The sequence below is a fragment of the Spirosoma jeollabukense genome (assembly GCF_054777855.1).
Genome location: NZ_BAAHAD010000001.1, coordinates 346,030 through 403,700 on the forward strand (window position 1 = coordinate 346,030; position 57,671 = coordinate 403,700).

At 49.0% G+C, this 57,671-nt stretch carries 50 protein-coding genes (2 of these 50 only partly in view); 35 read left to right on the forward strand and 15 right to left on the reverse strand.

Features of this window, described 5'->3' with window-relative positions; translation table 11 throughout:
• The 15 genes from pseB to pfkA form a co-directional block, all read left to right on the forward strand.
• On the forward strand, positions 1 to 258 hold the final stretch of the coding sequence (pseB, locus tag ACYVEA_RS01350; RefSeq protein ID WP_461111504.1) for a UDP-N-acetylglucosamine 4,6-dehydratase (inverting). The gene continues 768 nt to the left of window position 1, outside the view; only the last 258 of its 1,026 coding nucleotides appear in the window; the start codon falls outside the window, past its left edge; the stop codon is at positions 256 to 258.
• Between the two features lie 62 nt (positions 259 to 320).
• Complete coding sequence (pseC, locus tag ACYVEA_RS01355) at positions 321 to 1,517, forward strand: UDP-4-amino-4,6-dideoxy-N-acetyl-beta-L-altrosamine transaminase (RefSeq protein WP_461111505.1); 1,197 nt, start codon at positions 321 to 323, stop codon at positions 1,515 to 1,517.
• Positions 1,518 to 1,543: 26 nt separating this feature from the next.
• On the forward strand, positions 1,544 to 3,139 hold the full coding sequence (locus tag ACYVEA_RS01360; RefSeq protein ID WP_461111506.1) for a hypothetical protein: 1,596 nt from the start codon (positions 1,544 to 1,546) through the stop codon (positions 3,137 to 3,139).
• 93 nt (positions 3,140 to 3,232) lie between these two features.
• Positions 3,233 to 3,898, forward strand: a complete 666-nt coding sequence (locus tag ACYVEA_RS01365; RefSeq protein ID WP_461111507.1) for a TylF/MycF/NovP-related O-methyltransferase — start codon at positions 3,233 to 3,235, stop codon at positions 3,896 to 3,898.
• A 12-nt stretch (positions 3,899 to 3,910) separates the two neighbouring features.
• Positions 3,911 to 4,561 carry a pseudaminic acid biosynthesis-associated methylase gene (locus ACYVEA_RS01370; protein WP_461111508.1) on the forward strand — a complete coding sequence of 217 codons (651 nt, stop codon included), beginning with the start codon at positions 3,911 to 3,913 and terminating at the stop codon, positions 4,559 to 4,561.
• Positions 4,561 to 5,250, forward strand: coding sequence for a pseudaminic acid cytidylyltransferase (gene pseF / locus ACYVEA_RS01375; RefSeq protein WP_461111509.1), 690 nt, complete (start codon positions 4,561 to 4,563; stop codon positions 5,248 to 5,250). The genes ACYVEA_RS01370 and pseF overlap by 1 nt, the downstream gene beginning before the upstream one ends.
• A gap of 60 nt (positions 5,251 to 5,310) precedes the next feature.
• Positions 5,311 to 6,342, forward strand: a complete 1,032-nt coding sequence (gene pseG, locus ACYVEA_RS01380; RefSeq protein WP_461111510.1) for a UDP-2,4-diacetamido-2,4,6-trideoxy-beta-L-altropyranose hydrolase — start codon at positions 5,311 to 5,313, stop codon at positions 6,340 to 6,342.
• A 31-nt stretch (positions 6,343 to 6,373) separates the two neighbouring features.
• Positions 6,374 to 6,871, forward strand: coding sequence for a GNAT family N-acetyltransferase (locus ACYVEA_RS01385; protein ID WP_461111511.1), 498 nt, complete (start codon positions 6,374 to 6,376; stop codon positions 6,869 to 6,871).
• On the forward strand, positions 6,868 to 7,944 hold the full coding sequence (gene pseI, locus ACYVEA_RS01390; protein WP_461111512.1) for a pseudaminic acid synthase: 1,077 nt from the start codon (positions 6,868 to 6,870) through the stop codon (positions 7,942 to 7,944). Before ACYVEA_RS01385 ends, pseI begins: the two co-directional genes overlap by 4 nt.
• A gap of 62 nt (positions 7,945 to 8,006) precedes the next feature.
• Positions 8,007 to 9,503, forward strand: a complete 1,497-nt coding sequence (locus ACYVEA_RS01395) for a lipopolysaccharide biosynthesis protein (RefSeq protein ID WP_461111513.1) — start codon at positions 8,007 to 8,009, stop codon at positions 9,501 to 9,503.
• Between the two features lie 83 nt (positions 9,504 to 9,586).
• A complete protein-coding gene (locus ACYVEA_RS01400) occupies positions 9,587 to 10,393 on the forward strand; it encodes an FkbM family methyltransferase (protein ID WP_461111514.1) in 807 nt (268 codons plus the stop codon).
• A gap of 86 nt (positions 10,394 to 10,479) precedes the next feature.
• The gene (locus ACYVEA_RS01405) at positions 10,480 to 11,451 is read left to right on the forward strand and encodes a hypothetical protein (protein ID WP_461111515.1); all 972 of its coding nucleotides are present in this window, start codon (positions 10,480 to 10,482) and stop codon (positions 11,449 to 11,451) included.
• Positions 11,448 to 12,767: a glycosyltransferase family 4 protein gene (locus ACYVEA_RS01410; RefSeq protein ID WP_461111516.1), complete on the forward strand. Its 1,320-nt coding sequence runs from the start codon at positions 11,448 to 11,450 to the stop codon at positions 12,765 to 12,767. The genes ACYVEA_RS01405 and ACYVEA_RS01410 overlap by 4 nt, the downstream gene beginning before the upstream one ends.
• Positions 12,768 to 12,824: 57 nt before the next feature.
• Complete coding sequence (locus ACYVEA_RS01415) at positions 12,825 to 13,580, forward strand: glycosyltransferase family 2 protein (protein ID WP_461111517.1); 756 nt, start codon at positions 12,825 to 12,827, stop codon at positions 13,578 to 13,580.
• Between the two features lie 243 nt (positions 13,581 to 13,823).
• Positions 13,824 to 14,798 carry a 6-phosphofructokinase gene (gene pfkA / locus ACYVEA_RS01420; protein ID WP_461111518.1) on the forward strand — a complete coding sequence of 325 codons (975 nt, stop codon included), beginning with the start codon at positions 13,824 to 13,826 and terminating at the stop codon, positions 14,796 to 14,798.
• 10 nt (positions 14,799 to 14,808) lie between these two features.
• Here pfkA and ACYVEA_RS01425 read toward each other — a convergent pair whose 3' ends face one another.
• The gene (locus ACYVEA_RS01425) at positions 14,809 to 15,621 is read right to left on the reverse strand and encodes a YdcF family protein (protein ID WP_461111519.1); all 813 of its coding nucleotides are present in this window, start codon (positions 15,619 to 15,621) and stop codon (positions 14,809 to 14,811) included.
• Between the two features lie 101 nt (positions 15,622 to 15,722).
• Here ACYVEA_RS01425 and ACYVEA_RS01430 point away from each other — a divergent pair, with 101 nt between their 5' ends.
• Entirely contained in the window at positions 15,723 to 17,213 is a 1,491-nt protein-coding gene (locus ACYVEA_RS01430) for a thioredoxin-like domain-containing protein (RefSeq protein WP_461111520.1), read from the forward strand.
• A 68-nt stretch (positions 17,214 to 17,281) separates the two neighbouring features.
• Here the strand turns inward: ACYVEA_RS01430 and ACYVEA_RS01435 are convergent, their stop codons facing one another.
• Positions 17,282 to 18,193: a DUF58 domain-containing protein gene (locus ACYVEA_RS01435; protein WP_461111521.1), complete on the reverse strand. Its 912-nt coding sequence runs from the start codon at positions 18,191 to 18,193 to the stop codon at positions 17,282 to 17,284.
• Positions 18,194 to 18,382: 189 nt separating this feature from the next.
• Complete coding sequence (locus ACYVEA_RS01440; protein ID WP_093824206.1) at positions 18,383 to 18,817, reverse strand: septal ring lytic transglycosylase RlpA family protein; 435 nt, start codon at positions 18,815 to 18,817, stop codon at positions 18,383 to 18,385.
• Positions 18,818 to 19,089: 272 nt separating this feature from the next.
• Here ACYVEA_RS01440 and ACYVEA_RS01445 point away from each other — a divergent pair, with 272 nt between their 5' ends.
• Positions 19,090 to 19,416: a DUF3276 family protein gene (locus ACYVEA_RS01445; RefSeq protein WP_093824204.1), complete on the forward strand. Its 327-nt coding sequence runs from the start codon at positions 19,090 to 19,092 to the stop codon at positions 19,414 to 19,416.
• Between the two features lie 243 nt (positions 19,417 to 19,659).
• Entirely contained in the window at positions 19,660 to 20,760 is a 1,101-nt protein-coding gene (gene ychF, locus ACYVEA_RS01450) for a redox-regulated ATPase YchF (protein WP_461111522.1), read from the forward strand.
• Positions 20,761 to 20,813: 53 nt separating this feature from the next.
• Here the strand turns inward: ychF and ACYVEA_RS01455 are convergent, their stop codons facing one another.
• Complete coding sequence (locus tag ACYVEA_RS01455; protein ID WP_461112934.1) at positions 20,814 to 22,070, reverse strand: type IX secretion system plug protein; 1,257 nt, start codon at positions 22,068 to 22,070, stop codon at positions 20,814 to 20,816.
• A 272-nt stretch (positions 22,071 to 22,342) separates the two neighbouring features.
• Between ACYVEA_RS01455 and ACYVEA_RS01460 the strand changes: the two genes are divergently transcribed.
• Positions 22,343 to 23,287, forward strand: coding sequence for a bestrophin family protein (locus tag ACYVEA_RS01460; RefSeq protein ID WP_461111523.1), 945 nt, complete (start codon positions 22,343 to 22,345; stop codon positions 23,285 to 23,287).
• Positions 23,288 to 23,297: 10 nt separating this feature from the next.
• On the opposite strand, the gene ACYVEA_RS01465 is transcribed toward ACYVEA_RS01460, so the two are convergent.
• Positions 23,298 to 24,356 carry a PA0069 family radical SAM protein gene (locus ACYVEA_RS01465; RefSeq protein WP_461111524.1) on the reverse strand — a complete coding sequence of 353 codons (1,059 nt, stop codon included), beginning with the start codon at positions 24,354 to 24,356 and terminating at the stop codon, positions 23,298 to 23,300.
• A 264-nt stretch (positions 24,357 to 24,620) separates the two neighbouring features.
• On the opposite strand from ACYVEA_RS01465, the gene ACYVEA_RS01470 reads away from it, so the two are divergent.
• Positions 24,621 to 25,862: a HupE/UreJ family protein gene (locus ACYVEA_RS01470; protein WP_461111525.1), complete on the forward strand. Its 1,242-nt coding sequence runs from the start codon at positions 24,621 to 24,623 to the stop codon at positions 25,860 to 25,862.
• Between the two features lie 87 nt (positions 25,863 to 25,949).
• Positions 25,950 to 28,250, forward strand: coding sequence for a TonB-dependent receptor (locus ACYVEA_RS01475; RefSeq protein ID WP_461111526.1), 2,301 nt, complete (start codon positions 25,950 to 25,952; stop codon positions 28,248 to 28,250).
• A 112-nt stretch (positions 28,251 to 28,362) separates the two neighbouring features.
• On the opposite strand, the gene abc-f is transcribed toward ACYVEA_RS01475, so the two are convergent.
• Positions 28,363 to 30,348, reverse strand: coding sequence for a ribosomal protection-like ABC-F family protein (gene abc-f, locus ACYVEA_RS01480; RefSeq protein ID WP_461111527.1), 1,986 nt, complete (start codon positions 30,346 to 30,348; stop codon positions 28,363 to 28,365).
• Positions 30,349 to 30,664: 316 nt separating this feature from the next.
• Here abc-f and ACYVEA_RS01485 point away from each other — a divergent pair, with 316 nt between their 5' ends.
• Positions 30,665 to 31,309 carry a 3-keto-disaccharide hydrolase gene (locus ACYVEA_RS01485; protein ID WP_461111528.1) on the forward strand — a complete coding sequence of 215 codons (645 nt, stop codon included), beginning with the start codon at positions 30,665 to 30,667 and terminating at the stop codon, positions 31,307 to 31,309.
• Between the two features lie 118 nt (positions 31,310 to 31,427).
• Here the strand turns inward: ACYVEA_RS01485 and ACYVEA_RS01490 are convergent, their stop codons facing one another.
• Positions 31,428 to 32,420 carry a gluconolaconase gene (locus tag ACYVEA_RS01490; protein ID WP_461111529.1) on the reverse strand — a complete coding sequence of 331 codons (993 nt, stop codon included), beginning with the start codon at positions 32,418 to 32,420 and terminating at the stop codon, positions 31,428 to 31,430.
• 147 nt (positions 32,421 to 32,567) lie between these two features.
• Here ACYVEA_RS01490 and ACYVEA_RS01495 point away from each other — a divergent pair, with 147 nt between their 5' ends.
• The 4 genes from ACYVEA_RS01495 (at position 32,568) to meaB (ending at position 35,811) form a co-directional block, all read left to right on the forward strand.
• Positions 32,568 to 32,927: a hypothetical protein gene (locus ACYVEA_RS01495; RefSeq protein WP_461111530.1), complete on the forward strand. Its 360-nt coding sequence runs from the start codon at positions 32,568 to 32,570 to the stop codon at positions 32,925 to 32,927.
• Between the two features lie 119 nt (positions 32,928 to 33,046).
• Positions 33,047 to 34,090 carry a tRNA preQ1(34) S-adenosylmethionine ribosyltransferase-isomerase QueA gene (gene queA, locus ACYVEA_RS01500; protein ID WP_461111531.1) on the forward strand — a complete coding sequence of 348 codons (1,044 nt, stop codon included), beginning with the start codon at positions 33,047 to 33,049 and terminating at the stop codon, positions 34,088 to 34,090.
• 58 nt (positions 34,091 to 34,148) lie between these two features.
• Positions 34,149 to 34,820 carry a 2-C-methyl-D-erythritol 4-phosphate cytidylyltransferase gene (locus ACYVEA_RS01505; RefSeq protein ID WP_461111532.1) on the forward strand — a complete coding sequence of 224 codons (672 nt, stop codon included), beginning with the start codon at positions 34,149 to 34,151 and terminating at the stop codon, positions 34,818 to 34,820.
• Positions 34,821 to 34,824: 4 nt separating this feature from the next.
• Positions 34,825 to 35,811 carry a methylmalonyl Co-A mutase-associated GTPase MeaB gene (gene meaB, locus ACYVEA_RS01510; RefSeq protein ID WP_461111533.1) on the forward strand — a complete coding sequence of 329 codons (987 nt, stop codon included), beginning with the start codon at positions 34,825 to 34,827 and terminating at the stop codon, positions 35,809 to 35,811.
• A gap of 134 nt (positions 35,812 to 35,945) precedes the next feature.
• Here meaB and ACYVEA_RS01515 read toward each other — a convergent pair whose 3' ends face one another.
• The gene (locus tag ACYVEA_RS01515; RefSeq protein ID WP_461111534.1) at positions 35,946 to 36,341 is read right to left on the reverse strand and encodes a hypothetical protein; all 396 of its coding nucleotides are present in this window, start codon (positions 36,339 to 36,341) and stop codon (positions 35,946 to 35,948) included.
• A 62-nt stretch (positions 36,342 to 36,403) separates the two neighbouring features.
• A complete protein-coding gene (locus tag ACYVEA_RS01520) occupies positions 36,404 to 36,919 on the reverse strand; it encodes a hypothetical protein (RefSeq protein WP_461111535.1) in 516 nt (171 codons plus the stop codon).
• Between the two features lie 1,122 nt (positions 36,920 to 38,041).
• Here ACYVEA_RS01520 and ACYVEA_RS01525 point away from each other — a divergent pair.
• The gene (locus tag ACYVEA_RS01525) at positions 38,042 to 41,149 is read left to right on the forward strand and encodes a SusC/RagA family TonB-linked outer membrane protein (protein ID WP_461111536.1); all 3,108 of its coding nucleotides are present in this window, start codon (positions 38,042 to 38,044) and stop codon (positions 41,147 to 41,149) included.
• Positions 41,150 to 41,170: 21 nt separating this feature from the next.
• Complete coding sequence (locus tag ACYVEA_RS01530; protein ID WP_461111537.1) at positions 41,171 to 42,550, forward strand: SusD/RagB family nutrient-binding outer membrane lipoprotein; 1,380 nt, start codon at positions 41,171 to 41,173, stop codon at positions 42,548 to 42,550.
• A gap of 73 nt (positions 42,551 to 42,623) precedes the next feature.
• Here ACYVEA_RS01530 and ACYVEA_RS01535 read toward each other — a convergent pair whose 3' ends face one another.
• Both ACYVEA_RS01535 and ACYVEA_RS01540 read right to left on the reverse strand, forming a co-directional pair.
• Positions 42,624 to 44,123 carry a glycoside hydrolase family 130 protein gene (locus ACYVEA_RS01535; RefSeq protein ID WP_461111538.1) on the reverse strand — a complete coding sequence of 500 codons (1,500 nt, stop codon included), beginning with the start codon at positions 44,121 to 44,123 and terminating at the stop codon, positions 42,624 to 42,626.
• A gap of 166 nt (positions 44,124 to 44,289) precedes the next feature.
• Complete coding sequence (locus tag ACYVEA_RS01540) at positions 44,290 to 46,662, reverse strand: glycosyltransferase family 4 protein (RefSeq protein WP_461111539.1); 2,373 nt, start codon at positions 46,660 to 46,662, stop codon at positions 44,290 to 44,292.
• Between the two features lie 252 nt (positions 46,663 to 46,914).
• Between ACYVEA_RS01540 and ACYVEA_RS01545 the strand changes: the two genes are divergently transcribed.
• The 4 genes from ACYVEA_RS01545 to ACYVEA_RS01560 all read left to right on the forward strand — a co-directional run bounded on the left by ACYVEA_RS01545 (position 46,915) and on the right by ACYVEA_RS01560 (position 51,361).
• Complete coding sequence (locus ACYVEA_RS01545) at positions 46,915 to 48,654, forward strand: FAD-binding protein (RefSeq protein ID WP_461111540.1); 1,740 nt, start codon at positions 46,915 to 46,917, stop codon at positions 48,652 to 48,654.
• 16 nt (positions 48,655 to 48,670) lie between these two features.
• Positions 48,671 to 49,531: a methyltransferase domain-containing protein gene (locus ACYVEA_RS01550; RefSeq protein ID WP_461111541.1), complete on the forward strand. Its 861-nt coding sequence runs from the start codon at positions 48,671 to 48,673 to the stop codon at positions 49,529 to 49,531.
• 9 nt (positions 49,532 to 49,540) lie between these two features.
• Positions 49,541 to 50,647: a hypothetical protein gene (locus ACYVEA_RS01555; protein ID WP_461111542.1), complete on the forward strand. Its 1,107-nt coding sequence runs from the start codon at positions 49,541 to 49,543 to the stop codon at positions 50,645 to 50,647.
• Between the two features lie 168 nt (positions 50,648 to 50,815).
• Positions 50,816 to 51,361 carry a DUF4136 domain-containing protein gene (locus ACYVEA_RS01560; RefSeq protein WP_461111543.1) on the forward strand — a complete coding sequence of 182 codons (546 nt, stop codon included), beginning with the start codon at positions 50,816 to 50,818 and terminating at the stop codon, positions 51,359 to 51,361.
• A gap of 92 nt (positions 51,362 to 51,453) precedes the next feature.
• On the opposite strand, the gene ACYVEA_RS01565 is transcribed toward ACYVEA_RS01560, so the two are convergent.
• The 3 genes from ACYVEA_RS01565 to ACYVEA_RS01575 are packed head-to-tail and all read right to left on the reverse strand — an operon-like array spanning position 51,454 to position 54,066.
• Positions 51,454 to 51,828 carry a response regulator gene (locus tag ACYVEA_RS01565; RefSeq protein WP_461111544.1) on the reverse strand — a complete coding sequence of 125 codons (375 nt, stop codon included), beginning with the start codon at positions 51,826 to 51,828 and terminating at the stop codon, positions 51,454 to 51,456.
• Between the two features lie 55 nt (positions 51,829 to 51,883).
• The gene (locus tag ACYVEA_RS01570) at positions 51,884 to 52,930 is read right to left on the reverse strand and encodes a sensor histidine kinase (RefSeq protein ID WP_461111545.1); all 1,047 of its coding nucleotides are present in this window, start codon (positions 52,928 to 52,930) and stop codon (positions 51,884 to 51,886) included.
• A complete protein-coding gene (locus tag ACYVEA_RS01575; protein ID WP_461111547.1) occupies positions 52,927 to 54,066 on the reverse strand; it encodes an FIST signal transduction protein in 1,140 nt (379 codons plus the stop codon). The genes ACYVEA_RS01570 and ACYVEA_RS01575 overlap by 4 nt, the downstream gene beginning before the upstream one ends.
• Positions 54,067 to 54,712: 646 nt before the next feature.
• On the opposite strand from ACYVEA_RS01575, the gene ACYVEA_RS01580 reads away from it, so the two are divergent.
• A complete protein-coding gene (locus ACYVEA_RS01580) occupies positions 54,713 to 55,039 on the forward strand; it encodes a hypothetical protein (RefSeq protein WP_461111548.1) in 327 nt (108 codons plus the stop codon).
• Between the two features lie 222 nt (positions 55,040 to 55,261).
• Here the strand turns inward: ACYVEA_RS01580 and ACYVEA_RS01585 are convergent, their stop codons facing one another.
• Positions 55,262 to 55,486: a hypothetical protein gene (locus ACYVEA_RS01585; protein ID WP_461111549.1), complete on the reverse strand. Its 225-nt coding sequence runs from the start codon at positions 55,484 to 55,486 to the stop codon at positions 55,262 to 55,264.
• A gap of 140 nt (positions 55,487 to 55,626) precedes the next feature.
• Here ACYVEA_RS01585 and ACYVEA_RS01590 point away from each other — a divergent pair, with 140 nt between their 5' ends.
• The gene (locus ACYVEA_RS01590) at positions 55,627 to 55,953 is read left to right on the forward strand and encodes a PadR family transcriptional regulator (protein ID WP_461111550.1); all 327 of its coding nucleotides are present in this window, start codon (positions 55,627 to 55,629) and stop codon (positions 55,951 to 55,953) included.
• Positions 55,954 to 55,956: 3 nt separating this feature from the next.
• A protein-coding gene (locus ACYVEA_RS01595; RefSeq protein WP_461111552.1) for an ABC transporter permease crosses the window boundary here: on the forward strand, positions 55,957 to 57,671 show its 5' portion. The gene runs 1,036 nt beyond the window's last position; 1,715 of the gene's 2,751 nt are visible here — the first part of the coding sequence; its start codon is at positions 55,957 to 55,959; the stop codon falls past the right edge of the window.

The following is a 57,671-nucleotide window of genomic DNA, read 5'->3' on the forward strand; positions in this document are numbered from 1 at the left end:
CCGGGCGAAAAGCTGCATGAGGAAATGATTACCGAAACCGACTCGCTCAACACGGTCGAAACAGAACGGTATTACGTGATTACACCCTCAACACCAACCTGGGATGTCGACGATTACCTCAAAGCCTTCAATGGTAACCGCGTCGACCTCGGCTTTAAATACAACTCCGGCACCAACACCGACTGGCTTAGTGTGGAACAATTGCGGGCGCAAATTCGCGAACACGTCGATCCGATGTTTACAGCTACGCCAGACTAAAGTCCGGCGCAATTGAATGTATTTTTATTACTTGCGCCGGACTAAAGGCCGGCGAATGCAGTATGAACCAACCCATTCCATACGGTCGTCAACACATTACAGACGAAGACATTGCGGCCGTCACGGCGGTGCTACGTTCGCCCTACCTGACGCAAGGCCCAAAAATTGGCGAGCTTGAAGCAGCCTTTGCCGAGTATATCGGATCAACGTACGCCGTTGCCGTCGCGAACGGTACGGCAGCTTTGCACCTGTGCTGTATAGCACTCGGTGTTACGGAAGGAACGCGGGTCATTACAACCCCCATTACGTTTTCGGCGTCGGCGAATTGCGTGCGGTATTGCGGGGGTGAGGTTTATTTTACCGATGTTGATCCAGACACCGTTCTGCTTGATCCTAATGCAGTACGTAAATTACTCGAAAGCCATCCTCAAGGCTATTTTTCGGGAATTATTCCAGTCGATTTTGCGGGTTATCCTGTCGATATGGTTGCCTTTCGGGAACTGGCTGATGAATTTGGTCTATGGATCATTGAAGATGCCTGCCACGCACCGGGCGCTTCGTTCGTGAGTGAAACGGGCATCGAACATCGTGCTGGCGATGGGTCATTAGCCGATCTGGCCATTTTCAGTTTTCATCCGGTGAAGCACATTGCGGCTGGCGAAGGCGGTATGATCACGACAAATAATGAGTCGTTATACAAGCATCTGCTACGTCTCCGGACGCACGGGATTACGAACAAGCCAATCGAATTCACAACGCCCTATGCGGGCGAACCTGAACGGGGCGGCTGGTATATGGAGTTGCAGGAATTAGGCTATAACTATCGCCTGACCGATATTCAGGCAGCTTTGGCACTGAGTCAACTAGGGCGAGCCGACACGATGCTCGACCGGCGTCGCGAGTTGGCAGCCCGATATGATCTGGCTTTTTCGGAAGCTGCATCGGCTGGAATCCCGGTGCAGATGATCGTTCCACCGGCGGGCGTTGGTCATGCCTATCATTTGTATGTGATTCAGACGCCGGACCGTAAAGCTTTGTACGATTTTTTGCGGACGAAACAGATTCTGGCGCAGGTTCACTACGTGCCGGTGCATCTGATGCCATACTACCAAAATTTAGGGGGTAAACCGGGCGATTTTCCAAATGCCGAACGTTATTATGCTGGCTGCTTAAGTCTGCCGTTGTTCCCGACGCTGACCAACGAGGAGCAGGATTACGTGCTTGATAACGTAGTGACCTTCCTCAAGTCCAGTCGATAATTCATTATCAATCAGATTTTTAAGTTATGCGTTCCTACCAAAGTCATCTTCAGGCAACCCAGAGTGCGGGCGAGGCTTTAGTAGCCAATCGAAAACCCGTGCTGCGGTCTTCGGCGATTTTTCCGGTGCTGCATACCGATGTGTATTCCAGCAAAGTCATCTTCATGGGTTACTGGCTGCTCAAGCGGAATATTCGGGAAGTCGGGTTGCTGTATACCCTTCGAAATGCCGCCGGTACGTTGCTGTCGCGAAAATATATGCTGCTGGATTCGGCCAAAGCCTGGTCGGTGCAGATGAGCGAATATGCGGATTTACTGCATGAAGTAGGCGAGCCTGCCGATGCTTTCACCGGTTCACTGGAACTGGAAGTGTTTTCGACGCAGGATCTGGTCTTTCCATACCCGGCCTTTGTGCTGGTATATTACAACGAAAATGCCAGTAGCGTTGTCCATACGGTCGGGCGTATTTACAACGACATCGAAGATCTGCAACAGAATAACGAGTATCAGGTCAGCGAATCGGGTTTCGATATTTATGGCCGCGATGGTCTGTCGCCATTTCTGAGCTTTACCAACGGACCACTTCCTACTGAGCACCCGCAGGTGACGTATGAGGTTGTCGATACGTATCAAAAAACGACCAGCGGTACGTTTGACTTAAGGCCGCTAAAACCTTACGAGACAGTCTTTCTGTATTTGAAGGAGTACCTGGATCTGAAAACCCTGCTGGGCGATGAACCCGGTATGATTCGGTTCGGGCATAATTTTACGGGGTTCTTTCCCCGTTTTCTGGTCGGCAATCTCGACCAGACGGCCGGGAGTATTAGCATAACTCACTCGTACTATGACAGTTCCAGCGTGGCCGATGCCCACGCCTACTGGCCTCGCCAGGATGAGCGCTTTTTGGATTCATCGACCTCCATTCCGCTGTATTTGACCGACGGTTTCTTTACTAAACTGGTCGTGTACCCAATTTTTTCGCCTTCGGACTTTACATTGTCATTCCGGTTTTTCGATGTTGACGGTGGGCTGCTGGGAGAGACACCCAATGCTTACCAGTTCCGGTCGTCAGCTAGTCAGTATGTTCAACTGGACCTCGGCGAACTGGCGCAACAGGCTGGTGTATCATCCGAAGCGACTAAAACAGCGCAGCTCATCGCACACTGGACCGATGCCTCCCGCATTCCAACCCGCTTGAAATTCGGACTGAACGTAGGGCAAACTGACAAACCGTCATCGTTGCCAAGTAATATTTGTTTTGCCCCACAGGTCGGCAATCCGAAGATTCTGGATAAACCCGGTACGTTTCGGTGGGCGCCTTTCGTCAACATCGGTAATTCAGAGATTGTCCTGACCAATTCAGCGCCATTGAGAATGTACGACCGGCTGGCCAACGTAGTACTGTCATTTTATCGCGAAGCCGACGAAACCGTCATTGAGCGGACTTGCGTGGTGCCTGCTAATGGTCTCCACACAATTCGCCTTAGCGCCGACGATGAGTTGAGAGAATTTTTCGGTGAGGCTAGCGGCTGGTTGACAGCCCGCGCCGACAATCCGTTTCTGAACGGTTATTATTTTGATTTTCATCCGAACGGCGCTGTTGCTGCCGATCATTTATTTTAAGATGGTTTATGGTATTCGGTTTATGGTTACCGCGTCAGCCCATCGAATACCATAAACCGAATACCGTAATCTATATACCGCAAACCAATTTCAATGATTCAACTTCCTGATTTTACGCGTTCGTTTGAATACGAAAACAACTACTACTGGGCATCGGACGTGAACCGAATGGCCAAAGTGATGGCCCATTATGAGCTGTATAAACTGACGCTCGATATTCCCGGTGCCATTGTGGAATGTGGTGTATTTAAAGGCGCGTCGCTGATTCGGCTGGCTACGTTCCGGCAACTGATGAGCAATCCGACAGCCAAAAAGATCATTGGTTTTGACGCTTTTGGTCGTTTTCCAGAAACAGCGTTTACGGCCGACAAAGTCTGGCGGGATAAATTCATCAGCGATTCGGGCGAAGAAGGTATTGATATGGAGCAACTCATGACGGTGCTGAATCACAAAGGCGTTGGCCAAAACGTGGAACTGATCCAGGGTGACGTTTGCCAGACCATTCCGGCTTATCTCGAAAAGCACCCCGAACTACGTATCAGCCTACTGAATATTGATGTAGATGTTTACGAGCCAACCCTGGCTGCCTTGACGCATCTGTACGACCGGGTCGTTAAAGGGGGCGTCATTATGCTGGACGACTATGCTAATGTATTTCCTGGCGCCAATGCGGCCGTTGAAGAATTTCTGGCAGGAAAAGACGTAGTTGTTAAGCGCTTGCCTTTTGCCGTAACCCCTTGCTACGTCGTAAAACCGTAATGCCCACTCTCTATGAAAACAACTGAACAGGAAAACTTCTGGTCTGGCGAATTTGGCCAGGAATATACCGACCGCAACACGCGTGACCGCGCGGAGTGGGACGATTTCTACACGCAAAACTGGGGTCTGACAAAGACCGATATGAACGCTCGTTTTACGACCGGCTGGCTACCGGAAACGCGCATTCTGGAAGTTGGCTGCAACACGGGTATGCAGTTGCGGGGTCTGCAGGACGCTGGCTTCACCAACTTATACGGCGTTGAACTTCAGCCTTATGCCGTCGAAAAAGCGAAACAAACGACGACCGACATCAATATTATTCAAGGGTCGGGCTTCGATTTGCCGTTTCGTGATGCGTTTTTTGATGTGGTTTGTACCAACGGTGTTTTGATTCACATCGCCCCCGACGACTTACCTAAAATCATGGACGAGATGGTTCGGTGCAGTAGCCGATATATCTGGGGATTTGAGTATTACAACCCCGAGCTGACCGCCATTCCGTACCGGGGCAATCAGGGTTTTTTGTGGAAAGCCGATTACGCAGCGCTGTTTCAGCAACGACATCCATCGTTGAAACTGGTTAAGAAAGAGTTATATCCGTACGTCAACGCCAGCGAAAGTGGCAACGTCGATTACATGTATCTGTTGGAAAAAACGGCCTGATGAGTAACGTAGCGATCATCACGGCGCGGGGTGGCAGCAAACGAATTCCGCGCAAGAATATCCGGCCGTTTCTGGGCAGGCCAATTATTGCCTACGTTATCGATGCAGCACGCAAATCCGGCCTGTTTAACGAAGTGATGGTTTCGACGGATGATCAGGAAATTGCAGCAATAGCTCTTCACTATGGTGCAGTAGTACCTTTTTTACGTAGCACCCAAACGGCGGATGATTTTGCGACTACCGCCGATGTATTGACCGAAGTAATAAACCAATACATTCAACAGGGACAGGTTTTCAACTACGCCTGCTGCCTTTATCCTACGGCACCTTTCATTACACCCGACTTACTGAATCGGGCTTTTTCAACCCTCACCCAGCAACAATTCGATACCGTTTATCCGGTTCAGCGATTCGGTTTTCCCATTCAACGGGCGGTGTTGCTACGTAATCAAAAAGTGCAGTGGTTCCAGCCTGAACATGCCTTAACGCGTTCGCAGGACCTGGAGCCAGCCTACCATGATGCCGGTCAATTTTATTTTGTCAACGTAGCCGCCTTTCAGCAAAATCATCGCCTGATTACAAACAATTCGGGGGGTATTGTCATCTCTGAGCTGGAAGCCCACGATATTGATAGTGAAGAGGATTGGCGAGTAGCCGAACTTAAATACAGAATGATTCACGATGCATAATGCATGCGCTGGCATTGTATTCATCGTGCATCATTCTAAATTTATCATTCATTATTCTATATGAATCAACTCATCTTCCGGGCTGACGGCAATGCTCAACTAGGCATGGGCCACGTAATGCGGTGCCTTGCCCTGGCCGATATGCTGAAAGGCATTTTTACGATGCGATTTGCCATAACGGACCCAAGTTCGGCAGTTCGGACATTGATCGAAACGGCAGGTTTAACGGTCATTCCGCTGCCTGATTCAGCTGACAAAGCCGCTTTTTGGGGCGCCATCCACCACAACGATATCGTCGTGCTGGATGGTTATTCGTTTGATGAAACGTTTCAGCGGGCGGTTCGGGTGCGAGTCAGGAAGTTGGTTTTTATCGATGATCTCATAAAGGGGCATCAGGTGGCGGATGTGGTCATCAATCATGCGGGCGGTATTACCGAAACACAGTATAATAAGGCGCCATATACACACGTGTATGTAGGGCCTCATTACGCCTTACTGCGACCCGAATTTTTACGGCCAGAAGGCTTTGGCCCGCCCCCACCCGATGGACCGATGTTTGTTAGTCTGGGGGGCGCCGACCCGCATAATACGTCGTTGACCGTGCTAGAAGCCATCCGACAGGTCGATGCTACGTTGCCGGTTCATATTGTTTTAGGCCCGTTTCATCCAGCCCGCGCTTCTATCGAATCATTCAGAAGTCAGTTACCGAACCTGACAATTCTGCAAAATCTGACGGCTGCGCAGATGGCCGAAGAAGTACAACAGTGTAGTCTGGCGATCACGGCTTGCAGCACGATTGCCTATGAAGTCTGTGCTGTAAATCGCCCGTTAATTGCGGTCGTTACGGCGGATAATCAGGCGCAATTAGCCCAGTTTCTATCTGATGAGAAGCTAGCGTTATCGGTCAATTTCCCCACGCTTCTGACCCGCTCGATTCCCGTTATTGCGTTAGATAAACTGCTACGTTTGTCGATTCAGTCCTTTCAGTTTTCGCCCGAAACAGTAGAAGAAACGTTGGTAAATCAGCGTCGTTTTTTTGATGGACGATCACCGGAACGACTTCGGCAAGTATTTCAAGAATTAAGTGCGTAATTCGGCCGACAGGATAGTTTCTGCAACCAATATGCTTACGTACCGCTCCGCCAAACCTGCCGACACCCGCCTTTATTTCGATTGGGCGAATGACCCTGATACCCGTCGGCAATCATTTACTTCAGCGCCTATTTCGCTCGAAACGCATACAACCTGGTTTAATCGCAAACTGGCCGATCCTGATGCACTGTTACTAATTTTTGAAAACGAAACGGGTAAAGCTGTCGGTCAGGTACGTTTCGAGCGTACACCCGTGGCCGATATGCCCGACGAAGTTGTGATCGGGGTATCAGTGGATGCGAGTCAGCGAGGCCAGGGATTAGCCAGTCAACTGATTGCGCAGGGTTGCGCCGTTTGTCGGAAGCGATGGGGCGAAGTCACGATTCACGCTTATATAAAACCTGAAAATCAGGCGTCGGTACATGCCTTTGAGCGGGCTGGTTTCAGATTGTCGGGCGAAAGCGGTAAATTTGTCGATGCCGACTCCGGTCAGGAGCGGCCGAGTTTGCTTTACATTAACAGTCAATGACAAGTATCCAACCGATTCAGGTTGCCCACCATACCATCAGTCCGGCGCATCGGCCGTTTGTTATCGCAGAGATGTCGGGGAATCACAACCAGTCGCTCGACCGGGCGCTGGAAATCGTGGATGCCGTAGCGGATGCCGGTGCTCACGCACTCAAACTCCAGACGTATACTCCCGACACCATTACGTTCAACGGCGCGTCGGAGGAGTTTTACATCCGGGATGCCAAATCGCTTTGGGCGGATAAAAATCTGTATAAACTTTACGCGGAAGCCTATACGCCCTGGGAGTGGCACAAGCCCATTTTTGAGCACGCCACCAAGCGGGGCATGATCGCGTTTAGCTCACCGTTCGATACTACGGCGGTCGATTTTCTGGAATCGCTCAACGTACCGCTTTACAAAATTGCTTCCTTCGAAAATACGGATCACATTCTGCTCAAAAAAGTAGCGCAAACGGGTAAGCCCGTCATTATGAGCACGGGGGTAGCGTCCGTAGCCGACCTCGACGAATCGGTGAACGTGCTACGTGCCAACGGCTGCAAAGACCTGATTCTGCTCAAATGCACCAGTACGTATCCGGCAACGCCCGAAACGACAAACCTGCTCACGATTCCACACATGCGGCAGTTGTTCGACGTACCGGTTGGCCTGTCAGACCATACGATGGGGATTGGTGCGGCTATCGCGGCTGTCGCGTTAGGGGCGGTCGTTCTGGAGAAACACATTACGCTACGTCGGGCCGATGGGGGCGTCGATTCCGCATTTTCGCTGGAGCCCGACGAGCTAAAAAACCTGGTCATCGAAACTGAACGGGCGCAACTGGCAATGGGACAAGTCAGTTATACGCTAACGCCAAAAGAAGAAAAAAGTCTGCAATTCAAGCGGTCGTTATACGTAGTACGCGACATGAAAACGGGCGATCCGTTCACCCCCGACAATGTCCGCAGCATCCGCCCCGCGAATGGACTGCACACCCGGTACTACGACGACATAATCGGCAAAACCGCCACCACCAACATTCCCGCAGGCACCGCCCTGGCGTGGGAGTTAATGAGTGAGAGAGTGAAAGAGTGAAAGAGTGGCTGACGCATCAAGCAACGCTCTTTCGTTCTTTCGCTCTTTCGCTCTTTTAGTATATGGGTATCATCAAACGGCAGACGATTCAGAGTTCGATTTACGCCTATGCGGGCGTGGCCGTAGGTTTTCTGACGCAGGGGATTTTCTTTCCGAATCTATTCAGCAAGGCGCAGGTCGGCTTGTTGACGCTGTTGATTTCATTGGCGCAGGTGCTGGCGCAATTATCGAATCTGGGGACAAATGGCGCAGGGGGACGATACTTCCCCTACTTCCGAAACACCGAGAGGCAGCATAACGGATACTTATTGCTGACGAGCTTGGCTACTCTCGTGGGCTTTAGCTTGTGCGTTCTGGGGCTGTGGCTGGCCCGTCCGTGGATAATCGAAAATTACCAGACGCAGTCATCTTTGTTCGTTGATTACTACTACCTGCTTATCCCACTGTCGTTTTTCACGGTTTATTTTACCGTATTTGATAATTACGCCCGGTTGCTCTACGACCCCGTTACGGGTACATTGCTGCAACAGTTTGTGCAACGACTGTTGATCCTGCTGGCGGGGGTGATTTACTGGTTGGGCTGGGTTACGTTTCCGCAATTTCTGGGACTCTGGCTACTGGCGTTCTTCCTTCAAACCTTGCTGATGATTATCAGCGTGGCTCGCGATGAAGCCTTATTTTTTAGTCGTCAGTTCGTATTGCTTGAGCCCGAACTACGTCGAAATCTGACACGCTACGCAGCCCTAACGCTTACCACAGCGCTATCCTCACAAATCATTCTGACGATTGATAAAGTGATGATTAACGATGCGCAGGGACTGGCCAATACGGGTGTTTACAGCATTGCCTCCTACTTTGCTACGGTAATTGCATTACCCGCTACGGCGCTCTACAAAGTTGCCGGGGCGCTCATAGCGGAGTCGTGGAAAACGAACGATCTGAAAAATATCATCAGTATTTATCGTAAAAGTTGTCTGAATCAATTGATTGCTGGCTGTCTGGTGTTTGTCGGTATAGCGGCTAATCTGCCGAACGTGTTCCGATTTTTACCGGCTGGCTACGATGCAGGCTACTACGTTATTTTGTGGCTGGGCTTGGGGAAACTCATCGATATGGCGACAGGTGTTAACGGCATTATTCTGAATACATCGCGCTATTACGTGTATGATTCGCTGTTTTTTGTTGCGCTCATTTTCATAACGATTGCGGCTAATAAATACCTGATTCCCTTATATGGCATCAACGGAGCCGCCATTGGAGCCGCGCTAGCCACTCTGTTATATAATTTAGCCCGAACGTTGTTTGTCGGTTTTGCCTTTGGTATGCAACCCTTCACTTGGCGCAATCTGGCCGTTGTTGTGCTGGCAGCCGTTGTCTGGTGGATTTCCGTGCAGGTTTCCTACCCCGGCCCAACTGATGCGAAATGGCGAATTGTGGTTGATGTAGTCTGGCGGTCAACATTAATTACGGGTTTGTTCGGGGGATTGGTTGTTCTGTTAAACCTATCGCCGGACATAAATCAGACGGTATTGAGCCTGCGAAAACGCTTTTTAAAATAGTTTACAGTTTTCGGCTTATGGTGTCAAGATTTTTGCATCAGCCCACCGAATAGCGTAAACTATAAACCGTAAACACTTTTCCCATGTGGGTTTTTAAATTTTTATTTACGGAGACAGCCCGGCTGCTACGTTCAGCTGAAGGGCGCCGATTGCTGGGGCTGGCACTACGTTACGGGAATAGACCCCGCAATGAATCCGTTGACGTTACGTTCGGAAAATACCAGTTTCGCGTACCCGATGCGTTGTCGTTTATCTGGCAATTTCGGGAGATTTTCGTGGATGAGTTCTATCGATTCTACACGACCAGTCTAGCGCCCGTTATTTTCGATTGTGGCACCAACGTTGGCACCAGCGTTGTGTACTTTCATCAGCTTTATCCCAATGCCCGCATCATAGCGTTTGAAGCCGACGAAACGATTAGTGCTACGTTGCAGGAGAATTTACGAAAGAATCAGATTTCGGGCGTTGACGTCATAACGAAAGCCGTATGGACCAACGACGAGGGTATCTTGTTCGGGAGTGACCAGGCCGATTCGGCGTCTATTTTCTCGCAGACTGACCAGAAACTGGTGCCGTCCGTTCGGCTACGTGACTATCTGCTACGCGAAACTAAAATTGACATGCTCAAAATGGACATCGAAGGGGCCGAAACCGCTGTACTGACCGATTGCCGCGATGCGCTGGCTCATGTCCAGAATCTATTCGTTGAGTTTCATGCCTACCTCGATCATCCGCAAACGCTGGCGGAAGTCATGAACGTACTGGAAGAGAGCGGATTTCGCTACTACATCAACACGAGTCAGCATCGCCAGGCACCCCTCGTGAACCACCGTTATCGGGGCAACGACAGTATGGACCTCCAATTGAATATCTTTGCGTATCGAAAGTAGTCGTCAATCAACAGGCGTCAGTCGTTAGTGGTACAAAGGCATCCCATGACTAACTGACGAGTATCGACTGACGACTAAAGACTATTATGATCGACAAAATTCTTTCCCGCCCTGAGTTCCAGACTGAGCCGCCTGTGTTGGTGGACATCGGTGCGTCGGGGCAATTGCACGCTCGCTGGAAAACATTTGCCAAATATGCCGTCTGCATTGCGTTCGACGCCGATGATCGCGATTTTGGCTACGTTGAAAGCGAATCCGGGCATTTTCGCAAGCTCTATACCTTCAATAATATCGTTACGGGACCCAGCTCGTCGGAAGCAGACACGGAGACGGCTGATTTTTACCTCACAGCGTCACCCCACTGTTCCAGTTTACTACGTCCCCGGCCCGATCTGATTCAGGAATATGCCTTTGCGCCCAAGTTTGAGCCAACAAAAGTAGTACAGCTCAAGACGCGTAGCCTCCGCTCAACGCTCGACAGTCTGAAAATAAAGCAGGTAGACTGGTTCAAAACCGACTCGCAGGGTACCGATCTCCGACTCTTTCGTAACCTCGGCAGCGACCGTACCCGACAGGTCTTGACGGCCGAGTTTGAGCCGGGCATTGCCTCAATCTACGATGGTGAGGATAAGCTTTATCAGGTGTTGCAGTTCATGGAAGAGACGGGGAGCCACTGGCTTGCCGAACTCCTGCCAAAAGGATCGCCACGTATTACGCCAGGTTTGCTGGACAGTTTTACGAGCCAGCCACTACTGAAAAAATTTGTCCTGTTCTCCCTGAAAAACAGCGCGGTTTGGGGTGAAATGACCTATCTCAATCGTTTTGCCGATGACGCTACGTTAACCCAACGTAATTTGCTGTTAGGCTGGGTATTTGCTACCACCTTGAAACAACATGGGTTTGCACTCATTTTGACGCAGAAAGCAAAAAGCCGTTTTCCTGATCCGATTTTCGCCGATATGGAAGCGTATTCGCGCCGACGAATCTGGGGACGCGTATTTGGGCTCGGGTTTTGGCCCGAAGTCGTTAAAAAATTCGATAAACTACTGGGTCGGTGAGAGTCACGCACTTGAGTACGTACCATCTGTTTGGCGGAGCCGCCGTAGCCGCGAATCGGTTGCATCGCGCTTTGCAAAAACAGATCTGGACGTATCCTGGTATTGAAAGTACCATGCTGATCGGGACACCCAAACGGCTGGAGTCCCACCAGCCAGAGCCGGGCGTAACGTATCTGGCGAATAATTTTCTGGCGGAACAAACGGCCTTCGGGCGGTTTGTGGCCGAACGCCTGTATTTCCTGCCACAAGAGCGCGACGCGTCGGTACGGTTTCAGTTTTCGCCAGCCAAATTCGGCGCAAATCTCAACTTCCATCCGGCCATCCAACAGGCCGATCTGCTGCATCTGCACTGGATCAATTTTGGGTTTCTATCCCTCGACGGACTACGCTCCTTAGTTGATTTGGGGAAACCCATTGTCTGGACGCTTCACGATCAATGGGCCTTTACGGGCGGATGTCATTATTCGCGTGGCTGCGATCATTTTCTGACGCACTGCCATACGTGTCCATATTTAAAAAAACCGGCTGAACAGGATTTGTCCTATCGAGTCTTTGAGCAGAAAAAACGTGTTTTTTCGAATGCCCGAGTTCACTTTACGTCCCCGAGCCAATGGCTGGCCGATGAGGCTACACGTAGTACGTTGCTGAAGGAATTTCCGTTTACGGTCATTCCCTACGCCATTGACCAGTACATATTTCAACCCATAAATCGGGCCGAAGCCAACGCCCGCCTGGATTTACCCGATACCGATCAACCAAAGGTTGGCCCCGCAAGATTACTGTTTGGCAGTGCGAACGTAACGGATACGCGCAAAGGATTCCGGTATTTCGCCGAAGCGCTAACGCTTTTACACCAGCAGCATCCGGCGTTAAACCCTGAAATTCTGGTGTTCGGGAAAGGGCGTTCTTACCTGTTCAATGAACTTCCCTATCCAATTCGACACCTTGGCATACTGACCAGTGAAGATGATATCGTAGCGGCCTACAATGCAGCCGACGCGATGGTCGTTCCGTCGCTGGAAGACAACCTGCCCAACACAGTTATCGAGTCGCTTTCGTGCGGCACACCCGTAGTAGGCTTTCGTACCGGAGGCATTCCCGAAATGATTGACCATCAGGCGAATGGCTTTCTGGCAGCTATCGGTTCAGCTCAGGAACTCGCCGACGGCATGGCCTTTATTCTCACGCATCAACAGCCAGACATGCTACGTCAAAACGCCCGAAAATCCGCCGAAGATCGATTTTCGGAAGCCGTAGTAGCGAAGCAACATATTGAGTTATACCAGAAACTAATGAGTGAAAGAATGAAAGAGTGAAAGAGCGTTGGCTAGTAAACCACTCTTTCGCTCTTTCGCTCTTTCGCTCTTTCAAACATGCCCACTGTCTCTATCATAACCATTACGTATAATGCCGAGCGGTTTCTGGAGCGCACCATTCAGAGCGTCGTGGCGCAAGAGGCAACTGATTTCGAGTATATCATCATTGATGGAGCCTCGACGGATGGCACGCTGGACATTATCAAGCGCTACGAAGAACACATTACGACCTGGATTTCTGAACCTGACCGTGGTCTTTATGATGCCATGAACAAGGGGCTGCATCGGGCACGTGGGCGCTACGTTTGGTTCATGAATGCAGGAGATGAATTGTACGATGGGCAAACGTTAGCGAGCCTCCTGGCAAAGAGTAAAACAACACAGGCTGATGTGTATTATAGCGATGCCTTATTCGTCCGTGATGACGATAAACACATCGGTATTCCAGTTGGTTTGCGGAGTCAGGTGACGCCCCATACGTTGCCGCATACGCTAAAGTGGCAGGATATGGCGCTCGGAATGAAAGTGTGTCACCAGGCTTTTGTCGCTAAACGAGCCATCGCACCCGACTATCCAATAGATAACCTTAGTGCTGATTTGGATTGGGAAATCCGGTGCCTGAAAGCAGCCCAAACCGTTGAATTTCTGCCGTTTATCCTGTGCAAATACTTACTGGGTGGGGTGTCTGTACAGCAGCATCGACGGTCGCTGATCGATCGGTTCAACGTGTTGGTCAAGCACTTCGGGCTTTTGACTACCCTCTTTAATCACGGACGTATCGTTTGGCGATCAGCCAAGTTTTCGCCACGCTGAATGTTCCGAATTCGAGTTATGAATAGAGAAAAATAGTTGGTAACCTATCCCAATTTAAGATGTATTAAAATATCACTAGCTATAAAATGCGCATTTAGCCTGTTTTGTGAAATTTGTATGAAAACAATGGGATAATTACCAGACACATGCCTTTAGATTGGGAAATGCGGATAAATTTGCGGGGTTAATAATGTGACTTGCCTAACCTTTTTGTGAAATTTCCTTAAAAAATTGAATTGACCTATGAAACGAATAGCTGTTTTTACCTCTGGTGGCGACGCGCCGGGTATGAACGCCTGCATCCGAGCGGTTGTCCGGGGGGCGGTCTACCACGGAATTGAAGTGTTCGGCATCCGCCGGGGGTACAGCGGAATGATAAATGGCGATATTTTTCAGATGTCTTCTCATTCGGTGAGTAATATCGTACAACGGGGAGGAACCATCCTGAAATCGGCCCGCAGTAAAGAGTTTATGACACCTGAAGGCCGTGCTAAAGCCTATGAACAACTCTGTAAATATGACATCGAAGGATTAATCGCTATCGGAGGTAATGGTACATTCACGGGAGCAACGCTCTTTTTTGATGAATATGGTATTCCTACCGTTGGCGCACCGGGTACAATTGACAATGACCTTTATGGCACTGACCATACCATTGGCTTCGACACGGCCGTAAACACGGCTCTGGAAGCTATTGACAAAATTCGCGACACGGCCGACTCCCACGACCGTATTTTCTTCATTGAAGTGATGGGTAGGGATTCGGGCTATATCGCGATCCAGTCCGGTATTGCGGGGGGAGCCGAAATGGTGATGGTTCCGGAAGTACTGACCCCCATTTCAGAAGTTGTTGAAACCCTAAAATCGGGTTGGAGCCGTCAGAAATCGTCCTCTATCGTGGTGATTGCCGAAGGGGAAGAGGAAGGTAATGCCGCCGAGATTGCGGAGAAAATTCGCCTGCAGGTTGACCCTAACATCGATATGCGCGTCACTACCCTGGGGCACATTCAACGGGGAGGTGTACCAACGGCCTACGACCGGATTCTGGCCAGCCGGTTAGGCTTGGGAGCGATAGAAGGCCTGATGAATGGCGAGAAAAACGTAATGGCCGGCGTCGTGAATAACGAATTGGTCTACACGCCTTTCCGCGACACCATCCGGCTTCCAAAGCCTATCAGCGAGGATTTACTACGTATGGTAAAAATTCTTTCGGTTTAAGGTATTCGGTTTACGCATACCCAACTAGCTTATACGTAACATAGCCCACTAATTCCCGCACGAGGTAGTACGCATTAAAGAATGCTTCCTCGTGCGGCAGCAGCCATTCACCCGGCGCGAATGACCGGCGTCCGCTCAGGAAACTACTCGGGAAGGGACTGACGGTAACACCTTCCTTTTGAAAACAAGCCACAGCTCGGCGCATGTGCCAGGCGGATGTGACAACCACACAGCGATTTGTGTGGAAGCGTTGCCGAAGTACAGCAGCCGAATAAAGCGCGTTCTCATGCGTGTTACGCGACTTGTTTTCCAATATGATATCTACAGAACGAACGCCAGCTGTGATGAGAAATTGGGCTGTCATTTGCCCTTCATCGCTAACAGGCGTCGGTTGAAAAGGCAAGCTACCCATGCCGCCACTAATTAGAATTTTCTGAACAGCCCCTATTTTGTACAGGTACAAAGCCTGACCAGCCCGATCTGCTTCTCGCCCTAGCAAAAATCGCTCATTTGTTGTTGAACCAGGCGTTACAACAGGAACTTCTTTCATGCCATTGACCATGCCACCCGTAAGCAAAACGGCTATCTGCACTGACGAATCGGCTGGCATAGTTGGGGGCTTTTGTGGCGGGTATTCCCACCAGGAGGCTAATTCATTCGTTAGAAACGAATTGCCAAACAACCAGAAAACAACCAGGGCAAGACCTACAAACCGACGACGATATCGAACGTTTTTCGTATAAAATGCCAGCAATAAAGTCATTACCAGGCACCCCGCCGGTGTCAGCAGGTAGGTAATCGTTTTGGAAAAGAAATAAAACATAGACTATACCGGTGGGGGCCAGCGTTTTGTAAAACAACGCACTTACCAGCAAATACCGTAAATTTGACTCTATTCTGCCGCGAAGATACGTATCACTTTCTATGAAAAACCTCCTCCTGACTGGTCTGCTTGGCTTTCTTCTACTAGCGGGTGCCCAGGCGCAATCGACCACCGGAACAGCCGCTGGTTACAAAATTAATGGTCATATCAAAGGGCTGCGGGATACGACCTGCGTATTGGCCCATTACTTTGGGGCCACTCAGTATATTCCTAAAGATACGGCTCGGGTAAATGGCGAAGGCAACATGGTCTTCGAAGGCAAAAAAAGCCTCCCGGAAGGATTATACATCGTTGTAACGCCTAAAAACCGATACATCGAATTTCTCATTACCGACGATCAGCAATTTTCATTTGACACCGATACGGTCAATACCATTAAGGCAATGACCATAACGGGCTCGAAGGAGAATGAGTTGTTTTACGGCTATCAACAACAGCTTGGTAAACTGTACGAACAGGCTCAGGCGTTGAATGTGCAGCGAAAAGCCAGCAAGGATGCTACGTCGTCCGCAGCGATTGATAAGGAGATGAGTACGTTACAAAAACAGGCTGCCGATTACAGAGCCCGGTTTTTGACCGATAATGCGGGCTCATTCGCAGTTAAATTACTCAAAGCAACGGCTGAGCCCGACGTCCCGCCAGCGCCTAAATTAGCCAACGGCCGACCTGATTCTACCTGGGTTTTCAATTACTTTAAGGGTCATTTCTGGGATAATTTCGACTTTGCCGATGAGCGTTTCATTCGCACACCCATTTTGCAAAAGAAAATTGATCGGTACATCAAAGAATTGACCGTGCAGGTACCCGATTCGCTCATTAAAGAGGCTGACTATGTAGTTGGGAAAGCCATAGCCGGGAAAAATAAGGAGATGCGGTATTACACCATCTTCTACATCACTCAACCGTATGAGCAACCCAAAGTGATGGGTACCGATGGCTTATTCGTCCACATGTTTGAGAAATATTACGCGACGGGCGTTATGACGGTAACAGACTCTTCGACGCTGAAAAGTATTGGCGAACGTGTGGCCACGATGAAACCCAATCTCGTCGGAAAAGTGCTGGTGGCTCCTGTGATCACAGATACGCTTCGGAAACCCATTATCCTTCAGAATATTAAGGCTGATTATACGGTCGTCTTTTTCTATTCACCAACCTGCGGTCACTGCCGGGAGAGCGCTCCCGCCCTGCAAAAATTTGCGGATACCTACAAAGGGAAAGGGGTTGAGGTATTAGCCATTGCGATTGATCAGGACCCTAAAGAGTGGAGGAAATTCATTAAGGAATTTAAATTTGGTAACGTCATCAACGGATTTGATTTCCCCGCCCGTACTGATTACCGACGTCAGTATGATGTCTGGACGACGCCGACAGTTTACATGCTCGATAAGGACAAACGAATTATTGCCCGCAAATTACCCGTCGAGCAGATTGAAGATTTCATGCTCTTTCACAAAAAGCAACACGCAGCCCAGGCCGCCAAAAAGACTACTACTGCGCCAGCCAATGTAAAAGCAAGTATCAAGAAATAAGGGAGAAAAGGGAGTAGGGGAAGAAAGGCTTTCTTCCCCTACTCCCTTTTCTCCTGCTCCTCCCCTTTTTACCTCATCTTCGTGCGTTTCACCAGATAAGCGGTCAGAATTTGATCGAAGCCCTGGGCAATATCGGCTTCGATAAAGTCGATCTTATATTGACCGCAGCGCATTTTTAATTCCTGGAAATATGTTTTCACAGCCTGCTGATAGGTTTCACGTACCTGTCCTGGTTGTAGTTTAACTTTCTCGCCCGTTTCCAGATCAATGAATTCGTAGGGACGCTCATCGAACGAAAAATCTTCTTCCGTTTTTTTGTCCGTTACGTGAAATAGTAATACTTCGTGCAGATTGTGGCGCAGATGTTGCAAAGCCGAAAATAACGCGTCGGATTTATCACTGTTGTCGAACATATCGCTAAAAATCACCACCAGCGACCGTTTGTTTATTTTCTCAGCCACCTCATGAATTACCTCAGCCGCTGACGTTTTACGGAGGGGCTTGGGCTGCTGCATCAACTGGTCTAATTGTGTGAAAAGTTTATGAACGTGCGAAGGCGTCGATTTCGTTGGTGTTTGCAGATCAATCACATCGGCGAACGTCGTAAGGCTAACCGCATCTTTCTGACGCTGAAGCATATACGCCAGACAGGCCGCTGCCATCACACTGAATGTCATCTTCCCATAGGTATCCTCTGGGTAATACATCGACGACGACGTATCAATCAGCAAATGACACCGCAGGTTCGTTTCTTCTTCGTACCGCTTGACAAATAGCTTCTCCGTTTTACCAAATACTTTCCAGTCAATATGGCGGGTGGTTTCACCCGTGTTATAAAGTCGGTGTTCGGCAAACTCCACCGAAAAGCCGTGGAAAGGTGATTTGTGTAGTCCGGTAATGAATCCTTCGACCAACTGGCGGGCCAGAAATTCGACGTTCCCAAACGAGCGTACCTGACCCAGATTAAGAGCTTGTTTCATGTATTCTAAGAGTGAAAGAATGAATGAGCGAAAGAGCGAATAAAAAATTGCGAGTCCAGCTATTCGCTCTTTCGCTCATTCATTCTTTCACTCGTTAACAACGCAAAAAGAGAACCGTTCGACATCTCCGGCAGGAATTGCACAGGGAAATATCGAACGGCTCTGTTGGCGTAGGTTGGTTAGACTACGTTATAGGACTGGTTCCAGCATCGACTGGAAAGCAATGGGCGCAGAGAATGCCGAAGGAGACAACGCGATCGCGCGGCCTTTACCAACTACGCGAAGCGATACGTTGGCAATTCCTTTGGAAACCATGCCCAGTGCGTTAGCCGCTGCGTGGGTTAGGTCAATGACGCGGCCCTTCGAAAATGGCCCCCGATCATTGATTCGTACAATTACCGAACGTTGATTGTCTAGGTTTGTAACCTCAACTAACGTATTCAGTGGGAGGTGGAGATGGGCTCCTTCAAGCGCATCGGAGCTAACGCGCTCACCGTAATAGGTCTTGCGACCATTGAACTTCTTGGAATAAAAAGACGCTTTGCCTTTCTGTATGAGGCCCGGAAGGACCTCCGCCGATTTTATGTTGCTAAAAAACAACATAAGGGATACGATTAAACTCATACAGCTTTTGGTTACGTGAAAAAAATTAGACGGCACGTATATTGATCGAACTCACATACATCCCGTCCCCAAAAAGTGCAATTCCTGTATAACAAAGATAAAACAGATTGGCTTAATTACCAAGCAATTAGCAAAAAAACTGTAGAGTAGCCTCCACAACTCGCTGATTATTTGGGGTTATTCTGCCCCAAATAATATTTATCCCCTTTCTTTTTGTTCTTTCCCGTTTGCCCGTACTTTAGCGGTTGTGAACTGACTAAACCTTACTGATTGTGGACGAAAGAGACCGGGAGAAAATCTACTCGAAGCGGGTTCGGGCGGGTAAACGAACTTATTTTTTTGACGTTAAATCGACGCGCACGAACGACTATTACCTCACCATTACGGAGAGCCGGCGGCATCCACAAGGCGAAGGATTCGTTTACGAAAAACACAAGATGTTTCTCTACAAAGAAGATTTCGATAAGTTCGTTGAAGCGCTCCAGGAAACCGTAGAACACGTCAAAACAGAGTTAATGCCCGACGTAGATTTTACGCAGTTTGTCCAGCGCGAACGCGATGAACAGAGCGATTTTGCCAGTGAATTAAAATGGGAATAACTGAATATACGAATGATTTAGACTCTACTTTACTAGTTTCATATTGATCTTCAACTCATCTACCACCCTTTTAGCCCTCGACCCACGTCGAAGGCTTTTTTTGCGGTCCGCCGTTGCGGTTGTATTTTTGCAAAAACTTAAAGAGTGAAAGACCGAAAGAATGAAAGACCGGGCCGCCGGGGCGGTGAAAGCCGTTCGGCAGTTTTTCGCTCTTTTACTCATTCCCTCTTTCGCCATTAAACTATGGGACTTCAATGTGGAATTGTGGGTTTGCCAAACGTGGGCAAGTCAACATTATTTAATGCTATTTCGAGTGGAAAGGCCGAAGCCGCCAACTATCCATTCTGCACAATAGAACCTAACGTGGGCGTAGTAACCGTTCCGGATGAACGCCTGGATACGCTCGAAGGATTGGTAAAACCCCAAAAAGTAGTACCAACGATCATCGAGTTCGTCGACATCGCTGGTTTGGTAAAAGGAGCCAGTCAGGGGGCTGGGCTGGGCAATAAATTTCTGGCCAATATTCGGGAAGTTGACGCCATCGTGCACGTGATCCGGTGTTTTGAAGACGACAACATTGTGCACGTCGAAGGCAAAGTAAATCCTGTGTCCGATAAGGAAATTATTGATGCCGAACTTCAGCTAAAAGACCTGGAAGCAGTCGAAAAAAAGATTCAGAAGATCGATAAGGCGGCCCGCGTTGGGGATGCCAAAGCAAAATCTGAACTGGAGATTCTGAAACTTTACAAAACGACGCTGGAAGCGGGTAAAAGCGCACGGACAGTACAGGTGTCAGATGAGGAACGTGAAGCCGCCATTGGCGATCTGTCCCTATTGACGGTGAAGCCCGTCATCTACGTAGCAAACGTCGATGAAGGCTCCCTGCCAAATGGTAATGCGTATTCGGATGCGTTAAAAGAAGCGGTAAAAGACGAAGGGGCTGAAGTAATTGTCATCAGCGCGGGTATCGAATCGCAAATCGCGGAAATGGAAGACCCGGAAGAACGCGAGTTATTTCTGGGCGAATACGGCCTGACCGAATCGGGATTGAGCAAGCTGATTAAAGCCTCCTACAAATTGCTGGGCCTGATTACGTATTTCACGGCGGGTGTTAAGGAAGTTCGCGCCTGGACGATTCACCGGGGCTGGAAAGCCCCGCAGGCTGCCGGGGTCATTCACTCCGATTTCGAGCGCAAATTCATTCGGGCGCAAGTCATGAAACTCCCCGATTTCTCGCAGTTCAAGACGGAAGCGGGTGTTCGTGAAGCGGGTAAATTAGCCGTTGAAGGCAAAGAATACGTCGTGCAGGACGGCGATATTATGGAGTTTTTACACAGCGCTTAAATTCCTTTAGCCCCCGAATTGATTCGGGGGCTAAAGGAATTTAAGCCATAAAATCACTTCCGTTTATTCACGCCCACCTTCTGATACGCGACCAGTTGATCGGCGCGGGCGGCTGGTGGGCGATGATAAACGAATATCTCGTAATCATTTTCAGTGCCGGAGAAACTGCCCTCAATATAGTGTTCGTCCACTCTGGGTTGTGGACCGGTTGTCTGCACAACGTAGTCGTAATTATAAACGCCCTGTTTCAGTAGCATTGACCCTCGGTAGGCAGTCAGCAGGGGGTCAAACGTCATTTTGTTACGATCGTTTAGTTGCCAGAAGTTGAAAGCCCCATTAACAAATACATCGACACCCGGCACCTCCGGGATTTTGAGCGTAAAAATCGTTTCGATGTAATCGCCATTGGTGGCCCCGTTGCTGGTTTCACGCTGGTCGATGACAAAGAAGCCATTGAAATCGTCGCTTTGGATGTATGTGCCTTGATTTCGTGGCTTATCGACCTGTACATACGCAATATTTCGGTCAGCAAGCCGGTCAATTCGCTCAATATAGTTGGCGCGGGACAAAACGGTTCGCGTATCGAAAAACCGGAACTCATTACCACCCGGCATCGTGTTGCTCAAATCAATCAGTCGGTATTCCAGCACCTGATCAAATGCCTGCACATTGCTTGGACGTAGTCCCCGGATGACGCGATCATCGCGGTAATTCTGCCGGATCACTACTTTAAAATCGTCCTGCGGTGAGATAACCTGATACCCTTTGTAGCTGATCGCCATATCAATCTGCTGGTCGCTGAACTGGCGGTCCGGCGCTGAGGAGAAACGTATCGCAGCGTTCACCTGCAAGCGATTCTGATACGTGCAGAACCGGCGGGTGAAAATGATATTATTGCGGTTCCGTTCATCATATACCACCAGCAAATAATTACCCGGCAGCTTTACGCGTGGTAACGTAAACCGATAGTGAAAATAGGGGATCTTGGTGTTAATCGACGTCTGATAGTCCGTAATTGGATTATCATTGTACTCATACGTAAATTCAATATCGTTCAGGATGGACCGCTGCCAGTCGGCATTGCAGTGAACCAGACGCGCCCGAAATGAGCGATAATTAGCCGTCAGGTCATCGAATTCGAGTTGGAGAGGAGTCTGCTCATCGAGCGAAATAACGGGCGGATTTAGGGTTAGCGAGGGATCGTTGAGGTTGGTGCTGATCTGCGGAAACAGGAGCACCGTTTCAACTTTGGGATCATAAATGTGATCAATGGTCTGGAGTTGTTGCGCCACCAACGGAGCCGTCAGCATCCAGAAAAAGAGACTGGCAATCAGCCTAAAGGAAACAATCATTCAATATGCTTTTTTATAGGACGTAGTTGGTAACTAAACGCTTTCGGGGCAACATGATTATACAAACTTCTGAATGTCGGACGGATTTACAGTTGACAACGTCCGTAAAATCCCGTATGATTATAGTCCAGGATTTTCGCTTAGGGCGGTGCTACGGTTGTTCTGACCGTAGTTAATAACCGTGGCACGGCCCTAAGCGAAAATCCTGGATCGTATAACCCAATACATATATGGTCAATTATAATCCGAAAGAATGGTTCCGCTTTATCATCACGTTCAACCGGGCTGACACGGTTCGCAAGCTACTACCTATTCTGATAGCCATCGGCGTATATTCCTTCGTTATCGTCTACATTATCGAATTTCTTGGGCTAAGTGATAACCAACACCTTAAGAACCTGTCGCTCATGCATACATTGCTGAGCTTCGTTATTTCGATGTTGCTGGTTTTTCGCACCAATACAGCTTATGACCGATGGTGGGAAGGTCGGAAACTATGGGGCGCCCTGGTGAATAACAGCCGGAATATGGCCCTTAAAATGGACCAGTTACTGGAGCCGTCGCAAACTGAGGCTCGCCAGTTTTTTCGGGCGATGATACCCAATTTCGCCTATGCGCTGAAAAATCACCTTCGGCAACGATCGCCCGAGAAAGAGTTTACGGATAGTGCTACGTTCGGTATTCAGGATCTGCATCTGAGCGAGCATGTGCCACAGCAGATCACGATGGCGATTTTCGGCAAGATCAATGATTTACAGCGTCAGGGAATACTGCTACCCGAGCACCTGCTGTTTCTGAACCCTGAAATTCAGTCGTTCATGGATATTTGTGGGGCTTGCGAACGTATCAAAAATACCCCGATTCCGTTTTCGTATAGTTCATTCATCAAAAAATTCATCTTCACCTACTGTGCTACGTTGCCGCTGGGCTACGTCTACACGCTCCATTTCCTGGTCGTTCCATTGGTTGTATTCGTTTTCTACGTACTGGCCAGCCTTGAGATTATTGCCGAAGAAATTGAGAACCCGTTCGGTACCGACGACAATGATTTACCGCTCGACTCGATCTGCAAAGGCATTCACACAACCGTGACACAGTCGTTTGATCACACCACCCGGCTGGCGCAGGCGGAGAATAGTAACCAAATAACGAAGCGGTTTACGGTTGAGAAATAGATCAGACATTTCACTCAAATAGCCCAATTTGCCCGGCGGGTCTGAATAAGGACGTAGTAAGATCGGCGGGCTGTCGTCCGGCAAGGTATTTCTGGCAGGCGATCCGGTGAAATTGGGCAATCTGCTGGGCAAACTGCCCCTCCCCCGACATGCGGGTGTTGAAGCGCGAATCATTCAATTGTCCGCCGTGGCAATCCGCGATTTGGTTCAATACGCGGTCGGCACGGTCTGGCAACGCTTGTTTTATCCAATCAGTAAATAATGGACCTAAGGCTCCGTTGAGCCGAACAAGGGTATAAGCCGCCCAGCAAGCGCCCTGTTCGGCGGCCAGCTCAATTAATTTAGGAATTTCGTGATCGTTCAGACTGGGAATAATGGGTGCCGTCATAACGCCCACCGGTACGCCTGCTTTGTGCAAGGTGCCCATTGTCCGTAAGCGCTGCATACCCGTGACGGTACGTGGCTCCATCAGCATACGAAGCTCCTCGTTGAGCGTGGTGATGGAAATCGCTACGTTCACCAGCTTCAATTCAGCAAGCGGTTTAAGAATGTCTAAATCACGTAGAATCAGGGCGTTCTTTGTAATGATCGACACTGGATTTCGGTAACGCAAACAAAGCTGAAGCATCTGACGCGTAAGCTGATACGTTCGTTCGGCAGGTTGGTAGCAATCGGTGTTGCCTGAAAAATGAATGACTCCGGGTTTATAGGAACGTGACTGAAACTGTTTTTCCAGCAACTCGGGCGCGTTTTTTTTGACCATTATTTTGCTCTCAAAATCCAGTCCCGCCGAAAAGCCCCAGTATTCGTGCGAGGGTCGGGCATAGCAGTAAATGCACCCATGCTCACATCCCTGGTATGGGTTAATGGAAGCGGTAAAACCAATGTCCGGGCTTGTCGAACGACTGATAATTTGTTTGGGCATCTCCACCAAAAACTGCGTTTTCAGCTTTGGTTCGGGAAAATCGACATCATATATTGGAGTCAAATTCTCTGGCTCGTATTGATGAGTCGAATATGAATTAGCCGTATTGAACTGCGCTCCCCTACCCTTTTTATAGTCTCCCATAATGGTACAAATAAAACATAATTATATTTTACCTGTACGATGAAGATGAAGTTTTTAGGTAGATATCTGCGTCAGCCTGCAGAACCGAAGGTCTGAAAACTAACCCGTTGACTTACTCATCTATTTAGTCCAGGTTGCAGAAATAAGTAACTATCTTTCATGAAGCATCCGTTTTTCTCCATCAGCCGTCCAGTCAGATGGCTGATGGTTTTTCTAGTGAGTCTCCTTTTACCAGGGTTACAACCTGTAGCTACCGCTCATCCAATGCCCAATTCGGTAGTGCTGCTTAGCATGCATGCCGACCGAATCGACGCCGAACTGCAAATTCCGCTGAACGAGTTGCAGGCGGCTTTTGGTCATGCCGTCAACGATTCATCCACTACGCTGGTGGATCGGCTTGGCCCTCAACTGCGAGTGTATCTGGCCCAACACATCCGCCCGCAAAGCCCTGATGGGCGAGCCTGGAACGTATCAGTGGGCACGTTGGCGGTACAGGAAACCAAAAACCCCATTCATGGAGTATACCGCGAACTAACGGCGCAAGTCCGACTGATTCCCCCTCTTGGAGCCGATGTCCGGCGGTTTGTCTTTCAGTATGATGTCGTCCTGCATCAGGTGGTGACACATAAAATTCTGGTATCAGTCCAGCAGGATTGGGAACGGGGTCTGGTTGCTGATGTGCCTCCCGCGCAAGTAGGTATTATTAGCCTGGATATTGTGAATAACCGGATTCTACCTCTTGCGATTAGTCTCGAATCAGGTAGTGCATGGACGGGATTTACGTCCATGGTACGGCTCGGGATGCAGCATATTGCCGAAGGAACGGACCATCTGCTATTTTTACTGATACTGTTGCTGCCCGCCCCACTCCTGGTTGTCAGTGGTCGATGGGGCCGATTTGGGGGCGTCCGCTACAGCCTTCGCCACATTCTGCTAATCGTGACCGCATTTACAATTGGTCATTCTCTGACTTTACTACTGGGGGCGCTGGGCTGGCTTCGATTGCCCGGCCAACCTGTCGAACTACTCATTGCGGTGTCCATTCTGGTATCAGCGGCTCATGCCATACGGCCTTTATTTGCGGGCCGGGAAGCCTGGATCGCGGCTGGATTTGGCCTGATTCATGGGCTGGCTTTCGGCAGTACACTGGCCAATTTGCACCTGAATACAGGTCCGATGGCATTGAGTATTCTGGGTTTCAATCTGGGTATCGAACTCATGCAACTACTGGTAATCACCCTGACGATTCCCTGGTTGATGCTGCTGAGCCGCACACCAGCCTACTGGGCTGTACGGTGGATCGGTGCTTTTCTGGCCGCCGTGGCTGCTATGGGCTGGATCATTGAGCGGGTTACCGGCGAGGGCAATAGACTGACAAAGGGGGTAGAACGGATAGTCGGATATGCGCCCTATATAGTAGCTTTGCTGGCTGGCCTGGCTTTATTTCTGACCTGGCGCGAGAATATATCCAGGCCACGTAAGGATGGGCCGCAACAAGCCGGGTAGCTTCCTTATTCACGATACCATACCCGTTCATGATCTATTGGTCCTTACTACGCTGGCCGGGTTTATATGGTTACGAAAATACTGGTAATGAGTTATTTGAAATCAATTAAATTAAGAACTCTCCTCGCTACGTTACCATTGGGACTACTAACGTGCCAGATAGCATTTGCCCATCTGGGTACCATCGCCGGTATTGTCTACGACCAATCGACGCATTTACCACTACGTAGTGTATCGGTTCAGTTGACGGGATTGGGCAAATTGACGCTTACCAATGACCAGGGACAATTTCGTTTCACGGATCTGGTAGCGGCTCCTTATAAACTAGAGTTCTCTCACGTGGGCTTTGAAAACCAGTTGGTTACAGCGACAGTAGCGGATGATCGTACTACGTTTATTAACGTTAATTTAGCCAGCGCGCCCGTTCAACTGGAGCAGGTACAGGTTTCAGCGCAGCGGCCTCATGATCAGCAACTTATCAGTAGTCTGGATATTAAATTACGCCCCATCACCAATTCACAGGAAATTCTCCGGTCCGTGCCCGGCTTGTTTATAGGCCAACACGCCGGGGGCGGTAAAGCCGAACAGATTTTTCTGCGGGGCTTTGATTTAGACCACGGAACTGACATTCGGCTAACAGTAGATGGTATGCCTGTCAACATGGTCTCTCATGCTCACGGACAAGGGTATGCCGATTTGCATTTTGTGATTCCTGAGCTAGTCGACGGCGTAGATTTCAAAAAAGGGCCTTATACGACCGATAAGGGTAACCTGGCCACGGCCGGATGGGCAGATTTCAGAACGCGCACCGTTCTGGATCGTTCCTTTGTCAAACTGGAAGCTGGTCAATTTGATACGTATCGGACGGTGGCCGGGCTAAATCTATTGGGTCAGGGAAGCAGAGCGAAAAATCGATCGGCTTACCTGGCATCCGAGTATTCGTATACGAACTCGTATTTCGACAATCCACAGAACTTTAAGCGAATCAATGTAGTCGGAAAGTACCACGGCCACCTGGTGGCTAACACGGATCTGACCCTGACGGGCTCTACGTTCTGGAGCAAGTGGAATCATTCGGGACAAATTCCTGATCGAGCCATAGATTCCGGTTTAATTGGCTGGTTCGGTTCCATTGATCCTACCGAAGGCGGAGAAACGAGCCGAACGAATGTCAATGCGCAATTGGTGACAGTGACTCCACGTAACCACACCATCAAAAATCAGTTTTTCTACAGTAATTACACCTTTGAGTTGTATTCCGACTTCACCTTCTTTTTGAGAGATACAGTCAATGGTGATCAGATTCGGCAGAAAGAACACCGGAATCTGTTTGGCTACCATGGCAGCTATGCCACCCAAACGAGCCTTGGCAAAACGAGTTGGACAACGACTCTGGGCGCACAGTACCGCCAGGATCTAACACAGGGTACGGAACTGTCGCATACCAAAAATCGGGTAGAGACCCTGAACCCGATCCAGCTTGGTAATGTCAACGAAATTAACGCGGCACTCTACGCTGATGAGTTGGTTCAGGTAACGAGCCGTTTTACCATTACTGCCGGGGTGCGGGTTGATTATTTTCGTTCCCAATACGAGGATCTGCTGGCTAAGGCGAGCGCGGCTCCGGCCACCACAACCAGGCGGGCCACCCAGGCGATTGTATCGCCCAAGCTGAATGTTTATTACACGGTCAATCCCAGGCTACAATTTTACTTAAACACGGGGAAAGGATTTCATTCCAATGATGCCCGTGTGGTAACGGCGCAGAACGGACGCGAGATTTTACCAGGTGCTTATGGGTCCGATGTAGGTATCATGTTTAAACCGTTTCCCCAGCTGCTGATTAACGCGGCTGCCTGGTATTTATGGCTGCAACAGGAGTTTGTGTATGTAGGGGATGAAGGCGTGGTTGAACCGAGTGGACGATCCCGTCGGCAGGGCGTGGACGTATCGATGCGCTATCAGTTAACAAAAAGTCTGTTTACCGACCTTGATCTGAACACCGCCAATCCCCGATCGCTTGACGCCGAAGCGGGGCAAAATTACCTGCCACTCGCCCCAGTGTTTACGTCAACGGGAGGCCTGTCGCTACAAACGCAGCATGGGTTAAGCGGTTCACTACGCTACCGGTACATGGCCGACCGACCGGCTAACGAAGACAACTCGATCGTAGCCGAAGGCTATTTCGTCACTGACATGCAGGCGAACTACGCCCGAAAAAATTACACGCTGGGGCTTTCGGTGCAGAACCTGCTGAACACCCGCTGGAAAGAAACCCAGTTTGCCACGGAAAGCCGTCTAAAGGGTGAAGCTGCGTCTGTCGATGAAATACATTTTACGCCAGGCACACCTTTCTTTGCCCGGCTGAGCCTGACCTACTGCTGGTAGAGCAATTTATTACGTAGTGGAAATCCTTTGCTAATCTGAAACGCCTTTATACAACAAAAGCCGGAGGTAATAAACGCTCCGGCTTTTGTTTAGTAGACTAACAGACAATAGATTATGCCAATTTCTTTTCCCATTCTTCAGCTTCCAGCATCGCCAATTCCCACTCGTCCTGTAGCTGATTGATTTGGGCTACTACGTGTCGGTACTCGTCATTTTTGGCCTGCATCAGCTTATCATCGCCGTAGGTGGCTGGGTTGGCCAGTTCGGTTTCCAGCCATTTCTTGCGATCTTCCAACTGAGCAATTTTGGTTTCCGACTCCTGGGCCTGACGAGTCAGATTCTTAAGCGTTTTCTGCCATTCCTTGCGTTCATCCTCCGATGCGCGACCATTCGTGGCTGACTTCCCGTTGGTTGAATGACCATTCGCAGCGGGAGCCGGACTGGTTACGGGTTGCATCTTCGAGTTGTCGACGGGTTGTTTCGATGGCACAATGCCCTGCGCTTTGCGCTCTTCCTGCCACCATTCATATTCGTCGTACGTGCCTGGATATTCTTTAATCTGCTCGTCTTCGATGTACCAGATTTTGTTGGCAATCTGAGACACGAAATACCGGTCGTGGGAAACCACTACGTAGGTGCCTTCGTACTGTTGCAAGGCCTGAATCAGAATATTCACCGATTGCATGTCCAGGTGGTTGGTCGGTTCGTCAAGCAGCAGGAAGTTCGCTTGTGAGAGCAACACCTTCGCCAACGCCACGCGCGATTTTTCGCCCCCGGACAGCACTTTGATTTTCTTGAACACATCGTCGCCCGAAAACAGGAAGCAGCCCAGTACGCCACGCAGTTCACCGTCCGATTTGGTTGGGTTCGCCTGTTTGAGTTCGTCCAGCATCGAATCATCTACCCGAAGCGACTCAAGCTGGTGCTGGGCGTAGAAGCTAAACGATACGTTGTAGCCCAGTACGCGCTCACCGTCGATGGGCTCAGAACCCGAAATGATCCGTAGCAGTGTCGATTTCCCACGTCCGTTGGCACCAATCAGGGCCACTTTGTCACCCCGTTCGAGCCGGGCCGTGGAATGGGTCAGGATGCGTTTCTCGCCGTACGCTTTCGAAATATCATCCAGGTGCAGAATGTGACGACCGGGTTGCTGCGAGAAATTAAACTTGAAATTGACTCGTGCATTGCTGTCGATCACATCGTCGACAAGCTCCATGCGTTCGAGTTGTTTCACCCGACTTTGCGCCTGTTTAGCCTTTGACGCTTTCGCCTTAAATCGTTCGATAAACCGTTCCGTTTGCCGGATTTTGGCCTGCTGATTTTCAAAAGCGCCTTTCTGAATCTCATTACGCAGCGCCTTCTCTTCCATATAATAGGAGTAGTCGCCCGCGTAGTAATTCAATTTAGCGCCCGATACTTCGACAATGGTATCAACCACATTATCAATGAATTCACGGTCGTGGGAAACCACGATTACGGCACCTTCGTAGTTCTGAACGTATTTTTCAACCCACTGAATAGACGGTAAGTCCAGGTGGTTGGTCGGCTCATCGAGCATCAACAGCGAGGGCTTCTGCAAGAGCAACTTCGCGAGCATTACCCGCATCCGCCATCCCCCGGAAAACAACTTCAGCGGCCGGTGCAGGTCGTCGGTTGAGAAACCGAGCCCTTCCAGAATTTCTTCGGCTCTGGCTTGGATCGTATAACCATCAAGGGCATCGAATTCTTCCTGCGCCTTCCCTAATTTATCAACCAGATCGTCGGTGTAATTGGTCTCCATTTTGTGGAGCAATTCCTCGATCTTGATTTGCAATTCATTCTGCCGTTCAAAGGCCTGCATGGCTACGGACAGGATGGAGTCGTCAGTCTGATAGGATAGCAAATCCTGATTCAGGAAGCCGATGGTTACGTCACCTGCTTTCGATATAGTTCCTCCGTCGGCCTGGTATTCGCCATTTATGATACGTAGTAACGTAGACTTTCCGGTACCGTTCAGCCCAATCAGACCAATTTTTTGGTTTGGCTTGATGTGTAGCGATGCATTTTCATAAAGCGCCCGGCTACCGAGATAATAAGAGAGATTTGTAATGGAAATCATACCGCAAATTTACCAAAATTAGAGCAGTGTTCTTGCATAGAATCAGGCAGTTTTGGGAGTAGGTCTGGTCTTAGTGAACAAATAAATGGCTCTTTTTCAGCCTAAATCAGAATTATGACAATTATAGTTCTGATTTAGCTCACTTTTTTACACTGTAGGGCTATTAGCCAAACGACGTAGAACGGCTTTTTGACCTCCTTTTCTCAGGCCAGTAAACAGAGCCAAAAATTTATGTGCTATACGTAATATGATTAGTTTTTGCCGCTTTTATGCTTTTGATGATGGACGATTCTAAAACACAACTCGCCCTATTCTTATGAAAACTCGATTGACTCTTTTAGCGGCCACGCTCGTAGTTGGTTTCTGCATCAGCTTCATCAGTCACCCCAAGGCCGACGGCTGGGTCAGTATTTTTGACGGCAAGACATTTAACGGCTGGAAAGTCGGTGACAATGCCAGCACGTTCAGCATTAAAGATGGCACCATTATGGTGGCCGGCCCACGGGCACACTTGTTTTATGAAGGCCCTGTCGGTAACCACGATTTCAAGAACTTCGAGTGGAAAGCGCAGGTTAAAACGATGCCCGGCGCCAACTCGGGTATGTTCATTCACACGGCGTATCAGGAAACGGGCTGGCCTTCTCAGGGGTACGAAATCCAGGTGAACCAGAGCCATACCGACTGGCGTAAAACAGGCAGCGTTTATTCCTTTCAGGACGTAAAAGATGTGTTCGTGAAAGACAACGAATGGTATACTGAACAAATCACGGTGCAGGGTAAGAAGGTGACGGTCAGAGTTAACGACAAGATCATCAATGACTACACCGAACCTGACAGCCTGAGCGCGCCCGGCCGTAAAGACAAACGCCATTTGAGCCATGGCACCATTGCTCTGCAAGGCCACGATCCCAAAAGCGTCATCTATTACAAAGATATTATGGTGAAGGTATTGCCCGATTAATGCTAAATACTAACATGAAACACCCCTAAATCCCCTGAAGGGGACTTTGCTCGCACTTAGATATAGTTCCCTTCAGGGGATTTAGGGGTGTTTTGCGTAATTTCTGTTTCAGAACCAACTACCTGAACTGCTGAATACTATATCCATTAGCCTGAAGCAACGATGGATTTTTGGCGGCTACGGCGGCACTTACTTCACCGATGCGGGCATTAATGGTGTAAATCCTGTCATTAAACAATACGCTGGTCGTTGCCTGATCATAGCCGACAGAATCTGTTTTGACAATAGAAGCGGTTTTCCAGCCGTCCGTGCTACGTATCTGCGAGACTTTATTCCGGCCGTTCACTACGTATAAATCATTGTTATACAGCAGCATGCCATCCCCTCCCGGCAGGTTCACGCCCGTTATTTCTGTAATCCTACTTGGATTGGTCAAATCCACTTTAAACAGCTTTCCCTCGTTTGCCTTTACCACAATCAGGTACTTACCGGGGTGATAAACGATGCCATTCAGGTTGATTGTCCCCGGCGCGCCCGAGAAAAGAGGGGAATTGATCAATATGCTGGGGCGTGTTGTATCAGCGGGTACTTTATAAATGACCGACGCGAAAGAATCTGTTACATAAGCGTTTCCAAGCGAATCGAATGCCATGTCATTCGCATAATGACTCGCATTTGGCATCAGGGTAGCCAGATTAATCCGGCGCAGCGCCTGCCGTGTATTAAGATCGTAAATGTAGAGACCAGCCGTTTTACCCGTCGTTTGGGCTGTACTTTTAGTCGACACACCCTGATCGCCATTGCATACATACAGACGGCCATCGTGTATTTTCATGCCAAGGCTACTGATAAGCAGGCTGTCTGTTATCAGATCGGCATACCGTCCATTTTGATCTACCGTACCAATTTTTCCCTGCGTAATGGAGCTGACCAGGAACTTGTCGAGTAGCGTGGAGTACGTAATACCTTCGGGGTACAGGCGACTGGATGAGAAAGCAATACGTTCGGGCGTAACCGGGGCATTAAATTCAGGATCGTCGGTGTTGCAGGCCGTCACCCACAACGTGATAAGGCACAGCAAGCAGGCTGAATAGGTGCTACGAAGAATCATCGGAGACTATAATTATTGACTAGACCAGTACTTACCTAATAATCTTTCGGAGGCAAATGTTTCATCAGGTGCGTACCACACTCCTATTAACCTTAAAACTATCCGGCCTATTATGCGTTTTATTAGGAACACAAACTCTCTACCGTTATGAAACATTTCACCACCCTAACCGAAGCGATGGAAGACCTTCGGGCTCGCGGCTACACGCACGAGTTTGGCCCAAAAAAAGATTTTCTGGAAGAAAAAAGTACAGAGACGAAGCTGAAAGGCGAAGAATTTACTGTCGATGAATTTCATCGGTTTGAAGGTACATCGGACCCCGGCGATGAAATGACGCTGTATGCGATTACGGCCGCCAATGGGATGAAAGGTGTTTTCGTATCGGCTCAGGGTACATATGCCAACGAAGTATCGCCCGAATTAATGGCAAAATTCAACGTTTCGGACCGTGCGCATGTTAACACGGATGGTGCGGTTAAGCCAATTAGCTCAATAGAAACGCACTAATAAGGCATTTATTCGATATTTGCAAGAAAATCACCCGGAACATGTCAAATTTTCCGGGTTTTTGACTATATTTGCGGCCTTTACAAAAAATACGCCGTTCTTTTTCGTGCTGATACACTATGAAGTTATCCGAATTTAAATTCGATTTACCCGAAAGTCTAATTGCCAAATACCCAGTTGAGCGGGGTGAATCACGGTTGATGGTCGTTGACCGGAAAGCCAAAACCATTGAACACAAGCAGTTTTCGGATATGCTGAGTTATTTCGGCGATGGCGATGTGATGGTGATCAATAACACCAAAGTTTTTCCGGCGCGGCTCTATGGCAATAAGGAAAAAACGGGTGCCAAAATAGAAGTATTCCTCCTGCGCGAATTAAACCGCGAAATGAAGCTCTGGGACGTACTAGTAGACCCAGCCCGTAAAATCCGCGTTGGCAATAAACTCTACTTCGGTGACAGTGATCTGGTCGCTGAAGTCATTGATAACACCACGTCGCGCGGCAGGACCATTCGTTTCCTGTTCGATGGCAATCATGAGGAATTCATGAAAGCAGTAGACGAACTGGGCGAAACACCCATTCCCCGCGAAATGAACCGCGAAGCCGAAAGCGCTGACCGTGACGATTACCAAACCGTTTTTGCGCAGCATGTTGGCGCGGTAGCCGCCCCAACCGCTGGTCTGCATTTCACGCGTGCCATGATGAAGCGTATGGAAATTAAAGGTATCCATTTCGCTCCTGTTACGTTGCACGTTGGCTTGGGTACGTTCCGTCAGGTAGATGTGGAAGATCTGACCAAACACAAGAGTGATTCGGAAAACTACCGTATTCCCGAAGAATCGGCGCAGATCGTTAATACAGCACTGGACGGCGGTCATCGTGTCTGTGCGATTGGTACTACGTCCCTCAAAGCTATTGAATCGTCCGTATCGGCTAATAGCCGCCTGAAGCCGGTTGAAGGATGGACAGATAAATTTATTTTCCCCCCTTACGACTTCAAAATCGCTAATTCCCTGTTAACCAATTTACATTTGCCTGAGTCCATTTTGATCATGATGACCAGCGCCTTCGGCGGTCACGAATTGATTAAGGAAGCGTATCAGGTAGCCATCAAAGAGAAATATCGTTTCTTCAGCTATGGCGACGCAATGTTGATTATTTAAGGAAGCTGACAGTCGTTAGTCGATAGTCGTTAGTATTTTTGGTCTTTGCTTCGTGCTGATGACTGACAACTATCGACTATCGACTAATTTTTTTGCCATTATCGTTGCCGGGGGTAGTGGTAGCCGGATGAAGTCCGACGTACCAAAACAGTTTTTGCTGCTCAAGGGTAAGCCCATTCTTCAACACACTATTGAGCGATTTCTGGCGGTTCCGCTGTCAATCCAAGTCATTCTGGTTTTGCCCGCCCGCGACCAGTTTAGCTGGCAGACGCTCTGCGATCAACACAATTTCCATCCGGCAATCCAGACCGTAGACGGTGGCGTAACCCGTTTTCAATCCGTACGTAATGGACTGAATAGCATTCAGGCAGAAACGGGTTTGGTCGCTGTACACGATGGTGTCAGACCGTTCATTTCTTCGGAAATCATTGAGCACAGTTTCGAGACAGCCGCCCGCACAGGATCGGCGGTGACGTGTGTGCCTGTCAAAGATTCCGTTCGGGTTGTTGGCGTCGATGGCGTCAGTCAGGCGGTTGATCGTAGTCTCTATCGGCTGGTTCAAACACCACAAACCTTTCAATTAGATTTATTCAGGCAAGCCTTTCGAAGCGAAGAGCAACCGTTTTTTACCGATTGTGCCAGTGTTATGGAATTCGCCGGTTTCCCGATTACGCTCATCGATGGGTCATACGAAAATATAAAGATTACGACACCCGACGATTTGAAGTAATCCTATGCGCCAACGTCTCTCACCTGACCACTATGTTACTGGCATCCTCGCTGGTGATCGACTATTGCTCAGTCGGGCCATCACGCTCGTTGAAAGTCGGCGTCCCGACGATCAGGCGTTGGCACAAGCCGTGTTAAATACCATTTTGCCCAAAACAGGTCAGTCGGTTCGGATCGGCATTACCGGTGTGCCGGGTGTGGGCAAGAGTACCTTCATTGAAGCTTTTGGCACGTATCTGACGACCCTCGGGCATCGACTGGCCGTCCTAACCGTTGACCCAACCAGCCAGCGTTCAGGGGGGAGTTTACTAGGAGATAAGACCCGTATGGAAACGCTGTCTATGAATCCTGCTGCCTATATTCGGCCTTCCCCAGCAGGGGATTCATTGGGGGGCGTAACGCACCGAACTCGTGAGTCAATGCTGCTGTGCGAAGCCGCCGGATTCGACGTAATTGTGATAGAAACCGTTGGTGTCGGGCAATCCGAAACCGTTGTGCATGGTATGGTCGATTTCTTTTTATTGCTAATGCTGGCTGGTGCAGGCGACGAATTGCAAGGGATGAAACGAGGCATTATGGAACTGGCCGATGCACTGGTTATTACCAAAGCGGATGGTGATAATCAGCTACCTGCTAACCGTGCCCGTGTTGAGTATCAAAATGCATTACACCTGTTTCCACCAACCGATACGGGCTGGTTCCCCCCGGTCCTCCTGTGTTCAGCCCTCAACGGCGTGGGTATAACGGAGGTTTGGCAAACCATTCAACAACACCAGCAACTCACTACCCGGAATGGCTCCCGTAACCGCAGACGCCAGCACCAGCAACTGAGCTGGTTCCGGTCGTTACTACGTCAACGAATTGAAGGTCGGTTTTACGAACTGCCAGGTATACACGACCAACTTGCTGCGGTTGAAAACCAGGTAAAAAATGGAGTTTTGTTACCCGCCCCGGCTGTGGATAAACTTCTCAATCCATTGTCTAATCGTTGACCCAATGATTCTTCCTGAGAAAACAAAAGCCATTCAGATGATCTGAATGGCTTTTGTTTTCTATCTACTTACCTGATTTTTAGTTGGATTAGACCAATCCAATCGGGCAGCTTAATTAATTTTATTTCATAAAACTACGAGTTTCCCAACGTACGATCGGGTTCGTTAACGCGCGTTGCCGGAATGGCACCTTCGCCGGTGCTGCGATTCCAGTCGGCGTCATCTACGGTTACTACGTCTTCGGCATCGGTTGAAATAGGTGGTTGGCCCCAGGATGCCCGTTTCGACTCTTCAATTTCCGCGCTGGTTATACCTTTCTCGTCGTCAGCTTCTGCAACCAGGGAATCTGCCTGGGCTACATCACCCGGTACGTCGGTGTCGCTGCTACCGGCAACACGCGAAGGCAGTTCATTATCCAGATTTTTATCATTCAATTGCGCCAGCGCGGGGGGAATACCCATTGTGTTGTGCATAGCCTGAGCCGCATGTGACTCGGTACTTTCTTTGCGAGAATTGCTACTTACGCTCATAACGTTAATGGATTAAGTGGTTGAGTATATGAAAAGAAAACAATCACCTGCTGATAGGGTAATCAGTAGGTTGGTTGATTATTGAGGTCTGTACCCGTTTCGGCGACATCTTCTTCACGCTCCTGCTGAGTCGTGTCGTTTTTATCTGTTTTCTCGGGGTCGTTCTGTTTTTTGGCAGCTTCCTGTGCTTTCGGTGTACCTACCTGATCAGCAGACCCATAGTCATCGGGGCCACTGGTCGTTACGTCCACCATAGCCGTGTTAGATTTTTGCCCATCGGCAACGGCGGCATTCATGCCTTCCTCTGTTACTTCAAGCGTACTGTTGGAATTGTCTTTCATCCGCAGGATACCATTCTTACTATCCATATCGGTGCTGGCCATACCCCGTTCGTTTCGGCCATCCTGCCCACCCCGGATCTGCTGGCTATCTGTGCCATTAGCCGAGTCTTCCTGTTCGTACTGATTTCTGTTATCTTCAACCGGTCTGTCAACATCGGCATCATCAGAGCCAAAAGGCCCCTGTGTTCGTCCAGCTATATAGGCACTATCATGTTTTACATCCTTTTCATCTTCCATGGCGTTGAGTCAGCTAATGTCATAGAATAACTCAGTTTTAGGTAAAAAGTTTGGCATTTCTTATGCGCATTCAGGTAGTCTGGCTTACAGACATAAAATAGATTCAGTCAGCCGATCCGTGCATATAAATTCTGGCATTTTAGCCGGATAGCCTACCGAAAAATTAATATATATACCGAAAAATATACTTTTACAAAGCATATTATGACTTTAAGAAGATTAGGTCTTACTTTTAAGTGAGTTTACAAATGAGTTAGTAGGCACACGGAACGTTTAGTCAGTGACAGAAAGCTCCTTAAAAATTACTACGTATCGACCCGTTATTGAAAAACGTGTTTTCTTAATATACAGCACTTTAATAGTTGGATAAAGCGTAATGCAGAAAGCGGGTCGACAATGTCGACCCGCTTTTTTGTTACTAAATCAGACATTTCTCAACAAAGTAGAATAAGTAGAATAGCCCGGCTTCATAACAGTAGACTATACTATATTTTATAAATAAATGATAATACGGCAAGATATTATAGGGCTATTTTAAAAAATAAACAAATTATTAGTCACAATGTTATAGGGAACACATAGTTAGATTTAATATAAAAATAAGTAAAATCACTTAATAGTACAATCAGTAGATACCCGTTTATCTTTTATAAAATTTTCATCATTGAGTAGTATTTTGTTACTTTTAAAGCGACTTTTGAGCCATATCCCTAGACATAACCGATTATTTTATATCAAAAAAATTTAATTTAGGGTTAAACTTAAGTTAAGTTAGTATTGCATTTGGACCTTACTTCATCAACAGTTATGAAAAAAATTATACTTCGAACTAACGTCTTGCTTATAGACTGTAGCAAGACGCTACTGTGCCCGCTCTCTACCAGCTCAACTGGTTTTCGAGGTCAATCTTTTTAGCCCTGACCTATTACGTCTTCCAAACTAGTTACCATTTGTAACTTAATGATTATTCGTTGTGCAACGAACGGGGATACGTACCACTAGACAAATCTTCCTACGACTGAATTATCCTGTTTGTAGCATGCAACAAAAGTCACGGATATTGTCTCTTTTCCTTTTCATGTAAAAATTTATCAACAAATTCATTTCAAACACAATTCATCCATGAGAAAGCTTCTATTTGGACTCGTGCTACTTAGCTCAATAAGCTATTCCTATGCACAAGAGCGAAGCGTGACAGGCAAAGTCACCACCGCTTCGGATGGGGCAGCCCTGCCCGGGGCCAACATCCAGATTAAAGGAACTACACGGGGTACAAACTCGGACGCGGACGGAAATTACCGTATTAACGTACCCGATAATGCTACGCTTATCTTCAGCTTTATTGGCGTTGAATCACAGCAAATACCCGTTGGGTCGCAAACGACGATCAACGTTTCGCTGAAAGCCGACACCAAGCAATTGAACGAGGTCGTTGTAACGGCCTTAGGCGCTTCCCGGGAAAAACGAACCCTGGGGTACTCAGTCTCCAATGTAGGGGGTGATGCCCTGACCCGGTCGGGCGAGGCAAACGTGATTCAGGGCCTGGCGGCTAAAACAGCCGGTGTTATTGTCACTAGCGCAGCCGGTACACCAGGCGCTTCGAGTAAGATTGTGCTACGTGGCCCATCGACGTTTACGGGGGAGCAACAACCCCTTATTGTGGTCGATGGCGTACCGATCAATAACGAAACCGTTACGTCGTCGGCAGGTGATTACCCTTTTAATGCCAACCTCGGCGGTGTCAATAACTCGAACCGGGCCTTGGACCTTAACCCCGACGATATTGCGTCGGTTACGATTCTGAAAGGTCCGGCGGCTGCTGCCCTGTATGGCGCTAGAGCGGGTAATGGCGCTATTGTCTACACGACAAAAAAAGGACGTAGCCAGAAAGGTATTGGCGTAACGGTCAGCTATCGGCTGGAGCTTTCGCAGGTCAATAAATTACCTGATCTGCAATCGATTTACGCCCAGGGTTCAGGTGGCAAATATTCAACGGCGGATGCGGGACCCGACCAGCGATTTAATACAGCTGACGACGTTGCCGGGGGTACACCCAACAGCTGGGGACCACTGATTTCGAGTGTTCCAGGATTACAGTCGTATGACAATCCTGGCAACTTCTTTAAAACAGCCACCTCCCACACCACAAACGTAGCCCTGGTGGGTGGCAACGATAAGGGGAATTTCCGGATCTCGTTCGGGAATTTGATTCAGAATGGCGTAGTGCCCAATACCGACTACAAACGGAACACGCTTCGGGTTACTGGCGAATCGAATATGACCGATAATTTGAAAATTGGCGGTACGGTTAGCTATATAAAATCGGGCGGTATTAAAGCCCAGAATGGTAGTAACGTAGCAGGCGTCATGTTGAGTTTACTACGTGCTCCGGCATCGTATGACCTACGCAATTACGAGTTCCCTAAAACTGGGTTCAATAATAACTACTACGCCTTCTACGACAATCCATTTTACACGGTCAACAACAACCCGTTTACGGACGATATCAACCGGGTATTAGGCAATGTATACCTGAATTACCACCGGAATGCGCACTTCGATTTGACGTACAAAATTGGCGCTGACGCCTACTCTGATGCCCGTCGGCAGGTTTTTTCCGTTAGTTCTAATGGAGATGACAATGCCCAGACATATGGACAGGTCAATTATGATAATATCACCAGTCGCGACGTGTATTCTGACCTGATTCTTCGGGGTGAACACCGGTTCAGCGACAAGTTTGGCGTCAACTATACGCTGGGTAATAACGTTACCTCGTTCAACTTTACGGACAATTTCTCCCGCGGACGTAATCTCTCCATCCCTCGCTTCTACAACTTGGGCAATGCGGCTGAGTTGTACGCATCTAATTCAGCAACGCGCAGACTCACCACGGCTGTTTTCGCCCAGGCAGATTTTGATTACGCCAACCAATTGTATTTATCGCTGACAGGACGTAACGAATGGTCATCTACGTTTGACCGCACGCGGAAGAACAATTTCTTCTACCCCTCAGCTTCCCTGGCCTGGGTATTCACCGAAACCGTGTTAAAGAACACGCCCATTTCGTTCGGTAAAGTTCGGTTAGCGTATGCTGAGTCGGGGATTCCGCCAGTGACCTACCGCACCCGTACGTATTTCAGCAAGCCCTCCTTTACGGATGGATTTACCAACGGACTAAACTTCCCGTATGGTGGCGTCAATGGGTACTCCTATTACAATGGCGTCGTGGGAACGCCCGACCTGAGGCCTGAGCGTGTGAAAGGGCTGGAAGCTGGGATTAACCTCAGATTCTTACAGAACAAGATTGATCTGGACGTAACGGCCTATCAACAAACAACAGTTGATATTCTGCTCACACGCCCAACGGCTCCTGGCTCTGGTTTCACGGCTACTTATACGAACTCCGGCCAACTACGTAACCGGGGTATTGAAGTTATGCTGGGCATCAACGCCATCAAAACACCAAGCTTCTCCTGGGACATCAACATAAACTGGTCGAAGAACGTCAGCAAAGTGCTGCAGTTAGCAGATGGTGTAAACGAAGTTAGCCTGGAATCTGCCTTCAATGGCATTGGTGGCTACGCTATTATTGGGCAACCGCTGGGTGTGTTGTATGGCACCAAATGGCAACGTAACGATGCCGGTCAGTTAATTATCGGCTCGAATGGTATACCCTTGTTGCAGGAAGCTCAACAAAATATCGGCAATCCGTATCCGAACTGGCTCAGCAACATTCGTAATACTTTCACATACAAAGGCATTACGTTAACAGCGCTGATCGATATTCGTCGGGGCGGTGCCATCTGGAACGGTACGTATGCGCGGTTGCAACGCATCGGCCGCACGCAGGAGTCAGCCGACCGCGAACGTACCTACGTTATTCCAGGTGTGATGTCAGATGGTTCAGCCAATACGACAGCCGTTTCGGCGTTAAATTATTTTGGTCAGTATCAGGGTGATGGTGGCGGAGCGGCCGAGCAATTTGTCGAAAACGTGAACTGGTTCCGTTTGCGTGAAGTGGCGCTGAGCTACCGGCTTAAGCTAAAAAAATACATCGACTATGTCGATTTCTCGGTATCAAGCCGGAACCTCTATCTGAACACAAACTACAAAGGAGTGGATCCAGAAACGAGCCTGACGGGCGCTGGCTCTAACCTGCAGGGGTTTGATTATTTTAATAACCCTGGCACCCGTTCCTACATTTTTGGCGTCAACTTCGGATTTTAATTTCCTTAACGACTTTCAGTTATGAAGAAGATACTAGTAGCAGTTCTGGGACTAACCTTTCTGACCAGTTCCTGCAAAAACCAGTTTGACGAATACGGAGTAAACCCCAATTCACCAGAAATAGCCTCGGCAGCTACGCTGCTGGCAGGCGCAGAATTAGCTACGTTTGCGACGTATGGTGGTCAGCTTGGACGCATCAGCGCCGTACTGGCTCAACAGGCGGCTGGCAATCAGTTTCAGTACCAGACTTTTGGTCAATACGTGATTACTGAAGCAGATATCACCAACGAATGGGCAACCATTTATAACGGTACGCTTATCAACGCGAACACGCTGCTAGACAAATACAGCGCGGGGAACCCTTATTATTCAGGTATGACGAAGGTGCTACAGGCGCTTAACTTTGGTATCGCTACTGATTTCTGGGGTGACGTACCGTTTACGGAAGCCGCTAAAGCATTGCAGAGCAATAATTTTCAGCCTAAATACGACAAGCAGGAAGATGTTATAAAAGGCATTCAAACGCTGCTGGATGGAGCCATCGCCGATTTAAGTCAGGCTCAGGCAGCTAACACATTTGTGCCTGCCGAAGATGATATCATTTTCAAGGGCGACGTAAAAGCCTGGATCAATGCGGCCTATATTATAAAGGCTCGTTATGCCAACCGGCTGAGTCAGGTCGATCCAACCGGTAGTGCGACCCAGGCGTTGGCAGCCCTGAGCAAAGTGACGGCCGATCAACCCGACATGAACGCCATTTTTTATGACGTAGCTGGAAACTACAACCAGTGGTATGATTTTACTTCGATTCGGGCGGGTTATATCAAAATGGGTAAGTACTTCGTCGACTATTTAAAAACAACCAATGACCCACGCCTGCCCTTATATGTAGCGAAGGATGAAGACGGTCAGTATACGGGGTTGGCTCCTGAAGAGTCCGATAACACGGCTGCTTCTGATCCGGGACCGGGTGTTGCCTCACCCGATTCGCCCACGCCCCTGGCTACGTATTCGGAAGCGAAGTTTATCGAAGCTGAAGCCCAATTGCGTTTAGGCAAAGCAGCTGACGCTGCCACGGCGTTCAATGCAGCGGTTGCAGCCTCTGTGAAACGGACAACGGGCTCCGACATTTCAGCGGCTTTCCAGAAAGCGGTGGCCAGCGAAACAGCCGCAACCATTACGCTCGAAAAAATCATCAATCAGAAATACATATCGCTCTTTACATCGCCAGAAGGCTATAACGATTGGCGTCGGACAGGTTTTCCAGCGATAAAGGCTAACCAGCAGTCTGCTAAAAAAGCGATTCCATTACGTCTGCCAACGTCGCAGGACGAGCGTAACTACAACAAAAATGCAACCGTTGTCGGCGACATTTACCAACCCGTTTGGTGGGATAAGTGAGCCAGAAGGTAGTCAACAGAAACAGCCAGCCAATTTTCATTAGCTGGCTGTTTCTGTTACTCCTGTTGTCTATTTATTTCACCGTCACGGCTTCCTGAACTGGTACGTCTTCTGTTTTGGTTTGCCCTGTCAGCTCGGCGAGGAGTTCGGCTACATTTACAGTGGCGAAACTGCTGGCGTAATCGGCCATTGCATATGGAATTATCAATTCGTTACCGTTAATGAGTCCACCGCAGCTGTACACTACGTTTGGTACGTAGCCTTCGCGTTCATTCTCGTCCGGACTTAGAATGGGTTCTGTTGTACGGCCAATTACTTTGCTGGGGTCGTTGAGATCGAGCAGGAACGCGCCAATGGCATATTTGCGCATAGGCCCGACACCGTGGCTCAGCACCAGCCAACCCGCTTCGGTTTCTATGGGTGATCCGCAGTTGCCCAACTGCACATATTCCCAGTGATACGTAGGTTTTAGCAGCAGCTCTTTCATTTGCCAGAAATACAGATCATCCGAATACATCAGGTAGATGTTCTCGCCATCCTGCCGCGAAATCATAGCATATTTTCCATTGATTTTACGGGGAAACAGCGCCATACCTTTGTTGGACACCTCGGCACCATTCAGCGTACTGACGTTGAAATTAGTAAAGTCCTTGGTTTCCAGCAGTTGCGGAAACGTTACCCGACCGTTATAGGCCGTATACGTAGCATAGAAGGTTATTTCACCGTTATCGTCGGTAAACTGAACGAAACGAGCGTCTTCGATGCCATTGGTTTCATTGGGCGACGTTGGGAAAATACAGCGCTCGTCCAGGCTCTGATCGTCTTCAAAATGAATTTCGTAGTTCGACTTCGCCAGGGCCAGCAACCCACTGGCAATCGTTTCGTACTCGGCATTATAGCGGTACTGCGCCAGCACTCGCTTGATCTGTGCTTCAAGTTCGGGAAGGCTGAATTCGTCTTCAAGACCGGTCATCATTTTCTCCTGAATGCTGTTTTCCAGGCGTAACTCATAAAGTTTACGAAGAAACTGAGCGCGGTTGAACCGATGGTTAGGGACTATTTCGGGCGATGTTACGTAGCGCGACGGCTTGCGGAGGATAATTTTTCCGGCCTCGTCAATGTACCCCATCCGGAATGAGATCGACGAAACATGGCCTTCGCCGGTTGCCCGCAAACTCAAAATGAAGCGTTTATAACCAGGTGGTACGTTCGTCTGATCGGGATGCCAGATCATTGAGGGGTTGAATAGCGCGGCCGATTCCAGGGAATACTCCATCGTAAAATACGCCCCCAGTAGCAGTTTACGCTCCGTTGTCAGGGGTTCATCCGTTAACAAATGGGTTTTCACCTGCTCAAAGCGCTGTAGCAGAAAGCGTTCGAGTTTATAATGACGACCACCAAATTCACGAATGACTTCATCTAGTTTTTGGGCCGCTTCTTCGTCGGTCATGCCGCCCACCCGCGCAATGATTTTTAGAGTGCGGGTTGTACTTCCCAGTTCAAAAGCCCGGAATAGAACACGAGTCGGGTCAGGCCGAAGAACGATGCCGGTGCGAATGGCTTTAATACTCATCGATTAAGTACGGTCTTTAGTAGAACACAAAATAGAACGAAGAAGACGCCGAAAACAAGATTGTAAGCTGAATATTCAGCACAATTTGTTTTCGGCGTCTTCTTTAAAAGGTAGTTAATACGTATCAGATATAGTCAGGTTTTGGCGTAACCAGACGGAACTCTACTTAGCCATTCATCAATACGGGCATTCCCACGTTCACCGACTTGGTGTCGGTACGTCGCTTCTGGGTCGTGTACAACTCAGCCAGGGCCAGCAGGTACGACAAGGTAGACTCAGCACCCTGATTCTGGTTGACCCGATCAATGTGAAGGCCATCGCGGCAACCGCCCGTTTGCTCATCATAGAGTGGCAAGCCGAGGTCATTGAGCCCCGTAAACCATTTAAATACCCGAATAGCGGTCCGGTGCCATTCATCGTCGCCCGTTATCTCGAAAGCGGCCAGGCAAGCCGACATCGTACTTTGAGCTTCAAGCGGTTGTTGGTCGAAATAAGCGCGAGGCTGGCCTTTGGTATAAAACCCATCTGATCCAATAGGCTGAAAATGTCCCTGGCTGGTACGTCGGGTCGATTCAGCCGGATTGCTCCGATCGGCAGTTTGCAGTTTCACGAGCCATTTTAGGGCGTTTAACCCGATATCGATCAACCGTTTATCGCCCGAACGTAACAATACATGCGCCAGTACGGCATTGTCGTAAGACAATGTATTCTCGAACCACGGCCAGTCTTCGGTGGCCGTTTCGGTATACCGGAACATCAGTTTGTCGAGCAGCTGCCGCTGAATGGTTTTGGCTAGGCGATCGTCGTTGAATTTTTTCTGGTACTCATAGATACCCAGCAGCGAGAACGCCCAGGCACGGGGCGACGTCATCGACACTACGGTGGGAATGACGCGTTCCAGCAGATTCATGGCCCAGGTGACGGCATTGCGATCGGAGGAACGACCAATGACCGTACCGAGCGCCCAGATCGTACGTCCCGTGCTATCATCTGAACCAATATCTTCCAGCCAGCGACGGTCGTAACTCATAAAGTTGCGGAACCGGTGGTAATCGTCGGTGTAAGCGTGATTGATGAACGCACAATAATTATCGGCGGCCTGCGCCAGCTTGCGATCCCCCAGGCCCGTTTCCTGAAGAATCTGGGTCAGAATCAACGCTCGGGCGTTATCGTCGGTGCAGTACCCTTCTTCGTAAAAAGGAAGGTGATGCCGGGCATGCTGCACGATGCCGGTCGAATCGGTCAGCCGGAACAGGTGATCAAGGCGAATCGTGGGCAACTTGAACGCCGAACTGCTGTGGGCGCCCATCATGTAGACCGCCTGACTATTCACCGTATTCATACGTTCCTGACGAGCCTGCGCAAACGAATTGGCATACGACTGAATAACGTGTTCCCAAGTCATCTCACGACCCATCATGTAGGCCTTCTTGCGCATGGCATGCCGCATCGACTCATCGGTAAACAAATTGATAACCTGCTCAGCGATAGCATCCGAATCGCCAAAAGGAACCAGAATCCCCCGGTTCTCGGCGAGGAGTTCTTCGGCGTGCCAGTAAGGCGTCGATATTACCGCTTTCCCACAGCCAAAGGCGTAGGATAAGGTACCCGATGTGATCTGGGCCGGATTTAAATAAGGTGTAATGTATACGTCGGCCGAGCCAAGGTACTCGCGCAGATCGTCCAGTTCCACAAATTGATTGTAGAATCGGATGTGATCGCGAACGCCACAGTCAGCCGCCAGTTTTTTCAGGCTGTCCCGATAGGCTTCACCTTCATTTTTTATCAGGTTGGGGTGCGTGGCCCCCAGCACCATATATACTACGTTGGGGCACTGCTCCACAATACGGGGCAGCGCTCTGATTACGTTTTCAATGCCTTTGTTGGGCGACAATAACCCAAACGTCAGTAACGTTTGTTTGCCTTCCATGCCGAATTTATCCTTGTAGAAATGGGGATCAACAAAGGGCATGTCGGGAATACCGTGCGGAATCAGATCGATTTTATCTTCGGAAACGTCGTAGATGTTCATCAGGAAATTCCGACCTTTCTCCGACATACAAACCACGCGGGAAGAAAGATCGGCAATGCTTTTCAGAACCAGCAATTGCTCTTTGTTGGGATCTTTCAGAATCGTGTGAAAGGTCGTTACAACGGGCATGGTCAGGTTACGCAACAGTGTCAGAATATGACTGCCGGCCTGTCCACCGTAGATGCCATATTCGTGTTGCAGACACACAACATCGACATCTTTTGAATTTAAAAACTCAGCCGCTTTCCGGTAAGCGTCCTGATCATGCTGGTAGAAATCATACCGAACTTCGCTCGGATAATCGTAGCCTTCCAGCGTATCATTGACCGATACGACCAATGCATTGGAAGCGGGGATGAAGGAATTGTAAGATTTATAAAGGTCAGCCGTGAACGTAGCAATTCCGCACTGACGGGGCAGGTAATCGCCAATAAAGGCAACATTCTTGGGGTTACGCGCCCACATAGCAGAATCCGGCGTTCCGGTACGGTTTATAGGAGTTGTCATAATAGTTTAGCTATGGCTGTACATATACTATACACGTGTAATCGACTTTTCCTCCCTTTTGTTTTGGCAAACCGGGCGTTTTAATAACGCAAAGGATGATTAATGTGTATTTACGAACTATTGTCCAATAAAACCACTGTTTTACCCTATACCGGTTCTGAGTAGACAGGTCGCTCACCTTACGTACCTTTTACTAACAAGTGCGTCTTAATCAGCTACTAAAACAGGCACTCGCGTATATTTGTTGAGTCTATGCGCTTAAAAGATAAACTTCCTCTCAGTTACCTTCTTTTCACTAGCCGGGGCCGTATCCAGCGCTCCACGTACTGGATTGTGTCGACCTTTATCTGGAGCACTTTCTACGTATTACATACCGTCCTGCACGATTTTGTTGGCATATGGGCGACGTATTTTCTCTACCCCCTTCTGGTTGGTTCCTTGTTGGCGACCGCCACTAAACGACTGCATGACGCCAACCGATCGGGCTACTGGCTGCTTGCCGTGCTGATTCCGGTGCTGGGGCCGATCTGGTTGTTTTATCAAGTAGGGTTCAAAAAAGGCACCGCGGCAATAAACACCTTCGGCACCGTGCCGGACCAGGCTGCCGACTACTTCAAAAACGATACCGGCCAGCTAATTCCAAATCTCAACACCAAAGAACGTATCATCAACGACGTAACGCAGTTGAACCCGGTTGTAGTAGCCGAGGTGTTTCGACCTTTGTCGGTCGATGAGTTGCAGGAGCGGATACGTAGCACAACGGGTCCTATTTCGGTAGGGGGTGGCCGGTTCAGCATGGGTGGGCAAACGGCTAGTCCGCAGAGCCTGCACATAGATATGCGGAGCTTAAATCAAGTGCTTGATTTCTCGAAAGACGACCGTACCATCAGCGTTCAGGCGGGCATTCGGTGGTGCGATATTCAGCGATTTATTGACCCCCACGACCTGAGTATCAAGATCATGCAGACCTACGCTAACTTCACGGTGGGTGGTGCATTAAGCGTAAACTGCCATGGTCGATACATGGGGCACGGCCCCCTCATTCTGGCGGTGCGATCTATTGCCGTTGTTTTGGCTAATGGGTCACTTGTTCGGGCTAGCCGGACCGAAAATGCGGAGGTATTTTTTGGAGCCATCGGCGGCTACAATGGCATCGGTATTATCGTATCGGTCGACCTCGACCTCGAAGAAAATCTGGCCGTTCGGCGGGAGCATTATACACTCAAGCGCCCCTACTACCGCACTTATTTTACCAATACTATCCGCGATAATCCCGAAGCAGTTTTTCACAACGGTGACATGTATCCACCATCGTTTACAAACATGCGGGCCGTTACGTGGGTTAAGACAACGGAGAAACCAACGGTTAAAACCCGGCTGATGCCGTTGCGCGAATCCTACCCGCTGGAGCGGTATTTTCTGTGGGCATTCACAGAAACGTTCTTTGGCAACTGGCGTCGGGAGCACATAGTCGATCCGCTTCTTTACCTAAGCAAACCGATCCACTGGCGAAACTACGAAGCAGGTTACGACGTGGCCGAACTCGAACCCCGCTCCCGCACGAAGCGCACCTATGTATTGCAGGAATACTTCGTACCCGTGCGACACTTCGACGAGTTTGCCGGGAAGATGAGCGAGATTTTTAATCGGTATCATGTCAATGTCATCAACGTATCCATTCGCCACGCCCTCCCCGACTCGGGTTCGTATCTGGCCTGGGCGCGCGAAGAAGTATTTGCCTTTGTGGTGTATTATAAACAACGAACCCACGAAATCGCTAAAAATGAAGTAGCGATCTGGACCCGCGAATTGATCGACGCGGCCGTGTCGGTTGGTGGAGCCTACTACCTCCCCTATCAGGCCCATGCTACGTCGGAGCAGTTTCACCAGGCGTATCCAAATGCCGGAAAGCTGTTCGCGCTCAAGAAAAAACTAGATCCCACTTTCAGGTTTCACAACGTGTTCTGGGATACGTATTACGAACGGTTATAACCTAACCCTTACTCTTATGACTACTGCAACTTCTGAATTTCGGACTGTGTTCAACCAGACGAAATCACGCGATGCCTTTTACCGCTTTCTTCAGGTCGTTTTTCACCTGTATCCCGAAAATAAATTTCATCACCTGATTGGGGAAGTGACGGAAGCGGAAACGTCGGATGAGACCATTTATAAAACTATACAGAACCGCCTGCCGAGTATCAAACCGTTTCTGTCGGAATTAACCTACGCCCTGCCCGCGCTCAAAACGCAGAAAAAAGAAATGACCCGGCAGATGCTGGAACTCTTACCGGCTGGCGTGACAATAAACGGCTATGTTGAAATCGGATCGCCGGGACGGTATATCAGCGACTTGCGGAAACACCTGTCCATCAGCGAGCCCATCTACCTGATCAACGACGTAGCGCCCACCTACAGCCCTGCCGATATTATGGAACGGGGCCAGTTGACCAAAATCGGTACGTTCGTGGAATCGCACGATTTTGAGCCCATTAGCCCTGACGTTATCCCCAGCGAGAGCGTCGATCTGGTTACGTGCCTAATCGGGTTGCACCACACCCGGCCCGAACAACTGACGCCTTTTGTGGCCTCTATCCGCCGAATTCTACGACCAGGCGGCTGGTTTATTCTGCGTGATCACGACGTAAAAACCGATGACATGGCCACGTTCGTATCGCTCGTGCACACGGTCTTTAACCTGGGTCTGAACATCGATTGGGAAACGGACCAGAAGGATTACAAGGACTTTAAGCCCATCGCAGAATGGAGCAAGATCGTTACGAACGTTGGGTTTACAGATGCAGGCAAACGGCTTCTTCAGGCCAATGACCCGTCTGACAATACGATGGTGCTGTTCACGAAAAAATAAGTTTCTCTTATGCTCCGACTTCCTGTTTTAACGGTCCTGATGGTGCTGATTGCCAGCTTCATCTTTCTCCGGAAAGGACGCCACTCACTGACGATTCCGGCTGGAGACGGCTGCGTAGTCCCGAAGGCCTGGCTAGTCAGCAACCCACACCCGGTAACACCGGCGGAACACATTCGCCCTGCCGATCAGACGTTTCTGACGTACCCCGAATGGTTTCTGGTGCATAGCCCGGCCGAAATAGCCGATTATGCGCACCTAAAAACGACCACTACGTTCCCGTACGTAAGCCACATAAAACAGCTCTGGCAGAGCTATGGCGTTGTCTATGACCAGATAAAAGGCAGCTTTCCGTTCAATACCGGTTACCACATCATGATCTGGGTCATTGGTGTAAGTACGACGGTGGAGTACGCGATGAAGTCCCTCTACGAGACGATTGTCGGGCGGCTGACCAACCCGACCAACGGAGAAGTTGTGACCGATGAAGACAAATTCAATGCCCGGTTTGCGCAGGATTATGTGGACTTCATCCGGGTATCACCCTGGTACGAATTTGACTTTACATCCCGAATTCCCAAACTGCTCGCTGGTACGTCATTCTTCGGACCTCATTTTCTGCGTAAGTGTGACCGTAAGTACATGTTGCTGACAGAGTTGCTGGTTAAAGCGGGCTATGGGTACCTGATCAAGCTCGGCACCAAAGCATCCTACGACGAAGCGTTACCAACAACCGCCGTTATCATTGACCGGCTGCCCACTGCCGTAACGACGGACCGCCCCGGCTCGGTGCTTCCCGTTAAAACGTATACGGATGGATCGGCTTTGCTGCTGCTGCCGCGTTACGAAGCCTTTCACCCGGCGGTATCGGCGTTGGCGCAGCAGGGCGTTACGTTTCGCGAAATTGCGGGCAATAACTCGGCCATTCTGCTAACCGTCTTAGCCCCAGCCACCTGGCAACCGACCTCCCCCGATTTCAAGCTGGTATTTACGCAACCTATCCTGACGAAACCCGGTCTAAAACGCGTCGCGCTGGTAACCCAGGTGAAATGGTTAGACAAGACCATTCGATTCGTGAACGAGCAGGGGGTAAAAATTGAGCACGTGTATGATTATTGACTTTTTGACCGGATTAAACAGGCTTTTCTGGCTATAACAAGCCTGTTTAATCCGGTCAAACAACAGGCACATATTAGGTTTAACTACCTTTTAATTAACCGACTTGACAAGCGTTCGTTATTGATACCAATCAGGTGTAACACCTAAATAGATTTAATAACAACGCATATGAACCGGTTATTTTTCGTTGCCACTTTTGCACTGGCAACCAGCCTGACACAGGCACAAACGATTACTGTAGATAGCGAACTCAGACCTAATATTGACTTTAGCCACTATAAATCCTATGTCTGGGCTTCGCAACTGGATAACAAACTCGATCCTGCAAACGGCCTGATCTTAAAAAAACAGCTTCAGGATGCCGTTGGCTATGCCCTGGACGGCCGGGGGTATACGTTGGTTCCTCAGTCGCCCGATCTGCTTGTCAATTTTCAGGTGTTTGACAAACCAACCACTATAAAAGGATACGTAGGCGCCGACGCTACGTATGTCACCCCAGGCGAAGGGCCCGGAATGAACAGCGACAAGGATATCAGCGTAAACGCAGGAACCATTCTTGTCAACCTTGTTGATACCAAGACCGATCAGGTGGTCTGGCAGGGGCTGGCTTCGGGTCTGACTTCCTCCGACGGATTCGATCGTCAGAAAGGCAGGGTCCGTGAAGCGGTTAACCTGATCTTCAATAAATATCCGTATCGGGCCGACAAATTCTAATTGATCTATTGACCCAAGAAAGCGCGTCCAGTCCGAGACTGACGCGCTTTCTCATTTTATGAAATTGATGCGAACAACGTCTGATCATACCGCTACAGAACACGGTTAATTTTTAGCTTCAGGGCTGCAAAATCGATTGGTTTCGTTAAGTAATCATGGGCCCCCAGGGCCAGTGCCTGTTCCCGGGACTGCTCATCATTATAGGCCGTAATCATCATCACGGCGGGCTGTACCCTGTCAACGTGGGTACGGATTTGTTTTAATAGATCAAAACCCGTCATACCCGGCATGTTTATATCAGACAGAATCAGCACCACTTCAGAATGATGGTCGGCTAAATAAGCCAGCGCTTCCTCGCCAGAATAGCAAAAAGCCAGCGAGTACTCACCCGCCCGCACTTCCCGCCGGAACCGCAGTTCAAACAGCGCCTGCACATCCTGCTCATCATCCACTACGAGTATATTCATGTTATCAAACGTCCATTACCGGCGTTGCATTAAAAGATGAAAGGTGTATACGCAATTAAATCTGGAGATTGATAATGAATTCGGTACCTTCTCCTTTCTGCGTTTTCACCATCAACGTTCCCCCTTGCGCACTGATGATGTCGTGACTTAAGGACAAGCCAAGACCCGTTCCCTGCCCGGCAGGTTTTGTAGTAAAAAAAGGCTGAAAGATTTTTTCTTTTACCTCATCGGGTATGCCCGTCCCGTTATCGCGCACCCGGATTTCAGTGGTCGTTTTCAAGCGCCGGGTAGTCACCGTTACGGTGGGAGGATAGCCCTGGCTGGCCGTTTTCTGCTTTTCCCGAACCGCGTAAAAGGCATTATTAAATAAGTTTAGCAATACACGGCCCATATCCTGCGGCACTACGTCTACCAAACCAATGGCGGGATCAAAATCAGTGATTAGCTGGGCATTAAACTCCTTGTTTTTTGCTCGTAACCCATGATACGCCAGTCGTAAATATTCATCTGATAACGCATTAAGATCGGTAGGCTGGCGTTCGCCGGTGCTGGTACGGGCATGTTCCAGCATACCCCGAACGATCGAATCGGCCCGCTTGCCATGGTAATTGATCTTTTTCATACTCTGCGAAAGATCCTTTAGCAACGCATCGGTATTCGCCCGGTCGTTGGCCGTTTCGGGCTGGCTGAGGGCTTCTCTTAACTCGTCGACCAGTTCGATACAGACCTCCGAAAAATTATTGACGAAATTGAGTGGATTCTGGATTTCGTGGGCAATACCGGCCGTCAGTTCGCCCAAAGCGGCCATTTTTTCCGTCAGAACGAGCTGAGACTGGGTAGACTGCAGATTCTGGATAGCTTCTGTCAAGGCCGTATTGGCCTGCGCCAGCACGGTCGATTTCTGCTGAAGTTCGTCAATGGTCTCTTCCAGAATAACCGATACGGTTCGGCTCTCTTTATTAAATCGACTCAATTTGAACTCTGCCAGAGACAGCGTTTTATCTACCTCCCGAACGGCATTGGAAATAGTGGCATAGTCGGATTCGTCCATTGAGGGCTTACTGTCAATGAGATCGAGGATGGTCTGAAGATGCGTGTTCATTGGGTAACTTCTTTTAATACGACCAGCGAGCAGGTGTTGTTATGAAAATCGTGATGGCTTGTCAAGGCTTTACCAATTTCGCCGTAGCAGAAAAATCCAACTAACGGACTATTCCACACGTTTTTAACGTGGTCGATTTCTTCACTGACCAGGGGGCCCAACGACATATGCCGGGCAAAACAGGAGAACATAATGAGTGCATCGGCTTCGGGCTGGGTTTCTTTAATCTGCTTGCAGTCGGCTACTACCTGGCCGATGATATCGAAGTCGGGCGGAAGCGAAAACCGGATTTTTGATCCCTGTGGCAACGAACCCGCGCAAACAATTGATCGATCGGCTTTATTGGCAAATAAGGGTGCCCGCAGCACCGACGGCGCATCGTCACGTAGTAACTGCATCGGGAATTCTGACGCCACACTGATGATTTCATTCGATCCGGAAAGCTCCTTGGGCGTTCCGGTATACTTAATGATGACATCCAGAGCAGGCTCATCGTCAATGGTATAGATAACGTTTCCTTCGCTACGGGTAATCGTCCGAACTGTACCGACGGGTTTCCAGCCGCTGGTAGCTAGCCCGGACACCTGCACATGCTCACCGTCCAGAATAAGAGCAACCAGACCATTATCGCTTTTGAACTGATTGCTGAATACATAGGTAGCCTTCATCGTGAAATCATCACCCGCCAGGCCCCCAAAAATAGCGCCGTTGACACCCAGCACATCGTCAAGACCTTCGACAATGGTTTCGCCATCGGTGCTCAAACCGCCCGAAGCCACCACAAATACGGGCTTGTCAAATGTGTCCTGGCCAGTTCGGGCAATATGCTGCGCAATATCGCGCGTTGTGCGCTCACCCGTGTGCACACATTCCAGCCGAAAATAAGCGGGATTCATATCCATAAGCAGCACAACGGCTGATCCGTCGCCAAGATCACCGTCGATAAATTCACCCGCTGTTGTCGCACCAAAAACGGCAATTCCCTGCGCATCGAGAAGTTTATTAATAGCCTCGAAATCCTGCCTGATGGATATAAACGCGACAGCCAGCGTTGGCTTAAACCCGTCGGCCATGCTTTCCTGAAGATGCGTGGCGATGGCTGCGGGCGATTTTCCTTTAATTGATTTGGCTTTCATGACAGAGGGCTTAAGGCAAAGAGGTGTATTGTTAATAAGGTAGCATCGACTACGACTTATTGCTTACCAAACATACTAAATTGGTCTACAATAGGCAGAAAAATGCCGCGAGCGACGAAAGAAAAGGAGCAAACTACAGGCTTTTGGGTGTCTACTTGTAAAGTGCTAATCTGGTATTGACTATGCTCATCAGAAAATGGATGTTTCAACTTTCGGAAGTATCGTTTTTTAGTCAATTGTTACTACGTTTATACCATAGGCCCTCGCCGTTAGCTTGAGCAGTACAGGTGATGGATATAGACCAGGCATTTGCCTGGCTAATGGAACGATAGTCGTCGTAGAATGTATACCGTTACCTCACTTTACAGGCAACAAATAGTTAATGATTGACGAATTCCCTAGTCTACCAGTTCACGAAACAAACTAGTTGACTAGTTGCACGATTGAAAAAAGATGTGGAGATTTCTCGCAAGATTTCGCCCTGCCATCAGCAGCCATTCGACAGGTGGATTTACCTCTGGGTAAGTTAACGGGAGAGTACCGTATTGCGCTGGCTATCCGGGGCGATTTCGTAGCGCAGTTTGTTACAGGTATATACGCACTTTTCAGGCTATTATATACAACTCAATTTTTAACTTCTTTAACTATGCTTACAAAATCGATTGTAGAGGCTATTGAAGATCAGGATTGGGTAATTAACGAATGGAAAGTAAAATTCCTGCTCTCCGAACGGTATTTGCATCAGGTAAAAAAACTATCCCGGGTCGACAATTGGTATGAAGATCCGATTGTAACCTCAACCGTGATGGATAGACTCAGCGTTTGCTTTTCTAGCCTACAGGCGTATCATAAAACATTTGGCACCCTGCCCCAAATTGGTGATCGTCTGTTCAACGAGGATTCGGGATTGATCATCCAGTCCCGTTCCATTGACGGCGACCTTAAGACCCTCACCTTCACGCTCAATACTTAGCTGCGTAGAAAATTCCATTCTTTTTGCCATAAGCAGAGGCAACCTCTATAGCATCCCATGCCTTAAGGCTAAAACGAAATGGAGCTTTCATGCGTCTGCGGTATAGTCCTGGGCGTTTTAATTATAAAATGAAAGTAGACCCAGTGAAATCAGTACAAATAAACCCGTTTAAAACAACAAAATCGGCCAGTTCTTAGAACTGGCCGCGTTAAAATTATATATCTAACTATCCCTGGTAACCGGCACGTTGAAGGTACCTTCTGTTAAAGCACGCTTGCTGTTAGCGTTTGCATCGTAGGCCGTGAAGCTAAAGGTGCCAGTTAGGCTGGTGGTAGTTTTTCTGGTAATGGTAACGGTCCCACTGCTACCGTTGATCGTTTTGCGGTCCGCACCATAAATAGCATAATAGCCGTTCGTGCCCGGCGAGAATAAAACACTCTCGTACACTACCGGACAACGCCTGTACGTTTTCGGACATGCCTTGGCGCACACTTACGCCCCAATAGCGCCTTAGAGCCATTTTTCAGGTTTGGCACTTGATTTGTTTAGCAAATAGCAATGAAATAAGCGGTCGTTGACGAGCGATTATGGGCAGATCATACTTAGGTGAATTTGAGGAACTGGTTTTACTCGCTGTAGCCGTACTGACCGACGGAGCATATGGCGTGGCGGTAGCGGCTGAATTAAAGCAACGGACCAGCCGCACCATTAGCCTTAGTGGGGTGCATATTGCCCTGTATCGCCTGGAAGAGAAAGGGTTTGTACACTCCGAACTGGGCGGTGCTACCTCGGCCAGAGGGGGTCGCCGAAAGCGGCTGTTTACTATTACTGCACTGGGCAGACAAACGTTGAGCGAGCTGCGGGAGGTACGTAACGAACTTTGGAATTCCATTCCTAATCCGTCCATGTCGTAACCTATGGCTAATCAATCCACTCCCCCAGCCTGGGCCGACCGCTTGCTGCGATGGCTGTGTCCGCCCTACCTGGTCGAAGAATTACTGGGCGATCTGCATGAACAGTTTGCTGATCAGGTGAGGGAAATCGGTGAGCAGCAAGCCCGGCAACGCTACGTAGTGGAAGTCATTAAATTCATTCGGCCCTACTTCCTTTCCCGACAGGCCGCCTATTTCATCAATAACACAAATGATACACTAAAAACGGAGAATCAACTTCATCAATCGATGGTACGTCCGCTTCGGAAAGCTACCTACGGCAATTCTCCCCGACCCTTTTTACTCCATCCCTCTATGCTACGTAATTATCTTAAAATTGCCTTTCGGAATCTGTGGAAAAGCAAAGGCTATGCAGCCATCAATGTAGTTGGCCTTTCGGTGGCTTTTTTTGTCAGTGTGTTCTTGTTTCTGACGGCTTATTTTCAACTGTCGTACGATTCCTTTCATGCCGATGGCGACCGCATTTTTCAGACCTATCTCTTCTCGAATGATCCCGAAAAGGCTAGTCGCTCCAGCGGCATGCCGCTACCGCTTACGCCAGCCATAAAAGCTGATTTTCCGGAAGTAGAAGCCGTCTCCAGGCTCATGAATGGAAGCAATGTGGTGACCTATAAGGGAAAATCACTCGATAAGCAGGTCATGCTGACTGATCCAGATTTCCTGAAGATTTTTTCGTTTCCAATGCTTAAAGGCAACCGGAACACGGCGCTGAACGATCGAAGCAACATCGTCGTCAGCGAGAACATGGCGAAGGCCATATTTGGCACCGAAGACCCTATTGGCAAACGTGTGCAGCTAGGCCTGGATGAGAACCGGAAGGAATACGTCATTACGGGCGTATTGGGCAATTTTCCCGACAATTCCTCTATTCAGTACGATGCCTTTATTCAAATTGCCAATGCTGGAAATTATCAGAGCGATAAGGACAAATGGGATGCCATGTCGCACAAAGTTTATTTAAAGTTATCACCCCAGGTCGATCAGGCTACGTTTGAGAATCGGTTAAAACCCTTCGCCAAAAAATACTTTGCTGAGAATGTTGACGGCCTTAAAAAGAAAGGCGCCAAACCCGACGAACGAGGGGATCTGTTTGCGATCAGGCTACAAAAATTAGCGAATGTCCACTTCGATACGGAGATATCTGGCCGATCGGGAACGCCGGTTGCGCTTGTCTACGCGCTATGCGGCATTGCCTCATTTATTTTGTTGATCGCCTGCATAAACTTCATCAACCTGAGCATTGCCCGTTCTTTCAGCAGGGCCAAAGAAGTGGGCGTCCGGAAGTCGCTCGGTGCACTTAAAAATCAGTTATTTGTCCAGATCTGGGGCGAGGCCGCCATCATCTGCTTCGTTGGATTTGTCGTCGGGATGGCGCTGGCCTACCTGCTTCTGCCCACCTTCAACACAACGTTCCAGGGAAAACTTACCCTCGACTATATCCTTCAGCCCGACAAGCTGGCGATCATACTGGGCCTGTTTGCGCTCGTCACACTGGTGGCGGGCGGGTATCCGGCCTGGCAAATGGCGAAATTCAACGCGGTGGAAGTCCTGAAAGGAAAGGTCACGATAAAAAGTCCGGGACTGCTTCGCAATTCGCTCATTGTTACACAATTTACGCTATCCAGTTTACTGATCTGCTGCACGATCATAGCTCTTCAGCAGGTGGATTACATGCGTAA

Coding starts and splice junctions, on each gene's coding strand:
- pseC (WP_461111505.1), top strand. CDS start 321: ATGAACCAACCCATTCCATACGGTCGTCAACACATTACAGACGAAGAC.
- ACYVEA_RS01360 (WP_461111506.1), top strand. CDS start 1,544: ATGCGTTCCTACCAAAGTCATCTTCAGGCAACCCAGAGTGCGGGCGAG.
- ACYVEA_RS01365 (WP_461111507.1), top strand. CDS start 3,233: ATGATTCAACTTCCTGATTTTACGCGTTCGTTTGAATACGAAAACAAC.
- ACYVEA_RS01370 (WP_461111508.1), top strand. CDS start 3,911: ATGAAAACAACTGAACAGGAAAACTTCTGGTCTGGCGAATTTGGCCAG.
- pseF (WP_461111509.1), top strand. CDS start 4,561: ATGAGTAACGTAGCGATCATCACGGCGCGGGGTGGCAGCAAACGAATT.
- pseG (WP_461111510.1), top strand. CDS start 5,311: ATGAATCAACTCATCTTCCGGGCTGACGGCAATGCTCAACTAGGCATG.
- ACYVEA_RS01385 (WP_461111511.1), top strand. CDS start 6,374: ATGCTTACGTACCGCTCCGCCAAACCTGCCGACACCCGCCTTTATTTC.
- pseI (WP_461111512.1), top strand. CDS start 6,868: ATGACAAGTATCCAACCGATTCAGGTTGCCCACCATACCATCAGTCCG.
- ACYVEA_RS01395 (WP_461111513.1), top strand. CDS start 8,007: ATGGGTATCATCAAACGGCAGACGATTCAGAGTTCGATTTACGCCTAT.
- ACYVEA_RS01400 (WP_461111514.1), top strand. CDS start 9,587: ATGTGGGTTTTTAAATTTTTATTTACGGAGACAGCCCGGCTGCTACGT.
- ACYVEA_RS01405 (WP_461111515.1), top strand. CDS start 10,480: ATGATCGACAAAATTCTTTCCCGCCCTGAGTTCCAGACTGAGCCGCCT.
- ACYVEA_RS01415 (WP_461111517.1), top strand. CDS start 12,825: ATGCCCACTGTCTCTATCATAACCATTACGTATAATGCCGAGCGGTTT.
- pfkA (WP_461111518.1), top strand. CDS start 13,824: ATGAAACGAATAGCTGTTTTTACCTCTGGTGGCGACGCGCCGGGTATG.
- ACYVEA_RS01425 (WP_461111519.1), bottom strand. CDS start 15,621: ATGTTTTATTTCTTTTCCAAAACGATTACCTACCTGCTGACACCGGCG.
- ACYVEA_RS01430 (WP_461111520.1), top strand. CDS start 15,723: ATGAAAAACCTCCTCCTGACTGGTCTGCTTGGCTTTCTTCTACTAGCG.
- ACYVEA_RS01435 (WP_461111521.1), bottom strand. CDS start 18,193: ATGAAACAAGCTCTTAATCTGGGTCAGGTACGCTCGTTTGGGAACGTC.
- ACYVEA_RS01440 (WP_093824206.1), bottom strand. CDS start 18,817: ATGAGTTTAATCGTATCCCTTATGTTGTTTTTTAGCAACATAAAATCG.
- ychF (WP_461111522.1), top strand. CDS start 19,660: ATGGGACTTCAATGTGGAATTGTGGGTTTGCCAAACGTGGGCAAGTCA.
- ACYVEA_RS01455 (WP_461112934.1), bottom strand. CDS start 22,070: ATGCTGACGGCTCCGTTGGTGGCGCAACAACTCCAGACCATTGATCAC.
- ACYVEA_RS01460 (WP_461111523.1), top strand. CDS start 22,343: ATGGTCAATTATAATCCGAAAGAATGGTTCCGCTTTATCATCACGTTC.
- ACYVEA_RS01465 (WP_461111524.1), bottom strand. CDS start 24,356: ATGGGAGACTATAAAAAGGGTAGGGGAGCGCAGTTCAATACGGCTAAT.
- ACYVEA_RS01470 (WP_461111525.1), top strand. CDS start 24,621: ATGCCCAATTCGGTAGTGCTGCTTAGCATGCATGCCGACCGAATCGAC.
- ACYVEA_RS01475 (WP_461111526.1), top strand. CDS start 25,950: ATGAGTTATTTGAAATCAATTAAATTAAGAACTCTCCTCGCTACGTTA.
- abc-f (WP_461111527.1), bottom strand. CDS start 30,348: ATGATTTCCATTACAAATCTCTCTTATTATCTCGGTAGCCGGGCGCTT.
- ACYVEA_RS01485 (WP_461111528.1), top strand. CDS start 30,665: ATGAAAACTCGATTGACTCTTTTAGCGGCCACGCTCGTAGTTGGTTTC.
- ACYVEA_RS01490 (WP_461111529.1), bottom strand. CDS start 32,420: ATGATTCTTCGTAGCACCTATTCAGCCTGCTTGCTGTGCCTTATCACG.
- ACYVEA_RS01495 (WP_461111530.1), top strand. CDS start 32,568: ATGAAACATTTCACCACCCTAACCGAAGCGATGGAAGACCTTCGGGCT.
- queA (WP_461111531.1), top strand. CDS start 33,047: ATGAAGTTATCCGAATTTAAATTCGATTTACCCGAAAGTCTAATTGCC.
- ACYVEA_RS01505 (WP_461111532.1), top strand. CDS start 34,149: ATGACTGACAACTATCGACTATCGACTAATTTTTTTGCCATTATCGTT.
- meaB (WP_461111533.1), top strand. CDS start 34,825: ATGCGCCAACGTCTCTCACCTGACCACTATGTTACTGGCATCCTCGCT.
- ACYVEA_RS01515 (WP_461111534.1), bottom strand. CDS start 36,341: ATGAGCGTAAGTAGCAATTCTCGCAAAGAAAGTACCGAGTCACATGCG.
- ACYVEA_RS01520 (WP_461111535.1), bottom strand. CDS start 36,919: ATGGAAGATGAAAAGGATGTAAAACATGATAGTGCCTATATAGCTGGA.
- ACYVEA_RS01525 (WP_461111536.1), top strand. CDS start 38,042: ATGAGAAAGCTTCTATTTGGACTCGTGCTACTTAGCTCAATAAGCTAT.
- ACYVEA_RS01530 (WP_461111537.1), top strand. CDS start 41,171: ATGAAGAAGATACTAGTAGCAGTTCTGGGACTAACCTTTCTGACCAGT.
- ACYVEA_RS01535 (WP_461111538.1), bottom strand. CDS start 44,123: ATGAGTATTAAAGCCATTCGCACCGGCATCGTTCTTCGGCCTGACCCG.
- ACYVEA_RS01540 (WP_461111539.1), bottom strand. CDS start 46,662: ATGACAACTCCTATAAACCGTACCGGAACGCCGGATTCTGCTATGTGG.
- ACYVEA_RS01545 (WP_461111540.1), top strand. CDS start 46,915: ATGCGCTTAAAAGATAAACTTCCTCTCAGTTACCTTCTTTTCACTAGC.
- ACYVEA_RS01550 (WP_461111541.1), top strand. CDS start 48,671: ATGACTACTGCAACTTCTGAATTTCGGACTGTGTTCAACCAGACGAAA.
- ACYVEA_RS01555 (WP_461111542.1), top strand. CDS start 49,541: ATGCTCCGACTTCCTGTTTTAACGGTCCTGATGGTGCTGATTGCCAGC.
- ACYVEA_RS01560 (WP_461111543.1), top strand. CDS start 50,816: ATGAACCGGTTATTTTTCGTTGCCACTTTTGCACTGGCAACCAGCCTG.
- ACYVEA_RS01565 (WP_461111544.1), bottom strand. CDS start 51,828: ATGAATATACTCGTAGTGGATGATGAGCAGGATGTGCAGGCGCTGTTT.
- ACYVEA_RS01570 (WP_461111545.1), bottom strand. CDS start 52,930: ATGAACACGCATCTTCAGACCATCCTCGATCTCATTGACAGTAAGCCC.
- ACYVEA_RS01575 (WP_461111547.1), bottom strand. CDS start 54,066: ATGAAAGCCAAATCAATTAAAGGAAAATCGCCCGCAGCCATCGCCACG.
- ACYVEA_RS01580 (WP_461111548.1), top strand. CDS start 54,713: ATGCTTACAAAATCGATTGTAGAGGCTATTGAAGATCAGGATTGGGTA.
- ACYVEA_RS01590 (WP_461111550.1), top strand. CDS start 55,627: ATGGGCAGATCATACTTAGGTGAATTTGAGGAACTGGTTTTACTCGCT.